Source organism: Bacillus sp. GW823-FHT06B01, from assembly GCF_058952315.1.
The window spans coordinates 763446-821116 of record NZ_JBXAHR010000001.1; the positions used below are offsets into that span (position 1 = coordinate 763446).

Sequence of the window (57671 nt, forward strand, 5' to 3'; positions counted from 1 at the left end):
CCATAAATGTCTTTATTATATACTACTTTGCCTGATGCATTTTGTACTTTAATACTCGCATATGTTTCATTAAAATAGTGATGCGGTATTCCTGCTTTTAAGTCTACTTGCATTTCTTCTGCTGACTTATTGAAATTGATTTTGGCAAACTCAAAATCACTAATCCCTTTCATTGACCATGCAAACTGGCTTCCTTCTAAAATATTATTTGCATTAGGCACATCTGGTTTAATCGGATTAGAATCCGTCCCCTTCCAAATCTCTGCTGTTAAAACCGGATATCCTAATGCAGCCACTTTTTGAATGGTATCATTATTTGGACGTAATCCCCACTTCTCAAAGAAAGGCATCAAATTTTGTTTGGCTACTTTTGATGCTGAGATCATAAATAATTGTTTTTTATTTTCATCAGTTTGTGGAAGTTCATTAGAAGGCATATCTCTATACAATTGATGCAGTTTAGGATAGAAGTCTTCTCCATATGCTAACTGTAGTTGCCAAAGCATAACAAGCTTAACAAAAACATCACTAACTTCGTCATAATTTTTATTAGGTTGTTCTAAGTATTGAAATGCCTTAGTATAAGCACCCTCTTGTTGCAATCTAAAAGGTTGATTAGATGTAAATGCTTTTTCTACAGAAAGGCTGTAAATATTATTTTGTACTTCTGTCATATTATAAAACTTCCAAGGTGATTGCTGTCTCAAATGCCCTGCCTCATGCCATGGACCCCAACCATCTTTTATAAATTTATTAATATCTAACACGTATTGGATTGCGTCTCCCACATATGCGGTTCGATAAGAAGTTGCATACATATAATAATCAGGAGAATGATTTTCTTCTACGTAATGAATATAATGTTTATCTGCTTGTTCTTCGGATAATCCAGCTACTTTGTCTTGAATTCGGGTAGCTTCATCCATCTTTTTTAAGAGTTGTACAGGATCTGTATTAGAACCAAGCAAATATTTCTTAACACGTGCAGGGCTGGCCGTAATTAATACACGTTCTCCTTTTAGCTCCACTGCATGTGCATTTGGATTTTGGTTCAGCATGTCTATTAAATCTTGTTTCGTATGCTTGCCTAGTTCAAAGAAAGGAGTAGTCGTTCCACCAGTTGTGACTGTTGTTCGAATGGTACCACCTTGTTGTTTATTGTAAAAATAAATCATTCCTCCATTTGGAGATTGGATTGTGTTTATACCTGGTTTTAATGTAAATGATTTTATTTTAGAATCTTCTCTCCAAGAAGCATCATACGAATACGTTCCAATGTATGCTTGAATATTTTCATTTCCTTCTACATTAATCGTTATTTGTTCATTTGGCTTTGCATATAAACCAGTCGGTTCATATGGACTAAATGCCATACTTTTTCTTTCCTGTTGTTTCAATACCTCAACATCCCCTTTTCCTGGGACTGTATATGATCTGTTTTCTAATTTAACTGACTTTTCCTCTTGCAATGATGTCGATATTTTATTTTGCTGCTTTGTTTCCTCTGCAATGATATCTGTTGTAGAAATCATTGCAGTCGCAAGCATAGTTACTGTAGCGGTGGCTGCAAGTATTTTTCTAGTTTTATATTTTGAGTTATTCCCCATATTATCTCCCTCATTTTCCCTTAGTACATGTAAGGACTATTATTTTATTTATCATGTTTTTACATTAAAAACTATTTACGCTATTTATGTTGTATCTAATACTCTATTTTTTCTCATAATAGTCTCCTTTTCTTTATTTCTAATTGTTTATAAATGTTATTTGATGACACATAAAATAACAACTTTACGATAAACTCATCAATAACAACCTATTATGTTTTGATTTAGTATTCTTAACTTCCATCTAATTGTATAAAAGTATTCAATTAGGAAAATAAGAATATAAAGCTCACTAATCATAGATTAGGTTTTACGGAAAAATTCATAAAAATCATTCACCTTAAAAATTCAAACTTGTATAACTACTTTCTACATATAGGATGGAATTATAAAAATATTTCAATAAAACAAAAGACAGAGGCCTGATTATACCTCCGTCTTTTCAATTTATAAAGAACAAAAAATCATTTTATAACTGTATAAGTGCCCTTGCAACAAATACCGTATTCCGCTATTTTTTTGAAGAAACAGGATCCATTTTTAATGTTTTTATCCCTTCTTTTAATGTAAACGCATCCGCTCTCAATGTTTTCCAACTATCTTTCGCTGCATTCAAATTAGGTTTTAGGAATTTGAATTTATTTTGATCCGCTTTTTGGGATGCTTTATCAATATGACTAAGCACTCCCGAATATTGAGAATCTAAATCATGCCATTGTGCAGACATATAGGTAAGTGCATTAATAGCCGATCCAATCGCATTGTGCATTTCATTAATATTATTATACGCAACACCAACTACACGATTTAATGTTACTTTATAATCTATAGTCTGACGTAATTGTGCTAACAATGGCTCTAACGTACCTAAATTATTTCTTGCTACCCCTATCATTACACCACCAGCAATCCACGTAGGAATTGAGGGAATTGATACAGTTATTATTCCATCTGATTCTACTTGTTTAAAATGTCTAACTTGCTCTAAAACTTCATTTAGGCGCTTTTCATCTTCATCAATTCCAGATGCTTGGTTTTTCAGAATCGAATGCAAAATATCTTTATGACCTCCAAATGCCCGGACATCTTCTCCAATACTATCTCTTAACTTAGCTAGTTCTTGTATTAAATTCTGTGTATATGCTTGATTTTGTTTAATCTCACCTTGTAAATCTGTAATGCCTTCTTTTAATGTGTCTGCATCCCCTTCATTAATCGCTTCTACTAATGTGTCATAATAATTGTCGAATTTAGTATCATACTCTACAATCCCCGTCAGTGTATCTAAAAGTTGTTTTTTTATGTGTGAATCCCATTTCGTAGCATGCTCTCTTGCATTCTTTTGATCTTGTAGAATTTGACTAGGTAGATTTGTATATCCTTTAATGTCAATTCCTTCAAAGTTAACATCTGGGTTTTTAATTAACAAATAAGAGTAATCATTCATAGATTTTGCAAATACTCCAGCATCTTGCAAAGCTTTTTTCATCTTTTCGCTGTTTACAGAAAGAGATATATCTTCGGTACTAGTTTGTTCCATTTTACTTTCACTTGCGAAGGCTGCCACTGGAGAAACTACAGTAGTTGTTGTCACAGTTAAAAACGTCGATAAAGCAAGTAGTTTATAAGGAAAGTTTTTATTCATTTTAATTCCTCCTATACATATATATTGATTTTTAGTTTGTTTTTTCTTGTTTAAAAGCAATGTCTTTTGAAATGAATTCTGCATCCTTATGAATATCATTCCAACTTTGTTTTGCAGCCTTTAAATCATCAGGTATTAAAGACAGTTTATGTTCTTGCATTTGGTCGATATTATCATATAGATCTTTATAATTCGCTCCCATCGTATTCCATTGTTGCTGAACATTCGTTAGAGACATGATTGCTTGATCCACTGTTTGATACAAATATGTCAACGTGTCTTTTGTATTAGTAAGTGAAATAACTGCTTGGTTAACAAGATCGGCTTTCATACTTAATTCTCCGATTTTATTAGAAATTTCATTATAAGAGTTCATATGATTAGATGCCGCAACACCAGCTGCTGTTCCTAAACCGATACCAGCTGCCCCTAGAGCTGTTAGACCACCAACAACAGCTGGTGTCGCTGTGCCACCGGTCACAACAATTACTACCGCTCCTGCAATCGTTCCAATAACTAAAATAGCTGCTCCTAATCCACCACCAATTGACCAGGCTAATACATTATCAAAATGTGCTTTCTGCGTAGAACGTAAATTCTCAATTTCGGCCTGAAGTTGTGGGACTAGTGCTTGTTTTCCCGCTAATATAGCCGTTAATCCCCCTTGTCCATCTGGACCTCCAACATTATTTTTAAAATCTACAGTATTTGTATACAACTTTGTTTTGAAAGCTTCTAACATCTTAATAACTTCCGTAACTTCATTTGAATTTGTATGAATTGTACCGATTAAATCCCCTATTCCTTCTTTGAGGCCCGCCTTATCTTTCTTTTTTACAGTATCTACTAGTGTGTCGTAATAATTTTGAAATTGTTCATCATAATTTACAATATTACGTGCTGTCTTTTGAATGTTTGGCTTCGCTGTATCTAGCCAGTAATTTGCATTGATTCGTGACAGTTCCTGATTCAGGTGAATGTTTTTAATTAATTCTCCCCCTCCTGAACCTAATTCAATGTTGGATAAATTTACATTCGGTTGCTTAATCATTGTTTTTGCGTACAAATCCATTACAAGAATATGAGAGCCTGTTTCAGCCAATACTTTCTTTAACCCTTCAGGTCCTAACGCATAATTTTCTATTTGCTGTTCTTGTGCTGTCTGTTCTTGTGCAAGTGCATGAATAGTACTACCATTCGTAGCAGTTATAACCGTTGCTAAAGTGGCCAAAGTTATGACCTTAAATGGAAATTTCATTATTTGATTCTCCTCCTTATTTTCAGTTGCATTATAATTTTTTGTTAAACCTAATTTCTTAATATTGAAATTTATTAACTTGTTCTTCGAGTTGATTTATTACATTCTTTAGTCGTCTTAATGTATCTTTTTGAGACTGAGTGTTATTCGTATCAACTTCATTCGATAATTTTGTAATACTATTATTTATTAGATTCAAATCCTCTTTATAACGTTTCATTAGCTCAATCTCTCCATCTACTTGATTAGCAAATGTATGCAAATCATTTTGCATGAAAAGAATCATTGATTTTTGTAAATCTGCTACTGTTAATTTAGTTGTTAAGTCATATAATTTTTGATTTTGTTTCTCTAAATCATTTAAATATGCTCTTTGCTCTGCTGTTAGTTTATTAATTTCGGCAAAGGTACTATATGTTTTTTTAATTTTTTCAGGATCAATCACTTTCATAAGATCATACTCTTTCGTTTTTGTAACTGCAGCTGCAGCAATTTCACCTTTTTTACTTTTCTCTATCGCTTCACGTGCTTCTTTTTTGGCAGCTTCAATTTCTATAACTGATTTTCCCTTTTCTGTTGCTTCTTGCTCTGCTTTCTTCTCTGCTTCTACAATAGCATTGTTTATTTCTTTTCCTTTGTTATACGCCACTACTGCGGTTTGAGCAGCCGGTTCAATGATATCTTTTGATAGACTATAAATTTCTTGGAATACCTTTAGCCCTTGTTCATTTAAAGCTCCTGGTAATAATGCTATTTGCTGTAAATCATTTTGAATTGATTTTTTTGTATTTAGCATTTCATTTTTTAACTTGTCTATTTTTCCTGTTCCCTCTGAACTAAGTACACTCTGTGCTTTTACCACATCTGTATCAAGATTTTTCAGTTTCTTATCTACCTGTAGTTTAAGATCTGTTAACTCATTAATCTGACGTTGCACGTTTTCTTGGTTTGTTGTAGTCATATCTTGAAGAACTTCCAGTCTATCTAAAAACCCTTCTTTATCTTCCTTATTATCTACAAATCCTTTTAATGTTGGATAATAGCTATTAAATTTGGTTGCAAATCCTTTACTTTTTGAATTTAGTAGAATTAATTTTGGATTTAGTTCTGAGGACCACTCTTTCATATCTTGTTTAATTAGAAATTGAGTTGTATTTAAAGATGGAACTTCTTCAAGTTGCACATTCGGACTTGCTAAGGCTCCATCTATAAAGGTTTGTGTTAATTTGGAGTGTGCACCTATTTTTCGTAATGCTGAGGAAATATCTATATTTTCTTGTTTCGTTTCTGCCTGAACGGTTGGCGTTGCGAGAGTATTGATAGGAATAGTCGCTCCAGTAACGATTGATGTTATTAAAAATCCTGTCATAATTTTATTCTTCATTCCGTACACCTCTTCACTATTGTTTTTTACAGTTTTAATCGTAAATGTTGTACAACCTAACGTTAGGATTTCTTCACACATACTTGAGGATAGAGATTTTTTCAAAAAAGTAATTCCATCTCGTTTTTTATTTATTTTTGAAAAAATATAAGGACCTTACTTCCCCCTCATTTTAAACACTATGTTTTTCATAAGTAAACTAGAAAATTGCTTTTGTTAAATTTGATTTTTCAGATATTTATTATTCAAATTATAAAATATTATATTTAAAAAAGTTAAATCCAAATTTCATTTCATAAAGTGAAATAATTATACTATGATAATTAAACATAAAAATCCTTTTATTCACCAAAACCTATATCAATCCCTCATTCAAAAATGATTTTAATATAATTTAATAGTAATTGACGCATATGTGTCTTTTAGATGGATATGTAAAATTACATATCCATCTAGGAGTAACTAGCATACATACGCCAACAATATTATTATCGTATAAATAATAATATTGTTACTACGAACACCACAGGAGAAAACTCCCCTCATGCACTCTAGGGGATAGAATGTCTATGTAACAAATTTTTTTACTTATATACTTACTATTCATTATAGAAATACAAAAAAGCGATTCTTTTCACATGAAAAGAATCGCTTTCTAGGTTCATATTATCAATTACGTTACATAAAGAATTGAGAAATTATCATTTAAGAGCCTTAACTATCATTTCAGTTGCCTCTGCAATTAGTTGATTATCATAGGTAGCCTCTTTCTCATCTTTACTAGATAAAATTACGATGATAATGGGTGCTCTATTTGGCGGCCAAACGATAGCAATATCATTTCGTGTCCCATAACTTCCAGCTCCTGATTTATCTCCAACTATCCAGTCAGTTGGTACGCCTGCACGAATAAGTTTGTCTCCTGTAGCATTTCCTTTCATCCACCCTGTAAGAATGTTACGTTTATGAAGCGGAAGCGCATTTCCGACCGTAAAAGCTTTCAGATTCGTAGCAATTGCTTTCGCTGTACTAGTGTCACGAATGTCTCCTGGAATAGCCTCGTTTAATTCTGTTTCAAAGCGATCAGACATAGTAACCCGATCACCCATCTGCCTAAGCGCTTTTTCATATCCTTTCGGTCCGCCTATTTTGTTAAATAAAATGTTCCCTGCAGTATTATCACTGTTACGAACAGCAGCCTCAGCAATTTCTCCTAGTGTCATTCCAGTATCTATATGTTTCTCGGTAACAGGTGAATAATCCACTAATTCTTCTTTCGTATAAGTAATAACTTCATTTAATTTCTCAGTAGAGTTTTGCTGTAGTAATACCCCTGCCGCTAACGCCTTGTATGTTGATGCAAAGGCAAACCTTTCGTTAGGTCGATAAGAGATTGTTTGATTTGTACCAGTATCAATCGCATATACACCTAATCGTGCATCGAATTTTTTCTCAAGTTGAGAGAACTCTTTATACGTCGCCTGATGTTTATGCTTCACTTGTCCTGTCTTTTCTTTCGCCTCAACTTGCAATGGCCCTCCTTTAAAAGCTTCTAAGCTTGTAAGACTTAAACTTAATATACCAACGCATATACCTATTTTTAGCATCCTCTTATTTTTCAAAATCATCATTCCTTTCAAATTTTCAACATCTGTTTTTATACGTACACATAATAGACCATCTAAGAAACAAGTTTGTTCCATAAATTTAAAACTTTTTAACTAGTAGCCAAGATATTAACAAAATAAAAGATAGCAGCTACGAGCGCCGCTATCTCTTATTTCACATCTCATTTTTTTACTTATAAATACCTTTATATAAACAGGGTCTCTTCCCTGAGAAAAGTACTAAAATCTTACTAATTTTGCTTAGAAATACCTGTACTAGGAGCTCCCCCCTGTATACGTTGCTGTTTCAAATCAAAGTATACATCTAAAACTTCTTTTCCAATTATAGAATTAATTCCACTTTTATCGTTATGAAGCCATGGAACTACTACAGAAAATGCTACTTCTGGATTATCATATGGAGCATATCCAACTAACGTTAAGTTGTAGCATTCCATACGTTCTCCTTTTGCATTTCTACCAATTGGATCATCTCCACCATAAACAGTTTGAGCTGTCCCTGTCTTTCCTGCTGGTTTATATGGCGCGTTTTTGAAATACTTCACGCCAGTTCCATCACCTTCTTGGAATACCCATCTAAACCCTTCTTTTATCCGATCAATATGTTCTGTCTTCATATCAATTCGATTTAATACGACAGGCTCTATAGAGCGTATAACTTTGCCAACCTCTTCTTCTTTTATTGATTGCTCTCGTATTTCTTGTACAATTTGAGGTTGCATTCTATACCCCCCATTAGCAATCGTTGAAATATATTGCGCCAATTGCAACGGTGTATACGTATCATACTGCCCGATAGAAAAATCTAGTAAAAACCCAGGCTGACTATCTACTTTTCTAGTTTGTCCAATTATTTCATTCGGTAAATCAATACCTGTTGGAACTCCTAATCCAAATTGTTTAAAATAATAGCGCATCGTATCAAATGCTCCTTGTTTTATATCCAACGAACCATTTGGTACGTAATTAACTCCCGCAATTTTTAAAGCTGTCTGGAACATGTATACATTCGAAGATACTTGTAGTGCTCGTAAATCATTAATATTACCAAATCCGGATACATTCCACGATTTCTTAGCTTGTGTACCTTTAAATTTCATAGGTGCATCATAAAATTGATCTCCTGGCTGTATTGCCCCTGTCTCATATCCAGTTAATAAAGTTGCACCTTTTACAGCTGACCCTAGCTCATACGAGGTTGTCATGTTACCTAATGCCAAATCTTCAATCTCTATTTTCCCTTCTTTTTCTACAATCTTTTTGCCTGCCATAGATAAAATCTGTCCGTTATTTGGATTCGTCATGACGACAAAAGCTCGGTCCAACAGTGGCTCTGAACTCTTAAACGCTCTCAAATTTTTCTCTATACTTTCTTCCACTTTCTTTTGTAATTCCATATCAATCGTTAATGTTAAACTATTACCACTTTTTCCTTTAGAGATTATTTCTGTGTTTATAATGTTTCCTGATTTATCAGTAATGTTTTTCACTTCTTCTTTTGCACCGTGCAAGACATCTTCATATCGTTGTTCAATATAACTTTTTCCTACACGATCATTTCGGTTATATCCACGTACCAAATAAGAATCTAAGTTTTCTTTCGGTAATCCTTCTTCACTACTCGTAATATTACCTAACACGGAACGAAATAGATTACCATTTACATAATTACGTTCCCAATCAACTGTTGCATCTACTCCTGGAAACTCAGCAAGGCTTTCACTTATTCGCGCATACTCTTGATCTGTTACATCTTTTTTTATAATTTGTGGTGTTAGTTGATAACCTGAACTCATTTTACTTTTAATAGCTAACACCTTTAAATCTTGTGCTGTTAATTCTGCCAATTCTAATTCTGTAACACGACTTCGTCTTAAGTCTTCTATTTTTTTATCTAACTCTTTTCCTTCTATTCCCTTATCTTTTAACTTTTCTATATCTTTTTTAGTAATCATTGTCTCCGCACGTTTCGTATTCAACTGCATCCAAAAATCTTTTTTATCGATATCTGTTAATTTATTTATATCTTGTTCAGACATTTCAAGTACTTTCGCTAAGTTGTTTGCTGTTTTTAAAATATCTTCACTAGTAATTCCCTTTACCCTTGTATACGTAATCGTACGAAGAGATTTATTATTAACGACTATTTTCCCTTCTCGATCTAGTATTTGTCCACGTGGAACTGGTATACTAGTTGTTTCATTTTGACTGCTCTCCACTTGGTTCTTATAAGCCTCTCCCTCAACGATTTGTACTTTTCCTAGCTGCATAATAATGGCTGAGAATAGTAGAAATATGCAAAGGAACATTATATTTAATCGAATAGATATATATGTCTGCTGCTTTGTTTCTTTTTGTTTTTTCATAAATCCTCCATATAATTCTTCCGGAACTCCTCACTAATACTTAGTAAATAAATACGTTCCCTATATATTAGAAATCACCATTCAGTTATAAATAGTGTCTTATCTTTTTTTCTACATCCTTGTAAGCATCAAGCCTTCTTCGTTTAGCCGCGTAATTGATAAATCCCCTTTCCTGTTTTTCTCTCTATTTTTTTATTGCTTGCATTAGAAATGCTAAACTGTATAATGACTCATATTAAGCTTACACATAGACTTGCTAGTAACTTTTCATACTAATTATTCCTTTCTTCATGCTGTTATACTTAATAGACAACCTAAATAATAAAATTGTTCCACATTTACAAAAAAAATAATTAACTATAAGATGAAATAGGCTACATAAGGGAGGGTTATATGTTACATATAAAAAGATGGAGATTTTTTGCGGTTCTTTCTATTGTAGGTTTGATTTTACTAATTTTATTAAAAATCAACTTCATCTCAATTACTATCGCAACTTCTTCAGCTGAAAGAGGAAAAATTTCCGATCAAAATGGTGTAATACTAGCTACAAATAAGAAAGTTAAGTCTCTATATTGCACTTCTAATGATGAAAAGGTATCGAATCAAGATACATCAAACACATTAGCTTTTTTTAAACAATTTTCAAACGAGTTTCAACATGACATTTCGGCAGAGGACATAAAATCACAATTACAACAATCTTGTAAAAAGCAGACTATGAATGATTTACCGTTATACTCTGACATAAATGAGAGTGAACTTACATTCATAAACAAGAACAAACCCAATAATGTAATAATTAAAGATGAATGGATTCGATATTATCCTAAACACGAAGTTGGTTCACAGCTAATTGGGTATGTAGAAAATGACCTTAATTCTAAGTATGGACCCGTTGGAAAAAGCGGGATTGAGCTGCAATATGAAAATGATTTAAAAGGAAAACCCGGAAAAACTCTTATTTTTAAAATGAATAATAAAAAGTTCTTATGGAACATTCAAAAAGTACAAAAAGGAAAAGATATCCGGCTAGCTTTAGACTCTAAGTTGCAGCAAAAAACAGAGGAAGCATTAAGATCTCAAATCAAGAAAATAACTGATGTTAATGCTGGTTACGTTGTGGTAACCGATGTGAAAACTGGCGCAATTTTAACTATGGCCAACTCAGCAGTGTTTGATCCAAATACATTATATGAACAAGTATCATCTAAAAAAGAAAACATCAAATCACTTTCGCAAAATAAAGCAATTCAAAAATTAAAGTATGGTGAATCTTATGTAAATATGGCCTCAACTATAAAGCCACTTACTATTTTAATTGGATTAAACGAAAAGCTTTTTCAACCTGAAGATACTTATTTAGATAAAGGTACTTTTCAATATGATAATCAAAATAACATTACGAATGCACCTGGAACTCCAACAGGTGAGATTACACCGAGGCAGGCTATCATTAATTCATCTAACACATTTATGACAGCAAAAGTAGCTCTACCCTTATTCAACCAAAATAATGGGAATATAGAAAAAGTTGCACATATATGGACAGAGTATTTAAAACAATTCGGCCTTCGTTCTAAAACCGGGGTTGATTTACCTTTTGAAGAAGACGGACAATATGAATTTCATCCAACAAACAAGTTTGAAAATGGTATCTCCGCCTTATTAAATGCCTCTTGGGGAGGAAATGAAGTACACACGCCTCTTCAACTTGCTCAATATGCAGCAACTTTAGCAAGTAAAGGTGATAAATATAAACCTCAAATCTTAAGTGCTATTATTGATCAAAATGGTAAGGAAACCAAAAAGTTTAAACCAATTTTAGAAAGTTCAAATCGTTACCCGGTGAAATTTTGGAGTGTCGTGCAAGGTGGGATGAGCCAAAATATAGAGGAAATTAAAAACTTACCCTTTCATGTCGCAGGTAAAACAGGCATAACAGGTGCTCCGAATGAGCAAGAAAGAATGATAAACCATTCTCTTTTCATTGCATATGCTCCTACGGAAGATCCACAAATTGCCGTTTCTGTCGTTATTCCTGGTAGTAATTCAGAAAAAAACATTGCTGCTCTCGTTACATCAGAAATTTTAGAGTACTGGAATACTCTTCAATAAGAGAATAAAAACAAAGAGGAAGGTTCATTAAAGTGAACCTTCCTCTTTACCATATAGAATCTATATTCATTATTTTCCATTTACCTTCATGATCCTTTTCGAACATGAAAGAATATTTAATATCAGTTAAAACATACTCTTTTTGTACATATCCAGTATTACCGCTAATTGTCGATACTTTTATATATCCATTATTCTGCACTTTTTCTGGAATCCAAGCTTTTACCATTTCATTAGATACTTCATATAAAACTTGTGATTCTCGCTTTGGTTCAGCTAAAATTTTCGTTTTATTTCCAGTAACAGTTGCATATATATAATGCGCTTGCTTTGGTTCGTTACTTTCTGTCAATCCACTTGGTACTTTGTATACTTTTTTTGTATCATTTGCAAATTCTCCCCCCATTGTAAGAGCGACTTGCAACTCATGAAAAATATCTTCATCAAACTTCAATTCATCCTTCTTATAACTCTTCCCTTTAAATAGAACTTCATCATTTAACGCTCTATACAAGTCATTTTCATTTTTTGAATTTGTACTTTGATATAATTCATTCATAAATTGTTTTAATGTTGGATCTTGAGCAGACTCATCTTTAGTTTTAGGCTTAATTTGTGTACTACTTTGGACCGGTGATTTATTATCATCAAGCCATGGTTGTTGAACGATAACAAATAACATTGTACAAACCAAAACAACTACTATAGGCAATGCTCTTTTACGAAACGGTCTTTTATGTTTTACAAGATCCGCTTCATTATTTTCATATATAGACTGCTTTATTTTAAAAATAAACTCTTCTTCATCTTTACGATTCTCCATTGGGCCTTTTTTTAATTGTTTATACCAGTCAGGATTTTGTTTATTGTTCATCACTACTACCCTCCCCTATTAATTTTGAAACCTTACTTCTCGCTCGGCTTAATCTAGATTTTACAGTTCCAATGGATACTCCTAGTGTTTCGGCCATTTCTTCATAAGATAATTCATATTTCGCGTCTAAAATTATTATTTCACGGTGTTTTTTAGGTAGTTTTAATACAACATCCCACACTTCATTCATTTCCTCTTGATTAAAAAATTCTTTTTCTGCCGATGGAGATTGCTTATCATCACTAAAAAAACCTACTAATGATATCCTTTTAAAATAGGAGGATTTCAAATAGTTTATTGCTGTATTTCTTGTAATTTTTAATATCCACGTTTTAATAGATGACTCCTTTCGAAATGAATTCCAATTTTTAAATACCTTTATAAATACATCTTGCGTGATATCATCTGATAAGTGTGGATCTTTCGTAATAATAAATGAATAATTCCATACATCTTGCCAATAGTCTTTTATAACATAGTCAAGCTCATCATGAATACACTTTTCAATAAACGTCTCTTCCATTTCCACACCTCGAACTTATTTGAATAAAGATAAAACTGCCCTCACTTTTATTATGGTTTCAATATATAGACAAGATACAAGTTTCATTTGTTCCGTTCTTTATCTTTTTTTAATAAAAAAATCCTCCTAAAAATGTAAAGGTGTGCAATTACTTTCATAAAATAATCATCTATACATTCTTTTACATGACAGGCTCCGAAAAAACAAGTAAAGCATACAATGTTAAAAATACACTCATAAAAAATCTGATTATTATTTGTGCATTTCACGCAACACTCCACTTGTATCACTTTTTTTCTTAGAGCATACTTATTTGTGTGCTCTATTTATGTTTTACTAAATAACTGTTTTGTTAACGTTTATAATTCCCCCTCACTTGTCCCTTTCAATTTGTTTTACTCTTCTATTTACTATTAGCAATACCAACCTTTCAAAAATGAAAACAAAGATGTGTTATTATCTTTATTCAGCCACAACAAAAAAGCATTCTCGATTAAGGAGAATGCTTTTTCGAAACTTAATTGTTCTTTGTATTGCTCACTTTATACCTTCGTGTTAAGCAAACAATGAATGTAGTAAAAGATTTCACCTTATAGTTACTTATTTTTTCTGAAAAACATGTTTTACTTTTTCGCCTGGAACGTTACTCCCCCCTCTTCCTTTTACATCTTCGATCATCATGGTAACGATCATGTCGGGCGCATTTGCATCAAAAGCTGCAAACCATCCAAGTTCTTTTCCGTCTGCTTCTTTCGACTCCTTCAGTTCTGCTGTACCGGTTTTACCAGCAAGAGTTATACCATCAACCTTAGCAATTCTCCCCGCGCCATCAGGGTCATTAATGACTTTTATTAATGCGCTCTTTAATATCTCTTGATTCTTTTTAGAAACCACATTTTCTTTCCAATTCCCCGCTACTTTTGTTTCTTTTAAAAGATGAGGCGACGGAATATTCCCTTCATTCACAATCGGTGCATATGTTAATGCTAAATGAAGTGGTGTCATTAATACTTGACCTTGTCCATATCCCGTGTCTGCTAGTTGAATATCATTTTTTATCCCATCTCTTGCAATGATTGAAATAGGAAATTCGTATTCGATTGGTAATTTTTCATGAAATCCGTATTTCTTAAATTCATTTACATACTGGTCTTTTCCCATTTTCAAAGCTTGTTGAGCAAAATAAATATTATCAGAGTACTTCATTGCCTTATCAAAATCAATTGGACTAGCTTCCTTCACACGTGTTACATAATAATTTCCCCAAGATGAATCTTTTGCCCACTTTAATCCTTGAATTTTAAATTCTTCCTTAGGGTTTATAGTGTTTGTTTCCAAACCAATTGCACCAGTAATCGTTTTAAATACGGAACCTGGTACAAATGCTTGTGTGAAACGATTCATCATTGGTAGTTTCGAGTCGTTATTCCATGCTTCTCGTTGGGCTTTTGATGCTCCTCTAACTATTGTATTTGGATTATAAGCAGGGCTACTTACAAGTGCAATAGTTTCACCTGTTTTAGGATTGACCGCTGCACTAGATCCTGCTTCATTTTTCATCTCATTAAAGATTTTTTCTTGAATTGCAGCATCGATTGTTAACGTAACGTTTTTCCCTTCTTTTGCTTCTTTTTTTGCTACATTTTTAATCTCTTTTCCATTCTCATCTTCTATAAATACGCGTCCACCTTTTTCGCCACGCAATTTATTCTCTAATACTTTCTCTAAACCTGTCTTACCTACTAAATCATCAGCTTGATAACCTCTTTTTTGAAGCGATTTTAACTCCTCTGCATTCACCTTTCCTATATATCCAGTTAAGTGTGCCGCTGCTTCTCCTAATGAATACGTACGAATATTTACTGGGCGAGATGATACTCCTTCTAATTCAATATAATCATTCTGTCTAGTTCCCTCTTTTAAAATCCCAATTGGTACAAAGGAGTCTGGTTTTATCCATTTCGCTGTAAGCTTCTGATTGACCTCTTCTATAGACATATCCAGTAACTGTGCTACTATTTCTTTTGTTTGCGCTGCCGTTTCGCCTAGTTTCTCTGGAATAATTCCAACCTCAGTCGCTTTACCATTCGTTGCTAGACCCTTCCCATTTCGATCATATATTTCTCCGCGTTTTCCTTGTTCTATTTGCATACGTACTTTGTAATCTTTTTTCATACCTGGAAAAATGAAATCTGGTGTCCAATCTATTTTCCAAGATTCTTTTTCTTTCACAAGTTTTGCTTCATGGATAAATGAAGCTGTTCCTCCATCCGTATCCATCTTAACTTCAAATAGAAAAAGTTCTTTATCTTTAGCATTCTCTCCTTTCGTTTTAATTTTTAAATTCTTAACGCCAATACCTTCATAAATTTTTTGATATTTCTCGGTGAATTCCTTTTTAGAAATCGTTTTTTGGGCATGTTCTGATAAATGATCATACATATTTGCGAATTTTTTATCATTCCATAAATTTATATATTCTTCAAATGCTTGTTTTGGCGGTTCGTTTTTATTACATCCTACCAACATAACTGCAAAACAAAAGAAAACCAACATCCATAATTTTTTCAATTCAATCTTCTCCCTTAGTTAAAAATATTTATTCCTTTCTTGATATATTAAATAAAAAATGGTGTAACGCTTAATAGACAGTGTAAGTAATGAGATTGTTCCATATTTACAAAAGAAATTAATTTATGGTTCAGATGCATTCGAAGGGGAAGATTTTAAAATTCTTACAAATAAAAAAGCGGATCTATTTAGCAATCGGTGTCATTATTAGTGCTGTTTTAACAATTTTATTTAAAATACCTTTTAGTTTGAGTTCTCCGCTCTTATCTTTTTTGTAGATATTTGAAACAAAAAAGACCCCTTATACTAAGGGTCCTACAATAGAAAATAACTAAGTATAAACAATAAAAAGAATTATTGAAAGTATAATTTATAGGCGCTTTATATCCTTCTATTTCGCATCAAAACCCCTGCGCTGTATGCGACAGGGGATTCGATGCGTTCATTCTAAAGCTTATTTAGAAGAGTCATGTACAGGCAAACTACTAAAAATCAATTCAGCAACTTTTACATATCCTTTTGAGTTTGGATGAATCAAATCCGTAGACCAAAGCGTATTATCGTTTACTAAATGATGATTCCAAAAGTCAACATGATGAAGCTTATACTCTCTACTCAGTGAAAGAATAATTTCATTTGCCTCTAATAATTGTTCTTTTAACACTTGTTTTTTTTCAGAAGAAATAGGTAGCCGAACTGTAAAATCTGGAAGGTTTGCTATAATAATATCAGCATCTGTTTTACTTAATGTATCTATCATAAATTCCATTTCGTTCTTATATTCTTGATGATTCCAACGTCCTTTTAATACATCATTTGCACCTGCAATTAAACTAACCAAATCTGGATTAAACGTTAATGCCTTTTCCAATTGCTGTGAGCGAATTTCTTTAGTTACCAACCCACGTTTTGCAAAATTAGCATATTCTATATCGTTTACACAGAGTTGAACAAAATGATCTACCCAGCTTTTTAATGCTATTCCCTCAACTTCATCCCCTATGCCCTCTGTAAAACTATCACCAATCGATACAAATCGCTTCCACATATGTAGTCCCCCTTTATTATTAACCATATCTATACTATACAATAGCTCACACCGTAATTGTTATTTCTAAGTGGTTTTCGATTTCAATTATATTCCACTTTACTATATTTACATTTAGAATTCAAAATTGACCGATTCCTAAGTATACTTAGGAATCGGTCAATTTCGTATATTTACTAAAGAAATAAAATCTCTCTAGGAATTATACTTTTTTCAAAAAATTGGTTGTTCTTTGTTTTGCCCAGTTTATACATTTCTTTTCGATTAAATGATACGAAATTATAGAAAAAAGCAGTGTCATTGCAATGCACAAAGTAAGAAGGAAAAAGATAGGTATCTTTGTATACAAAAGTTTAAATAGTACCATCATGATTGGAAAATGACACAAATAGATACTGTATGAAATTTCTCCTAAATATACAAATACATTCTTATTTAAAAATGCTTTTACTTTTAGGTTACTCATAGCCATTATAATAAATATACTAACCCCCATTACGACACCCCAATCTTTTAATAAGAAAGTAGTATCATTACGGGAAAAACCATAAATTAAAATGGAATATAAATATAAAATAATCCCTAATGCAATAAGAAATCCTTTTTTAAATTTTTTCATATTCCTATATGAGTAAATAAGTTTTTCCTGATACTTAAAAAGTAACATTCCAACCATAAACATAGATGTAAAATGCAGTGTATCAGCATAACCATTATAAAATCCTTCAGCTTTCCCAATATGCAACATATTAAGAAAAACACTAATGAAAGAAAGGCTCAAAGCAAATAGTACCGTTTTCTTCCAATTCAGTTTATAAAAAAGAAGGAATAATAAAGGAAACACAATAGATATACGTATTTCTTGAGCCAATGACCAAATAACTGGATTATAATTTTCCGTAAAAAAGTTATTAAGAAGCAAAAAGTGGTTTAGAATATCTAATTTTGTTATAGACCCTTGCCACCTATCATAGAACCAATCCCGTAGTCCTACCACTTCATACGACGAAAATAAAATAAATAAAACAAAGGTAACGATTATCCAAAAATAATAAGGAATATAGATTCTTACAAATCTCTTAATTAAATATCCCCAATAATTTGTTTTTGAATGATAAAGTGCCATAGATAACACAAAACCACTTAGTACATAAAAAACGATAACAGCTTCCCCACCCGCCCATAAAAACCTAAGCGGGGAAAATTTAATAGAATTAGGCAACGATGGTAGCATTAAACAAAAATGTCCAAATACCACAGTAAGTGCCGCTAACCCTCGTATAGAATCTAATTCTTTTATTCTCTTACTCATAAAATGTTCTCCTTGTAAATTGTAGATTTTGCTGTTCGTAAAGGCCACTATACGAATGTAGTGGGAGAATTGTACATATTGTTTCTTTAAATTCCTAATATAAGCAGTACAAAGTTAATTTGACCTCCATTTCTTTATATACATAATTTAAAACAAAATATTTAATACAAAGAAAAGATTTTATTAAATTTTTATAAAATCTAATTACAGAAATACGTACCGGGTATTATTTTTTTATTGTCATTTAATGAAAAAATGGATTTTTTTCTTCATGTAACTTTATTAAACTAACTTTGTACTAGAATGCTTTGAATCAAAAAATACATAATAAACGCCATCCTTTCTGTATATTTCTACAAAAAGAATAGCGTTTTTTGATTATATAGATACAAATTTAATTTAGCTTGATAGCACTACCACTACAAATAGTTCTGAAGAGCCAAATTTGAGAATTAATGCAATCTACCATTCCAAGCTATCTACATAAAAATCCATAATACTTTGAAACTCTGTATTTCAGATTAATTTTTAGTTTTATCTTATAAAGTTAGCTTTTTACTATATCAACCGCACTATCCCATATACTGCTAAAGAAAGATCCAATTTGGCGCATAAAACGTGTAAACCAATTTGCTTGTTCTACATCAGATTTTGTTACAAGGTCTATTTGTAATGATTTACCTGATAAGAACCCAGGATCTGTATTATCTTTAGGCGAGATAATCATTTTACTTATTGTTACACCTTTTTTAATAGGCGCTTCTTGTTCTTTATTCGATACTTTAAATTCTTTTTTATAAACATCTTTATTGCTCTTTGGTATTGGAAGTGAAACAGCTTGCTTCGTTTGAACTACTACATCTTTGTCTTTTGCATTTGCAACTCGCAAAGTTTCATGCCCTTTTACTACTGAATCTTTTCCGTAGATATTCTTCACTTCAAAATTCGCAAATCCATAATCATATAATTTCTTCGTTTCATCAAAACGTGCTGTATGGGAGTTTGCTTTTATCACTACAGATATTAGACGCATACCGTTTCTTTCTACTGTACCAGTGAAGCAATCACCGGCTTCTGGAGTAGTTCCTGTTTTCAACCCATCTACACCTTCGTATTGCTTAATTAAACCTTTTAACATCATGTTAAAATTCACCATATCAATTGGATACTTGCCACCCTTTTGGAATGTTTTTTTGGGAATTCTTGCTGTATCTAACATTTTTGGGAAATCTTGAATAAGACGTTGCGCTAAAATCGCACAATCTCTTGCGGACATTTTATTTTTCTCGTCTGGAGTTGTCCCTTCTGGGTGATATCCTTTTAAATCATAGTTTGTTAAGCCTGTAGAGTTTACAAATTTATAATTTTTCATTCCAAACTCTTTTGACTTATCATTCATCATTTTCACGAAATCGGCTTCTTTTCCAGCAATTTCTTCAACTAAAGCAATTGTTGCACCATTTGCAGAGTAAATTGCCATTGCCTCATATAACTCTTTTACTGTATAAGAGCCACCATTTTCTAATGGAACGTTTGATAATGAGCGATCTTGTGAAATCTTATGTGCATATTCAGAGATTTTAACTTTTTGATCCCATTTAAGTTTTCCTTTATCCACCGCTTCATGAACTAAATATTCACTCATCATTTTTGTCATACTAGCAATTGCTAGTGATTCATCCGCATTTTTTTGATATAAAATTTTTCCGGAATTCGCTTCTACTAAAATTGCTGATCCTGCTTCTACATCTAAAACAGGGACTGTTTCCGCTGTTGCTCTTCCAGATGTAACAATTATGCTACAAAATAGTGTAAGCACTGTTACTATTACAATGAATTTTTTGTAAAACATTCCTTTCAATCCTCTTACCTCCAATATATTTTTTAGGATTACAATGAATAGACAATCTAAATAATGCGTTTGTTCCATATTTACAAAAAATAAAACCAGTGTATCCCGATTAAATATCGAGACACACTGGTTTTATTAGCTATCAAGGATTTTAATTATTTAATTCAGCTATTTACTATACTCATACCAGAGATGAATTTTCCTTAGTCTAGACTATTAATTTTTTATAATAAAAAAACTACATCCTATATAGAATGTAGTTTCCCTCACAGATCTATCTATTTTTTACTTCCTTGTTATAAAAATCATATAATAATTCAATAGATGAACTAGATAAAAGCGGCATTGCCTTCTCAACTAATTCTCTATCCCAATCAAACCAACGCATTTCCATTAGCATTTTCATTTCTGTATCAGTGAATCGTTTCTTTATTTCCTTAGCAGGATTTCCACCAACTATTGTATACGGCGGAACATCTTTACTTACGACAGATCCCGCTGCAACGATTGCCCCTTCACCGATTATAACGCCAGGCATAATAATAGCATTCATTCCAATCCAAGCATCACTTTTAATGACTGTATCGCCCTTCGGTTCATATGAATGCTCAATTTGCTCAGCGAATGGATATACTGTAATCCATTCTGAGTGATGATTATGATTACCACCCATTAAAATGACTACTCCACTCGCAATACAAACATAGTTCCCAATAATGAGTTTATCAAGATGCCATCCCATCTGTTCAATTGGATTGAACAGCGCTCGGGACTTAGCATCCCCCCACAAATACCTTACACAGCCATCTTCAAAATTTTGATGACCATAATAACCTGAATAATAGGAGTACTCTCCTACCTCAATGAGTGAATTTGTTACTATATCTTTTAAATACTTTGTTTCTGACCAATGATTAAATAATGGATGCTTCATAACTTTATTCCTCGCTTCTAAGTATTATATATTTTGCTATTTACTTAGAAGCTTACTACGACTGCTACATTTTTTAGCTTTCTCAAACGACGAATCATTGTCTTCAAGCCTTTCTTTTATTATAAAGGAATCATATCGTGATAAATTATATAAGTCAAATTGTAAAATTATGTACTGAAACTTGAAGTATGAATTGAAATTTCATCATTAAAACAATCGAGTTTTCAAATAACAAATCCCAATTACATATAATAAAGATTTCTTAGCTATACATCTAACTTCTTTCTTATATTAGCCTTCACTCCCTCGATATAGTTTTATTATTTATTAATTTGTCTGATAAATCAACAAATGTTAATATGATTATAGAAGATATTATCATCCATTAGATTTCACAGCTAGTTTTTCACAAAAACGATTTCTGAATCCTTAAGTAAATAGGAGGTTTAGAACATGAAACTTTTAAGGCAATCAACAATTATTGGTGCATTGACTGTTGGAGGATTTTTATTTTCAAATACAATTAGTACAATCACACCTGTGTCTGCTGAATCGCAACTTACACAAAAAGAATCACGAATTTTAGATAATTGGCGGTGGCAAAGCTATTTTTTATTACATCATAATGCAGATTTTATAGAAGAGTTAGCAGTTGGTGACTTAAAGCATGGAGATACATTCGATGTTAATATATATACTGGTGGTAAAGATACTGGTATTGTAAAAATATATCAATTGAGTGAAAATGAAAATAATGAAATAAACTTGCATAGATATAAAACCATTTATGACTCAGGTTTAAAACATAATTATGGTAGATTTGTAACACCTATTACTAAGGTTTATAATCCAGGAACATATGTAGCCGTTATGAAACTTGGAGAAAATTATTATTATGGGGGCAGCTTTAAAATCTCAAAATAATTTACATTTATCTCATCAGTAAAAAAATATTGGATACATTTTTATTAGACAAAAATCATTTTAAAAGCTTCTCTACCTTATTTAAGATAGAGGAGCTTTTTGATTGTTTGCCCTTTTTAAGGTTTAAAAAAATTCTTACTTTCTTTATAAATTAGCATTTTTATTCAATAACTGTTTCCACTTCTATAAGTTTTACAATTCAATATGCAATATTGCATATTTTATATGTTTACTCTTTAAAAATGCGATAATTTATTTATACTAATTTATAAAATTAATATTGAAAGGAGAATATTACATGTCTTTCTATTCTTGGTCTCCTCTTATTTTCTTAATAGTTGTTGCAATTATCATTTCTATTCAAAAGGCTAAGAAACAATAATTTATTATGTGGAGGTGTAATAATGTCATTTGCAGCATGGAGTGCAATTTTTATGACTTTAATCGGTGCAATATCCGGAGCAATCTTTGGTACAATATCCTCTAGAAATAAAAGTAAAAATTAAATACTAACGTAAAAAAGAATTTCTAATAAAGATCAATACAAAAAAGTAGCCTATAAAGTTTTATAGGCTACTTTTCATTTCATCCATATTATTTAGCTAATTCTTTCGTACCCTTCATTACATCAACGAAGAATCCCCAATTATTCACAACAGAAGAAATACTAATATGTTCATCTGGTGTATGAACGTTAAAAATGTCTGGACCAAATGCAATTGCATCTAAGTCAGGCATCTTTTGAACGAATGCACTACATTCAATACCTGCATGTACAGCAAATATTTCAGCATCCTTGTTGTATTTTTCTTGATGCACTTTTTCAAACAAATTACGAATTTGTGAATTCGGATTGTATGGCCATTCTGGATATTCTGACTCTATTTCAAATGTTGCACCAACTAATTCGGCAATACATTTAATTTCATTTGCAATATGTTGTTTTAAACTACTGACAGAACTTCTCACTTCGTTACGTAATTTAATTTCATCTTGCAACGTTTCAATAACGCCTAAATTTGTTGAACTTTCTACTAGACCTTTAATATCCATGCTCATACTTTGAATGCCATTCGGAATTAAGAATAATGATGAAATAAGTTGCTTTTGTGTCTCTTTAGCAAATACTTTTTCTACTTTCTCATCCAATTTTGTAAGTGTTACATGAACATCTGGATCAACAGCACGCATTTCTTCTTGTAATACTCTTGTCCATGATACTAGTTTTTCTTCTACTTTCTCTACATCTTCTGTAGCTAATACAATTGTAGCTACACTTTCACGCGGAATTGCATTTGTTTTTAATCCGCCGTGAACTTCACTTATTTCAAATTGAATATTTGCTGATAAATCTCGTAATACTCGTCCTAATACTTTGTTCGCATTACCGCGTTGTTTATCAATTTCCATACCAGAATGTCCGCCTTTTAAACCACCAACATATAGACGGTATGCATCCGTATTCACTGGCGCTTCATCCCATATTACTGGAATTGTTTCTACAGCTTTCGCACCACCTGCGCTACTGACAAGTAATTTATGATCTTCTTCAGAATCGATATTTATAAAAATCTTTCCTTCAAAGTGATTTGCATCAACAGCGAAAGCCCCGCCCATTGTCGTTTCTTCTTCAGTAGTAATAACTACTTCAAGTGCTGGATGCGAAATGTCTGATGCATCTAATAAAGCCATTGCATACGCAACTGCAATTCCATTATCAGCACCTAAAGTCGTTTGATTTGCATATAACATGTCCCCAATGATTCGTAATTCAATTGGATCTTTTTCAAAATCATGTACGGTTGCTTGATTTTTTTCACATACCATATCCATATGGCCTTGAATGATAATAGCTGGTACATTTTCATAGCCAGTAGTTGCGTCTTTTTTAATAATGACATTCATTGCTTCATCTTGAATCACTTCTAAGTTACGCTCTTTTGCAAAACCAACTAAATAATCACTAATTTCCTTTTCATTACCAGATCCTCTAGGAATCTTTGAAATTTCTGCAAAATGATAAAATACAGGGTGCTTTGTTAATTGTTCTAAAGTAGAATACATTTTTAAGCTCCTCTCAAAATGACAAAATAATATGTAAGTCTGCTATCATTATACCATGATTCGTTACTTTCCCTTTCTATTTCATCCTTTAAAATCCACCCTTTAAATATTTAATCGTATAAAAAAAACGAAAGAAAATGCACTATGCATTTTCTTTCGTTTTTTTTGCTCTCATATATTTTGAAGTACCATTATTCATTAATTTCTCTAACCGATTTATATTTTCCGTTAATGCACCTTTCACAAGAGAGAAATCTGTATTTGGTTCTTCTTTTTTTTCTTTAAAAAATGAAGACTTTTGTACGTTTACTTCAGCCATCTCTTCTCCCCCTTTTCAAAAAGATACAATCTTCTATTTATATTATATCGCAAATGTAGACAGCGTGTACACGTATCATTTTCTTTTTAATTCTTCTTCTAATTCTTCTACTTGCTGTAATGTATCTCCTTTTATTAACGAGAAATCTGTTGTATCTTCATTATCTTCTTTAAAAAAATCATTGTCATAATCTTTTATCATTACAATCACCTCTACGTGCTAGTGTAGGAATGATTGTCCGATTTTATACAAGTCCTTTATGTATAAGTGAAAAGGACAGAAGAAAATCCTGTCCTTATTTACTAAAATAACTATGATGTATTGTTAAATTATATACATTTTCAAAATCTCGATCTTGCAGGTTATTTTTCTTCCCATCAATAACAATGAAAACATCACTCACCATTTTTGCTGGTATTATTCCGACATTTTCTACTTGCACCGCTTTCTGCTCATTCAATTGCTCAATGTGTTCTAACGGAACGATAATACTAAATTGAGAACGGATACCACGAAAGTTTGTATTTAATTCCTTTGCCGCTTCAAATACAACAATTTTCGCACCAATCTTTTCTCCGTACGAATCTAAAAATGCGTTTAAGCTCTTTGTATATTCCTCTTCCGTATGCCATTCCATTGTACCGAATACTGCTGGATTGACATTTTGAATAATTGTTGTGTATATTTCTCCTCTTGCTTTAGAAGCAATTAATGACCGTTTTATCGATTGAACAGTCTTGCCGATATCGCTAAATTTCGCTCCCCATATTTCTGAAATATTTGGTGTTAAAATAAATGCGATATCAACGAAAATAACCATTGCAGTGAACATTAAAAGATTTTTCCAGAGGGTTAAATCAATTCCTTTTATCATGAAATACACGGTGACTGATATTATAAACAAACCATACCAAGTCTTTCTAATACGTTGCTTTTTCTCCTCGTACAACTCTTCGTTTCTCCAGTAAAAGAACACAAGAACGAGAAAAACGATTGCTAAAATAAATAAGCCGATTCGAATGTTAGAGATCACCAATGACATCACCCTCCATTCAAAAACTACTCACGATATAATTACATGCACAAGCAGCTCTCTTTATGACAAAAGACGTGGACAAGCTTCTAAATTTAGCAATATCGCATATACATTAGAAGGTACCACGTCTTTTACCCCGCATTAACGGGCAGTAAGACCCCCACCTGAAAATTTAGCAAAAGCATAGAAGTTAGGTAGGGGATCAACTGCCCATAAAAGCCCGATTGGTTCAACTAATAATCAATGGCGGATGCCCCCCACTGATTAAAGTTTCACTTTATCATGAATCTACATTGTATATGTAGACAAGCATGCGTTTCAAATTTTCATGTTAAAAAGAAATATGTTTCGGAATTTCCCCTTCTGGTACTTCTCCGTCCATACTTAAGTAATAATGACGAACCGGACGTAAATCATCGTCTAATTCATAAACGAGTGGAATGCTCGTTGGAATATTTAATGAAACAACACCATCGCTTGAAAGGTTATCTAAGTATTTCACTAGCGAACGAATCGTATTACCGTGTGATGAAATAATTACCTTTTCACCATTTTTTAATGACGGTGCAATTTCTGAATGCCAATAATCAAGTACTCTTTTCTCCGTATCCACTAAACATTCAGTCAATGGAAACTCACCTTTTTTAAGTGCTTTATATTTTGGATCATTCATTTCATATCTAGGATCATCCTCAGTAAGAGCAGGTGGTCTTACATCAATACTTCTTCTCCAAATATGAACTTGCTCCTCACCATATTTTTTCGCAGTTTCATCTTTATTCAACCCTTGCAATGCACCGTAATGTCTTTCATTTAGCTTCCAAGATTTATGTACTGGCACCCAGGCAAGATCCATCTCATGAAGTACAATCCATAAAGTCCGAATTGCTCGTTTTAATACAGATGTATAAGCAACATCAAAAGTATATCCGTTTTTCTTTAATATTGCTCCTGCTTCTCTCGCTTCACTTAATCCATTCTCTGATAAATCTACATCTGTCCATCCAGTAAAACGATTTTCAAGATTCCATAAACTTTGTCCGTGACGAATAAGTACAAGTTTTATCATAATAATTCCCCTCTCGGAAATGTGAATTTTATTGTTCCATTGCGTACACGTATAAAGTATCTAGTAATGTATCTTTTTATCCATTCACTCTATGACCAATCCAAAGTTGCCAAATGTATGGATAAAATTTGTTCTTTTTCAAACTATAAAAACAGATATATTTCTTATTATTTTTGATCGATTACAACTTCTCGTTTTGATATCCAAGCATCAAAACCTGATCGACTATTTGCCATTTCATTCATAACTTGATGCCAATTTTCTTCACACGATTCACCAAATTTTGAAAAAATAGCACTCATCTGTTGTCTTTGAACATCGCTCAATTTTTTCTCTAAATCTACACCTATTTCTGTTAAAGATAACTGTTTCACACGGCGATCATGTGTAGCTTCATTACTCTCAATTAAACCCTTTTCCACAAGTTGTCGTAGTGGTCCGTGAAGAGCTTGTTTACTTATTTCTAGCAGTGATAATAACTCATTTACACTTATCCCTGGAAATCGTGCGATAAAAAATAAAATTCGGTGATGTACTCGTTGTATGCCATACTCTTTTATAATTTCATCTGGCTTTTCAGTAAATGTTTTATATGCAAAGTAAAATAATGCTAATGCTTCATTCATCTGTTCTTCTTTATGTTGTGTCATCTACTTTCCCCCTGTATGTAAATTATACCACAATCTAGTATTGAATATTTTAACGAACACATTAGAACTTCTTTAGTTTATTGAAATATTCAATGCACAATTAGGAGAGGATTCATTTGAAATCGCAATATACTGTAAGTACATATTTATTAGATCGACTAAGCGAATTAGGAATTGAGCATATATTTGGTGTTCCTGGTGATTATAATTTAGCTTTTTTAGATGATGTACTCGCACATGAAAAGCTAAAGTGGATTGGCAGTTGTAATGAATTAAATGCGGCATATGCTGCAGATGGATACGCTCGTATAAAAGGAATTGCCGCTCTTATTACCACCTTTGGCGTTGGAGAATTAAGCGCCCTTAACGGTGTTGCTGGCTCATATGCCGAAAACGTACCAGTTATAAAAATAACAGGTACGCCAACAACTAAAGTAATGGAAAATGGAGCACTCGTTCATCATACGTTAGGTGATGGAAAGTTCGATCATTTCTCCAATATGTATAGAGAAATCACGGTAGCACAATCAAAATTAACACCTGAGCATGCCGCTGAAGAAATTGACCGTGTGTTACGTGCATGTTGGAGTGAGAAACGCCCTGTTCATATTCAATTACCGATTGATGTGTATAATAAACCAATTAATAAACCTACAGAACCAATTTTACATAAACCAGTTTTAAGTAATAAAGATGCGTTGGATAAAATGCTTCTACATGCGACTTCAAAAATAAACAGTGCCAAAAAACCAGTTATTTTAGCTGATTTTGAAGTGGCTCGTTTTCATGCGGAAGAATATTTGCATCAATTCGTAGAGAAAACTGGGTTTCCTATCGCAACATTAAGTATGGGAAAAGGAATATTCCCTGAACAACACCCTCAATTTATAGGAATTTATACTGGGGATGTTAGTTCTCCATACTTACGAAAAAGAATTGATGAATCTGACTGTATTATTAGTATTGGCGTGAAATTAACTGATATTATTACTGGTGGCTTTACACAAGGCTTTATGAAAGAGCAAGTTATAGAAATCCATCCCTATACTGTGAAAATTATAGATAAAAAATATGGACCCGTTGTAATGAAAGATGTTTTACAACAGTTAAGTGATTTAATCGAACATCGCAACGAGGAAACACTTGAAATTAAGCCCTTTATTTCAGAATTACTATCTATGACAGAAGAGTTCAATCCAACAGCTCAAATGGTTACACAAAAACGTTTTTGGCAACAAATATACCATTTCTTACAAGAAAACGATGTTTTAATTGCTGAGCAAGGAACCCCTTTCTTCGGTAGTGCTGCTATCCCTTTACCAAATAACACTACATATGTAGCACAACCATTATGGGGATCAATTGGTTATACATTACCTGCTCTACTCGGTACACAGCTCGCTGATTTATCGCGACGTAATATTTTAATTATTGGTGATGGTTCTTTCCAATTAACTGTTCAAGAGTTATCGACTATACTTCGTCAAAATTTAAAACCGATTATATTTTTAATTAATAACAATGGATACACTGTTGAACGTGCAATTCACGGCCAAAATCAACCGTATAATGACATACAAATGTGGGATTACACGAAACTAGCAAACGTATTCAGTTCAGAAGAAAAAAGCTTAACATGTAAAGTGGAAAATGAAACAGAGTTAGCAGAAGTCTTAACTAAAATAAATTTTAATATAAATCGACTTATCTTTGTTGAAGTTGTAATGAGCCAAGGGGATCAGCCTGAATTGTTAGCTAAACTTGCGAAAAGATTCGGTAAGCAAAATTCTTAATAAGAAAAAGCGTAGCCCATTTATAGCTACGCTTTTTCTTATTAAATTTTTATTCCGCAAGCGTTAACTGCCAAGACACACCATACTTATCATTTAACCAGCCAAACTTTTTGCTAAATGGATAAGAACCTAAAGGCATTAGTACAGATCCATCCTGTGCTAGTTTATGAAAGACCTTTTCAATTTCTTCTTCTGTCTCACAAGTTACATAAAGAGACATAGATGGTGTAAATGTAAAACCATGATTTACATAACTATCAATGCACATGAATTCTTGGCCATTTAACGTAAAAGTTGCATGAATGACAGAACCCTCTTTACCAGGTCCGTTTTCATCGTAGCGAGAGATACTTACAATTTCTGATTGGTCGAATAGCGACGTGTAAAAATTCATCGCCTCCTCAGCTTTACCTTCAAACATTAAAAACGTAGTAATTTTTTGATTTGTGTTACTCATATAGAGACAACCCCTTGTTATGTATTTATGCAAAACATACACCGGCAAGTAAAAACCGAACGTATATTCTTATAAATATATTGTCTATAAAAACGATGAGTTTGTCAATTATCTACTTTCTTATTTCTTCTTAAATAATGCTGTCCAAAGAAATGATTCTCCAAACATAGTATTTGGTTGGTCAATTTGCTTCATCTTTCTAATTTCGATCACTTCAAACTCGTCAAATATAGCTCTTAATTTTTCTTCTGAATATGCAAGGCCACCTTGTAGACTCCATCCTCTATATACATCCCAATCTGTTATTTCTGATCCATTTCGCTCATCTAAATCACCTGCCGAAAAACATGTTAATCCAAAATAACCACCCGATTTCAAGGAGTTTTTAATTAAATTCACATAATTTATTCTTCTATGCGGTGGAATATGATGTAAACAGCCCGAATCGTACACAAAATCAAAATCATTTTGACACTCTAAATTAAAAATCGAATCACAAATAAAATCGATTTCTATTCCTTTTGCTAACGCCCTCTCTTTCGCCCAATTAATGCCCTCTATCGATAAATCCACTGCTGTTACTTCAAATCCTTCATTCGCTAAATAAATTGCATTTCTTCCTGGACCGCATCCAAGTTCCAGCACTTTCCCTCTGGAAATCCATCCTGTTTCTATATATGAAACTAGATTTTCATCTGGAACATTTGCAAAAAACGGAACATCTTTTTCTCTATTCGCATAAAATTCATTCCAAAATGGTTCTGCCGGTCTTAATAATGAATCAAGCATTTTAATAATGTCTTCTTGCTTGTGCAACGTTTCATTTTTCATATGTACTCCTCCAAATTTTAATAGTCAGAAAATTATTATATATCTTTTAGAACTTTCATACAAAGAAAGACTCCTACTTTTCTTTATCTGAAACATGCGAGATATCATCAAGTAAAACTATAGAACATCATAAGATTAGGAGTTGATACATATGTGGGAAAGATTTAAAAACTATAAATATTCATCAAAAGAATTAAAGTTCATGCTTTGATTATTTGGTAGTACTTGTTTTGTACTCTCGGTCGCTTTCTTTGGCGGACTATTTTCTTCTGAATTACTTTGGTTTAAAGGTCTTTGCGCTATTGCAGCACTATTAGTTTTTATGGATGTTAAGCGGAAAACCAATAAGTATAAGGTAGTATTGGCTACTTAAATCAACTTAGATTTATTATACAAAATAAAAATATCTATTTTTGAAAGGTTTCACATTTTATTTAAAATTAAATGCAATAAAATAAAAATCTCATACACCGCTGTTTTTTCGTTCATTGTGTTCGTTTGTTTTGTTTAAATAGGTTAATCTATTAATTCTATTAAATCCATCAGTTCAACTATTACATATTAACGTTTCCTTCATATACTATAGTAGATTGTTAGAAAGGAGGCGTAACCATGGATAGTTGCGTTGTGTTTGTAAACGGACAACCTTTTTTAGTTCTTTCAGTAGCTGGTATCGAAATTGCTAGATTAGAGATTTCTCTTCAAGTAGCATTAGCTTTAAGAGTGCTTGGAATACCAATCTGCGATTAATTACCGTACCAATAAAAAAGAGGGCATTAGCTCTCTTTTTTATTTTCTCGCTATCTTTCCTTAATAACAAAAAACGCTAACCAAGTTCATGGCAGCGCCTACGATAATTACTATTTATTTAATCCCTTCTCCATATTATCTACTACAGTTTTAATTTGTTGTCTTTGTTTCTGTTTTTCTCGCTTTTAAAGTAGCGTAGATAACTGCTATCCCCATACAAACACATGTTATTTTAATTACGTTGTCTAATACTAGTGATGATCACGTTTAGAAATCAAACACATAATCAACCTCCTGTTAAATGGTTATTCATCCTTTCTTCTGCACAATTCCATCAGTTGCTCCATTTCCTTCCTTACCGATTCATCTAAACTTCTTCTATGTAATTCTGCCTTTTTATTTTCTTCAGCTCTAAAACCAAAATAGAATAACCCACAAGTAATGAATGATCCTACAACAAATCCTACAAAACACCCTAGTCAAAACATAATGTACCTGCCCCCTCTGAATTGATTTCGTGATTCCTCTATAACAAACACCTTAAAAAACTTAATTATTTACTATATTAATACATTATGCAATCAATTAGACAAGCAACATTACCAGACTCAATAAGCAACACAAAAGCCACGACACTTACGCAACGTGGCTGAATATATAAATTCAATTGGTCTTTTCTTCTTTTTTATTCTCCGTCCATTCCGACCGAGTAACGTTTTGATAAAGGGGCTATGGTCATCAATTTTGAGCGCATAGATACGTTATCCCCACACTATTCTTTTTTCAAAGAACTGTATAGGTATAGTGTATGATCCTGTTTTAAAAAACCTCAAAAATCGTCCCCAAAAGTGTAAATCATGTCAGAAACAATAATGATTTTGTTATATATTTGTTTCTGAATGAGTGCGATTTTTAGCTTTATAAAGGAATTTCGAAAGCCACAGAAAAACCAATTCTTGATTTTAATTGATTCTTTAATTTTGCTAGGAGCTTTATTCCTAGTAGGTGGTATCTTCTTCTAAATCACATAACGAGAACTCCATTTAGGAGCAAAGCAGCCTAGCGCAAGCTAATTACTTTTTATTTAAATAACTATTTTGTTCACTTTTTGATACATTTATGAAACATTCATTTGTTATCTTCGGTACGTTCTTTTCTTTTTATAATGTCGTGCGAGATATACCATGACTTGAAGCCCTAGCCTCCCCTAATCCTAGGGCTTCTTCATTTGCCTGTATTTCACCTGCACCTTGCTTTTCTTTTAACAGCTCATAATATTTAGACTCAGCTTCTGAATTAAAGATACAACCATCTAGCTCAACCTTTTTATTGTTATATTTGCTCTTTGTTTTTCTCTTTTGTTTTATTAATTAGCTGATTAATTTCACAGACATCATTTATCAAACGTTCCATGTTTCTTCACCCCTTGAATATTTTTCAAATAAAAATACATACTATTTTCAAGCCGCCGTGTCCACGGCTAATACTTCTTTCTTTTGTTACAGCAGAAGCAGGTAGGTTCTTCACTTATCTGCTTTCTCTGTATTTTTTTAAGAAATCGAAAATAATACCAACAAGCTGTTTGAACTAGCAGCTTCACTCTTCTCGTAATGGGGGATGCAAATTATCACAATTAGCTAACTCATTGAACTCACTGGCAGACAGCCAAAATCGTTGTCTGCTTTTTGTATGAGATTTTTCGTTTTACATATACTACTTTTGAACCTGCAGACCAATACGAACCATTTTGGTGCTTGGGATTTCCCTTCCTGGGGATAAGTATTTTTTACTTATCCCTTTTTGTATAGACACGTACATTTAAGGTAAAGCTAATTACAAGCAGATTTTCTGTTTATGCGTAGTTCTAAACAAGAATACTTTTTCTCCTATTAAAGGACAGCAGGTACGACTGCTAGTCCTTTTTTCTTATATCGCATACTATCGTACTACATTACCTTCATCGTCGTAGTAAGCAATTTCCCAATAAGGATGGCAGTTGTGCTTCTCAAGTTCCCCATCGAGCAAAACGAACAAATTAGTTTTCCAGTTTCCAACGATCGTATCCCAATACGAGTTAAATCCTTCATAAACTTCTCTTGTTCCATTTCAATAATTGCGGAATGTGTAATGAAAATACTCTCTCGCTTCAATACCTTTTCTTTCAACTAAAGTGTTCTGCCGAAATAGTAAACATAATAAGTTCCGTTCTCTTTTTGCTGCAGCATAACATTCCAGTACCGTTTGAATATGTTACGAATTTCTTTCACCAAATCTTCCAATTCTTTGTTAGTAAAAGATGTTTTCGTATTGTTATACGAATTGATTTTTCATAATCCGTATCATCATCAGGGTCGTTAGTACAAATTGCTTTCCCTCGATTTTTTTCGGTTAAATATTCTTCATACGTAAGTTGCACTTGTTCTCGAATTGCGACATGGTAGTAATACCCTTGCTCTACTGGTTTTGGACTCTAAAATTCCCTTAATAAATTTTAAATACGGTGAATGAAATTTTTGTTTTTTCTTGGCATCATCCTGGTTCTATACAAACAAAAAAGAGCCACAATATTTTGCGACTCTTTTACAATTATAACTATTTAACGGCCACGTCTTTGCTGACCTTGCTTTGTACTACCTTTTTTATTACTTGGCTTATTAAATGATCTGTTGTTTTCATTTCTTGAACTATTTCTTGAATCACTTCTTGAACCACTTCTTGAACCTTCACGGCTATCTCTTTGACGATTTTGACCTGATTTCTTCGGAGCCGGCTTTGGTACCGGTTTTCCATTTTCATCTACACGTTTTATCTTCGGTTGTTCGATTATTTCTCTTTGTATTGGTGCACCAAGCGTTTTTTCAATTTCTTCTAAATGTTTTTCATCTTTCGCTGCAACGAACGTAATTGCAATACCTGATCCACCTGCACGTCCTGTTCGGCCAATGCGGTGAATATAACTTTCTACATCTTCAGGAATGTCAAAGTTAAATACATGCGTTACACCATCTACATCAAGTCCACGAGCTGCTACATCAGTCGCAATTAAGTACTGAATTTTAGCTTCGCGGAAACTCTTCATGACTCTTTCACGTTTCGCTTGAGGTATATCACCATGAAGTTCAGCACAATTATAACCTAGTCCTTTTAAATTATCATACAGCTTACTTGCTCTAACCTTTGTACGACAGAAAATAACTGCTAAAAATGGCTGATCACGATCCATAACAAAACGAAGTGCATCTGGCTTTGCACGATCTGTCGTCTCAATGACACGCTGCTCAATTGTATTTACCGTTACTTCTTCACTTTGCACTTGAATCATTTGCGGCTCATCCATATAACGTTTCGCCAATTTTTTAATATCTTTTGGCATCGTTGCTGAGAATAACATCGTTTGTTTACTATCAGGTGTCTCATCTAAAATATCTTCAATATCGTATAAGAAACCGAAATAAAGCATTTGATCCGCTTCATCTAGTACAATTGTTGAAAGATTACTTAAATCAATTGTTTCACGACGTATATGATCTAATAATCGTCCTGGTGTCGCAACAACAATATGTGTATTGCCTTTTAATTTTCTCAATTGTTGTGCTACATCTTGCCCGCCATAAATCGCTAGTACATTAATATCTTCTCTTTGAACAAGCATTTTTTTAATTTCAGTTGTAATTTGCAGTGCTAGTTCCCTTGTTGGTGCCACAATTAAAGCCTGAACATCACTAGACTCTGGATCGATTTTTTCTAAAATCGGTAACACGAATGCTAACGTTTTACCCGTTCCTGTTTTCGCCTGCCCAATAATATCTTTACCTGACATAATAACAGGAATTGCCTTCTCTTGAATTGGTGTTGCTTCTGTAATTCCATTTTCACGTAATGTATGATTAAAAGTTTCACTAATTCCTAATTCTAAAAAGTTTTTCAAATAGACCACTTCTTTTCCTTATTTTTCACATTAGCTTTCATTGTACCATTTGTTTCGCCAAATATGAAAAATAAAAAAATTCTTATCTTCTTTTTTTATATTCATCGTGTACTAGATGGACAAATTCTTTTTGTTTTTTCTCTGATTTTATTAATGCTTCCATGTTAGTAGTAGACAAAATGAACTTTTTAATTTTTCTATTACTCCAAATTAATCTTGTATACTTTGTATCTTCATGTAGCTTTCGAAACCAATTGAATTCACTTAATTTGGCAATATGACGTTTTAGTTTCATATCATTTCGAGGGTAAAATGTAATTATAGCCATTATTACATCAAGCAATAAACTCATCTTCTCCCCTCCTATACATATATATTTCAAATTTACGGAAATATAGTTAAAGGGTGATGAAATTGACCACTACATACATAAAAATTTTTTGCGTATTTTTCTTACTATATTTTCAATCCAACTCAATTATTATGGCGAAATCTCAAACAAATGTGATAAGTGACTTCAAACAAGCTTTACTCAAAAATGATAAAAAATTAATGAGGTCATATGTAACAGAAGGGATTGAACTACCTACTTTCCAAACAGATAAACATATTCATAAAATTAAAATAGTACCGTCTCCAAAAGAGGATACTACAATTCTTATTTCTTATTTCAAAGACACTAATGATGGATTTACTCTCGGTTACATTTTAGAAATTGTAACAAAAAACAATAAAATATCTCAAATTAATCAAATTTATGATGGAACTAATCCTCTTATGAAAGAAGCTACTATTGTAAAAGAATATGAAATGAAGTGTAAGGAACATATACTTACTCCTACAAAATTCCCGTTCGAAATTCACGAATTTCAAGGGTACATCTATAACGATTACTTAAACCTCCAATACTACAATGAAGATATTAATGGAATTTTTAAAATCACTGTTTCACCAATTCAAAATAAATTAGGCTTCTATGTACTGAGGGGAGCTAAGTTCTACAGCTTAAAAAATAATATAAAAGCATTATATAATCCTCATTTTGATTCAGCATATGAGCTTATCTTTCAGCAGAATGGTTTTCAATATACAATTGCAATTGGTAACAAACGCTTTATAAAAGGAAAATATAACGTAAAGGATTTAATTCAAATTGCAGAATCTATGAATTAAAAAAACCGATCTTATCGTTATGGGAAAGATCGGTTTTTTATTATTTTATACAGTAAGCTTTCCTCCATGATAACAATAATACGCTGCTGCTTTAAGGTTTTTTATTCTCTTTAAAGATTCTTCCGCTTTTTCTATATTTAAACAAAAATTCGGATTAGCTATTACTAATTCACAATTATCTTGAACTGCCGCATCCCCTGTGATTACACACTCTAAGTCCGGAAAATATAATGAAATATGCCCCGAAGTATGTCCTGGCGTCGCTACTATTTGACATTCATCATTTAAAATCATTTGACCATCACTTACTTTTTCATCGACGCAAATATGTCTTATATTTTTTAATTGCTGTATAAACCATTCACCAAATTCTTTCTCTTCAATTGGCATATGTTCTAACATTTCTTCAGCTTGAACTAGTCTCTCCGATTTTATTTCACCATTAATGTAGTTAGATTCTATTTCACTAGCAATAATATTAATGTGAGGATATTTCACTTTGAAATCATATAAAGATCCTATATGATCGTCATCATAATGAGTAATAATTATATTTTTTAAGTTTTTCATCTCATACCCATGTTTTACAATTGCATCTTCAATTAAAGGTAAAAAGTTTATATAACCTGTATCTACTAAAGTTAATTCCTTGTTTAATATAAGTAAGCTCGGATATATACATTGTTTTGCCCCATTAAATTCAAATTCAATTGGTAGTTCTATTATCTTCACTTTTTTCCCCCATACCCTTTATTAGATGTTTGCTAATAAATCATCCACATACATTTTACTGTACATACTTATGTAACGAAACACTATGAGTCGTTACATAACAAACATTCTATTATTTTGAACAGGTAATTCCTTATTTTTATGGAAATATACAATAAGATAAATAATAAAATTGATTACTTCTTCACTTTTTTGTCTATCCTTTTAAAAAATCTATGTTTTTGTAAAAGGAGTGTTACTATGGAGAAACAGACACTTTGGAAAAAATTCAAAAAAAGCTCCGCAAACCTCGGGAAATCTAGCGTATATGAAAGTATTATTTTATACTACACAATGAGAAAAAAAGGGTTACCTACTAAAGCGAAATTCATAATATTAGCCGCTTTAACCTATTACGTATTAACAATCGACTTCATTCCAGATATAGCTGCTATTATTGGGATTGGCTTATTAGATGATGTTTTAGCAATTGCTATAGCGCATAAATTTGTAATGCGCCATGCGGACGCTGAAATTCGAGAGAAGAGCAAAGTAAAAATGGAGTCATTATTTACTTCAGCACAAGTATAATGAAACTATCTAGTCATTTACCTAGCTTTTTACTTTCAAAAAAGCTAACTTTAATTATTGATAATTCTATTTAAGCTTCATCATGAGAGCATTACAGAATAAATTCTTAATTTCTCTTAGCTCTCAAGCCGTAAACAAATAGGGGCCAGTACTTGTTTCTAAGTTCTGACACCCTATTATTTGTTCTTATATTTATCTGTTATTCAATTCATTCAGGAAAGATTCCCGTAGAGACATCCTTATATAAAGAAAGACCATATTAGTGCAGATAGTTTATACAGTTACATGCGTCCCCCTATACAAAACTGCTATTGCCACTACTATAAGCATCATCCCCATAAAAGCAGGTGCAGCATGACCAAGTGATACATAGATTTGTCCTCCAATAATTGGCCCAATCATTCTTGCCAAAGCTTGAATAGATTGGCTACCGCCTTGAACCCTTCCTTGTTCACTAGAATCGACAGACTTTGAAAGCATCCCATTAAATGAAGGTCCGAAAATCGAGTCACCAAAACCAAACAGTAACATCCCAACGATTAGAAGCGGATATAGGGAAAATAAAGCAGATGCGGCAATAAAACTGTAGCCAATAATCTCCGAAACCATCCCAAGTATTGCTATTTGTTTATCAGTAAGCTTGATCAAAAGTTTTGGCATTATAAAAGCTTGTGAAATGATATCTTGAAAGCCCATAATTGAAAACATAAGTCCGATTAGTGCAGGCTTCCAGCTAAAAGTATCCATCGTAAATTGTGTGAAAATTGCTTGTAAAGATCCGTTAGGTATCCATAGTAAAAACGCTGAGATGAGTAACCATTTTAAGTTTTTCATGGAAAGTATGTTTGCAAGCTGTACAAAAGGATTTAACCTTATAACATTAATCTCTTTTAACCTATTATTTTTGTCTAGGCTCTCAGGCATATATTTCATCCCATATAAGACATTTAATAAAGTTATGAACGCTCCGAAATATAAAGGTACAGAATGACCAAAATTTGCAAGTAATCCCCCAAGAGTTGGTCCGATAATGGTTCCTGCACCTACCACTGCACTCACCCACCCAAAATACTTCGTTCTCTGCTTTGGAGGAATGATATCTGCAAAATATGCAAAAATTGTACTTATACTCCCGCCTGTTATACCTTCAATTATGCGTCCAGCAAATAGTACCCATAAAGCACCTCCTATACCAAAAACTAAGTATCCGATTGCAGAACCGAAAAGGCATATTAAAAGTAATGGACGACGGCCATATTTATCGCTCAAAGCTCCGAGTGCAGGAGCAGCGAAAAACACGCAGACCGCATAAACAGAGGTCAGTAGCGTAACAACTAGAGCCTGTTCTTCCGGACTACTTATATAAGGCTCCACTAAGAATGGCACTACAGGCATAATGATACTGAAACCTATACCACAAAGAAATACAGAAATAAGACCGAATATTAAAGCATGTTTATCTATGTTTTTTTCAGTTTCATTTTTTGATTTAAAAATAGACATTTAATTTCTCCCCTCAGAACATTTTGTTGCTTTGTCAACAAAAATAATAACTCTGTTTTGTTGATTAGTCAACAAAAATAACATAATAAAAAGGTAGCCTTACTGTGAACAGGCTACCTTTTTATTATTTAAATGTATCTCGCATGAACGGGCAAACAAGTTAGTTTTTCGAGATTAACTGCCCGAATGCTTCAACTTTATTACGACTTTATATGTATCCCTTGTTTCTTTATTTCTGCATCCAAATGCCTACTATACTTTTCCACGAAGTTAATAATACTGTCGAATTCTGCCTCGGTTACTTGCTCAAATACAGCTTTATCCCGCTGTTGAAACTCATTGTGCAACTCCTCGTGAATTTTATATATTTCTTTCCCTTGTTCAGTAAGCCTAAAATAGATTTCTTTTTTATTCTCTGATTTCTGGTAACTTTCGATAAGATCTTTGTTTATGAGCTTCTTAGTCATTCTACTTATTGCACCGCGAGTCACATAAAAAGCCTCTGCAAGTTGTGTCACGTTAGAACCGGAATTGTTTTCAATGTATTCAATACAATGTACTTCAGAAGACTTAAAACCTTTAAGACCTTCTTCCATTTTATCCTTATTAAGCCAAACCATCTTATTATATAATTCCCTGAAACCGTTCATGACCTGTTCTTCCTTATTCATGGCCTATCCCCCTAACAGCTCATTCATACGTTAAAACCATTATAATAAATTTCTGTTTCCGTTTCGACAATATTGATATAATTATTTGAGTTATCAATGAAAATAGACGCTTAAATAAAATAATTCACTATACGGAAAATAAGGCATGTGTATTAAAACCTGTACTACACATTAGACAAAAAGTAAGAGCTAAGACTAGTTTTCTTAGCTCTTCTTCCATAAAATTTATGTTTTTTAAATACTATTTCACTTCATTGGCTACAAAAAATTGCTCACAAACACTGGAAATGCGCTGCAAGTCTACGTTTCCACCAGATATAACCGCGACTACCTTTTTCCCTTTAATATATGGATCCACTTTCCCTGCAAGTAGAGCAGCAGTAGCTAATGCGCCAGCCCCTTCTACAACAGCTTTTCCACGTTGTAATAAGTCTTTCATCGCTACTTCTAATTCACCTTCTGACACTGTTACGATATCATCTACTAATTCGTTTACAACTTCAAAAGTTAAATCGCCTGGTATTTTAACTGCGCAACCATCTGCTATAGTAGGTGCCTCATAATGTTCTACAATCGTGCCTTTGTCATAAGATGCCTTCATCCCATGAACATTTTCTGCTTGGACACCAATTATATTAATGGATGGATTAAAAGATTTTAATGCAACAGCAATACCAGAAATAATGCCACCTCCACCAATTGGTACAATGACAGTATCAACATCCCACATATCATCAAGAATGTCCAAACCAATTGTACCTTGACCAGCCATTACCTCTACATCATCATATGGATGTAAATATGTTTCACCTGTTTCTCTTATAATCTCCTCACATTTTGCCTTCGCATCATCAAAAGTTTCACCGTATAAAACAACTTCTGATCCATATCCTCTAGTAGCCTCAACTTTCGCTAAAGGCGCAGAAATTGGCATTACAATTTTACTCTTAATACCAAGCAAATGAGCAGATAAAGCAATACCTTGTGCATGATTACCTGCCGAACAGGCAATTACTCCTCGGTCTTTTTCTTGATCTGTCAACTGTGACATTTTATTAAATGCACCACGAAATTTAAAAGAACCCGTTAATTGCATATTTTCTAATTTCAAGTGAATTTCTCCACCTGTTTTACTAGTCAAATAAAAAGACTTTACTAATGGAGTTTTACGAGCATTTCTGTCTAGAATGTTTTGAGCTTTTTTAATGTCTGCTATATGTAATGGTAGTTTTTTAGTTATCATACTAATACCCCCTTCTCATGATTTATGATTTACTATTTGTCTCATTCCTAAGTTTTCGTAGGCAATAACTCCTTTATACGCAACCAACCCTGTTAAAAAATCATTCCTCATATATGTACGCTATTATTTACTGTACATATATGCAAACAATTCAACATCCTCTTCATATCACGTTCTTTGTAATGATTCAGGCATGCAATTTGGATCCAGTTATTCTTTTGTAAATACGCTGATTCATAATGGACGATATATCCTTGTAGCGCTAACATATCACCTACCGCTTTAGAAGAAAGACCTTCGCTTAATTGAATGGTAAGTATAACTGATGCAGCATGTTCTTTAGGTGAAACAAGATTTAAACCCATATTAGTAATAGCTTGTTCAATATATGCATACGTCTCGTTTATTTTTTCAAATGCTTTTGCATCTTCAAATCTCTTTAATGCTTCTTGCAGTGCATAAATTAAATTCCATGAATGAGAATATGGAATACTGTCATTTTCTTCGTACATGCCAATGTCCATATAGGCCGGTAATGCCTCATTTACTTTCACATTGTGATTATAAAAAACGAAAGATAATCCAGTAAACGATTTAATTGCCTTTCCACTTACACCGCTTGCAAAATATACATCTTTCAAATCTATCGGTATTGCTCCAATTGAACTAATGCAATCTACACATAGTTTCACTTTATACTTTTCACAAAAAACATTTAGTTCGTCTAAATCATTTAACATTCCGGTTGATGTTTCATGGTGAACAAACCAAAGCCATTCATAATTGCCAGTTTCCATTATTTGTTCTAATTCTGTATAAATAAATGGTTCTCCCATTTCTTTTTTATACGTATCAAAATGTAATTGCGCGCGTGCTGCAAGTCCAACTAATCTATTACCAAATTCCCCATTTGTTAATACTAGTCCTTTCCCTTTTAAAGAACGTAACTGTAAAGCAATGGCATCATTTGCTAACGTCCCTGTTCCTAACATAAGTTGTACATGCTTTGCTTTTGTCATGTGAAGTAACCGTTTTTTCACATTTTCCATTGTCATTTGAAATAACTTAGAACGATGCGAAATAGGCTTAGTAGAAAATGCCTTTCGAACATTTTCTTCAATATCTACTGGACCAGGTAAAAACGAATATTCTTTCGTCATAACCCCTCCAACGCTCGACGCTTCAAACATAGCAGGCGTAACATACATTGGCTGGAAGGCTGCTTCTTCTGTACCAACTAACGTATGGAAAGATTTGAATCCCATTTGCTCATATAAAGGTAGTTCACGTGTTGTAGCAGAAATGAGTGCCAATTCATATCCATTTAGAAGTAAATAACGATGTAAAAAGCGAATTAAACCTAACAACGCTCTTCCATTTCTATATTCACGTTCTACTGAAAGTAAACGAATTTCATATACGTTTTCTCCATGTTCTTGCAAATAATAATCTAGATTTGGAATTTTATTATCTAACGAGAATGGTCGTTTTCCTCGCAATGTAACCATACCTACTAACTTATCGTCATCTAAACAAATTAAATATGTATTTTCTTCATGGAAACGATCTATACGAACACGCTCTTGCGTTTCTTCATGTTGCGGAATTTCTTCTACAAATGTTTTATAATTCAACTTATGTATACTTTCAAATTCCCAAGCTTGATCAGCAACTTTATAAATTAACCCCATGTTGTATCTCCTTTATGTATTTAATAAAAATTATAAGTGGAGATTAACCCCACTTATTAAAAGTTCATTTCATTCTCGATTTACATATAAAATAAGTACAATGATAAGAGCACTTACAATAGTCGTAACAATAGAGTAAGAATACAAAATCATACAAACTGGTAAACAAGCGATTGTAATTAGCCCCGGCTTAGTAAATCCTTTAAAGATTAAATAGAATATAATGAAAACAGCAACAAGGGTAAGCGCTATCAAATAATCAAATGCAATTAATCCTCCAATAAATGTTGAAATGCCTTTTCCGCCCTTGCCTTTAAATATAATTGGGAAAATATGTCCAAGTAAAACAGCCAGTAAAGCTAACATTACAAATGTAGAATCTCCAAAAAGGTATTTTGCAATAGAAACTACGATTGCCCCTTTGATCGCATCACCTAAAAATGTAGCGACGAAATACCCTTTTCCATATACCCGCCCCATATTTCTTGCGCCAGGATTACCGCTTCCTTCCTGCCGAATATCAACATTATGTTTCCATTTCGTCACTATATAAGCGGTCAATATGTTTCCAAATAAATAAGAAGCCACCAAATACAAAAATTGCATACTATTAATCATGTAATCATTCACTTTCTACATGGGAGTACTTATACAATATTCAATGACTATATATATTGTACTTTTCTTACTTTACATCCCTTTATACATTTTAACATCATATTTTTACAAATCATACAAAAATTCTCATATAGCTATTTATTAAAATATAAATTTTTCATTAAGTAATAGGTTCCTTTCACTGCTAGTTCTGATGGTGATACAAATATAACTTCTCCCATACTTTTCTCGCAGTATTTCTTAAATTCAGCATATATTTCAGGAACGAAACGTAATATACTGCCACTTACTGCAATTGAAGTTGATAAATCAAACTGCATCTTATTGTAAATATTCACCGTAATTCTCGTTAATTCCGTAGCCGCTTGCACCATAATTTCACGTGCGTCATCATTCCCATTTCTCGCTTCCTCAATAATGAATGGTGCGATTGCTGCAACTTTATCTTTTGAAAAACTATATACTAGTCTTTTTATATGAGACGATGTCAAAAGTTGAAACTCTTCTTGAATTCTTAAGCTTAATGGGCAAAGTGTAACTCCTTGATCAAATTGATTTGCCATTCTCTTTAAACCTTGTAACGCAATCCAATATCCGCTTCCTTCATCTCCTAAAATATGTCCCCATCCCCCACTATACTCGTACACTTCCCCTTTCTTTCCTATACAAATAGCACCTGTACCGCCAATTGTTAAAATTCCATCCTTTCCTTTTAAAACAGCTGCATGAGCAATCATTGCGTCATTAAAAACTTCAATTTGTGTTCCGTACTTCTTTTTTAGACGCAATGTTAATTCATTTGTATTTGCTCCGCTTACACCCGCTAATCCTAAACAAATACAAACGCAATGCCCATTTAATAAACCTTTTTGGCATTGATCAATCGCTTCCATAATATGAAAAAGTGCTTCTTCAAAATCTATTAATATATTTCCAAAACCACTTGTAGCCCTTTCAAGTTCACTTCCTTCTTGATCAAATGCAATTGCTTCTGTCTTTGTTCCCCCGCCGTCTACTCCAATCATATATTTCATATGTTCGCCTCATTCTCTTCGAATTGGAGGGAATGTTATATTCCCTAAAACTACAGATTGCTTTGCACCTGTTGCACTTGGCACATTACTCGGATTACGATGATACGTTTCGTTTGCTAAAATGGCAAAGGCGATTGCTTCTTTCGCCTCTGAAGAATAGCCTATATCTTCTTGAATGAATATGGCGCATTTTTCATCCTTCAATCCATACCGTATCATTTCAACAAGTGTACGATTATAACTGCCACCACCGCCTAAAATCACCTCATCGATTTCATAATACGGCAGAATAAACTCCTTATACTGATAAACAATTGAACTTGCTGTAAACATCGTGACAGTCGTCACTATATTTTCTTTACTATGCTTTTCATACCGCTTCAACAACTCACTGACAAATTCTTCTCCAAACTGTTCTCTACCAGTTGATTTCGGTGGATTCATTTTCAAAAATGGATGGTTCATACAATAGGTCAATATTTCATCTACAACTACTCCCTGTTTTGCAATCTTACCATTTTGATCATATGATAACTGAAATAGCCTTTGACACATTTCATCAATTACCATATTCCCTGGACCAGTATCAAAAGCTATAACGTTCTTATCACTTAGGTGACTTGGTATTACGGTAACATTACCGATCCCGCCAATATTTTGTAATAGTCTATTTTTAGTTAGATGACGATACAAAATAATCTCTGAATATGGTACAAGTGGTGCACCTTGTCCCCCTGCTGCGATATCCATCGTTCGAAAATTAGAAATAACCGTCGTATTCGTTTCATATGCTATAACTGCTGGTTCTCCAATTTGCAATGTGGAAGGAATCATATTACCATCTTGCTTTGGCTGATGATAAATCGTTTGTCCGTGAGAACCAATTAAATTTAATTGTCCCAAAGGAAAATTGGCCTCTTTACAAACTTCCCTTAAAGCATTGGCGAAGCATAAACCGAGTTTGAAATTTAAACTGCATATGAGTTGTACATTTGAATTTTCTATTGATAATGCCTGCTGGATCTCATTTTTCATATCATTACAAAATGGAACTGTAGTAAAATGGATGAGTTTGACCTTAGACTCTACACCACCCCCCTCTATATGAACGAGTGCTACATCTATTCCGTCTAACGAAGTACCGGACATTATCCCTGCAATATACATAACATGCATGACCTCCTATTTACTAATAAACAATCATGTAAGTTACAAACGTACAACCGATGGAAAATAATATAAATCTATAAAACAACTGAGCTTTCGATGCAAACGATCCATCAATAAAAGAAACAACTACTGTAAGCAAAATACTTGCCGCAATGCTTGTAACGAGCCATATACTATGCATTTTTGATAAATGTAGCATTCTTAATAAAGGTACGAAAAGTAAATTCGCACATACCACTCCAAATAATAATAAAAATACACCTTTATAACTAAATTTTATATTCATTCCATTTCACCCTCTCTGGACTTCATGTGAAAGAAGTGATAGACAAAATGCCTATCACTCAAAAATAAAATATAAAACTTACGGATTAACAGATTCCCCATCACCATTTTTCTCAATTTCAAGCATGTTTTTGTCGTACATTTTAAAGAATGGTAAATAAATAAGGAATGATATTGTTATGTTTATAAATACGAGTACAATCGCTCTCCAATCCCCACCTGTTGCTAAATATGCACCAATTGGAGCTGGTAATGTCCATGGAGGCATTATATGTGTTGGTGTAACAAACCCCATCGCAGTTGCTGAGTATGCAATAGTTGCTGTTACTAGTGGTGTAATGATAAATGGGATAATTAATATTGGGTTTAGTACGATTGGTAATCCAAAAATAACAGGTTCATTAATATTAAAAATACCAGGTACAATACAAGTTCTTGATAATGCCTTCGAATATTTTGATCGACCAAATACAATCATAGCTAATACAAGTCCTAACGTCGCACCAGAACCACCAATCCATATAAACCATTGGTATAATGGTTCTGGTGAAATGAATGGTAACTGATTTGCGCCACTAGCAACTGCTTCACCATTTTTCCCTAAATATACTTCCCATAATGGCCGGGCAACAGTTCCAACAACCGACACACCATGTATTCCGAATGACCAAAAAAATGTAATTAAAAATACTGGAATGATTACACCGAAGTAACTATCACCAGCTTTTACTAACGGTGCCGCTAATTTATCAACTACATGATGTAAATCAATACTAAAAACGACAGTTACTAAACTCATTAAAATAATAACGAATGCAGCAGGTATAAGTGCTTCAAACGAACGTGAAACAGACGGCGGTACTTGTTCTGGCATTTTAATCATTACATTTTTCGTCTTACAAAATCTTAAAATCTCAACTGATAAAATAGAAACAATCATTGTCACGAATAATCCATGACCTCCGAGATTTGTCATCGGAAGCATAAACCCTTTTTTATCAATTAATTCAGGCGTTAATGTTAATAGTAATGAACATACTGCAAGCTGTGCTCCTGATAAAGCATCTAGCTTATAACTTTTCGCTAAATTATACCCTATTCCAAATGCTATATATAAAGACATAATAAACATCGTTAAACGATATGGTATTAATATACTTGTTTGATTTTTTAATGCCCAAACAGATATGAAACTATCTTTCGGTAATGGTGGAAATGCTACGATTAAAAAGAAACTTCCTACTATAATAAATGGTAACGCTGAAATAACTCCATCACGGATTGCTTGTAAATGCCTCTGTTCAGAAAGCCTTGCCATCGGTCCAGATAAGTTTCTATCAAGAAACGTGACAAATTTATTCATAACGCTTCCCCCTAACTAATTAAATCATTTACAGTTTTTAATAAAGTCGGTCCGCCAAGCGGCGTGTATGCTTGTGGCGGTATGATACCGCACGGGATAGATTCCTCTTCTGCGAATTTTTTAACAGAGTCAAATCTATGTCTTACTTGAGGTGCAACCATTACAACGTCCCAGCCATTCTTTACTTCTTCCTCTATCTCACTTGTTCCAATGGCATGGACTTCCATGTTTACACCTTTTTTCTCCGCCTCTTTTTTTAAAGCGTTTACAACAATTGCACTGGACATCCCTCCAGAACAAACGAATAAAACCTTCATTTATTAATCCTCCTATACTTATAAATTATCCCCTTCGGATGAAAGGAAGTTTCACTTTACTAACAAGCATATGAAGAAGTAAAAGAATTTAGTTATATTGAAAGTAAATTTCAGTAAAAATATTTTTCCTATTAAATTAATGTTTCAATATTTATTTTTCTCAATTGTAAGTACAACCTCACCTCGGATATCATATTAGCTAACCATATAATAGGGAGGCGTATAAATAATCATGAAACGTTTATTAGTGATATGTTGTATCGTCATCTTTTTTATTCCTTTCTCTTTCATTCCTCCTCACTCTACTTACGCTGAAGTAAATACTACGTATAAAAAACACGAATTACGTGCTGTATGGATTGCTTCTGTACTTAATATTGACTGGCCCTCAAAAACTGGCTTACCTATCGCAAATCAAAAACAAGAGTTTATTAGATTATTAGACGATGTAAAAAACATTGGTATGAATGCAGTTGTTGTACAAATAAAACCAACCGCTGATGCTTTTTACCCTTCCAATTACGGTCCTTGGTCAGAATACATTACAGGTACACAGGGAAAAGATCCCGGATACGACCCGCTCGCATTTATGATTGAAGAAGCACATAAAAGAAATATAGAATTCCACGCATGGATTAATCCATACCGAATAACGATGAATCACACTGATATAAATCGATTATCGGATAACCACCCTGCAAAACAGCATCCGGATTGGGTTGTACCTTATGGAGGAAAGTTATATTACAACCCTGGTATTCCAGAAGTGAAAAAATTTATTACAGAAGGCGCTTTAGAAATCGTACAAAATTACGATATTGATGCTTTGCATATGGATGATTATTTTTATCCATATAAAGTAGCTGGTGAAGAATTCCCCGATCAAAAAACGTTCGAAACGTATAATAATGGTAGATTTACAAATATAGAAGATTGGCGACGTGACAATGTAAATGAACTTGTCAAAGGTTTAAATACTGCTATAAAACAAGAAAAATCATACGTAAAGTTTGGCATAAGTCCGTTCGGCGTATGGCGAAATATAGCTGACGATCCAACTGGCTCCAACACAACTGCAGGTCAAAGAAACTATGATGACCTTTATGCTGATACACGTGAATGGATACAAAAAGATTATATTGATTACATTACACCGCAAATATATTGGAATATTGGTTTCACACCAGCTGCATATGACATATTAGTAGATTGGTGGGTAAAAGAAACAAATAATAAACCGATTCACCTATACATCGGTCAGGCGGCGTATAAAATTAATAATAATTCTGTCCCAGCTTGGTCTGATCCTGAAGAATACCCAAGACAAATTGCATTAAATCGGTTATATCCTGAAATAAAAGGTAGTATGCATTTTAGCTTAAAAGATATGAATAACAATCCACTAGGGGTTAAAGATAGACTCGCAAAAGACATATATAAACATCCTGCATTAATCCCATCTATGCCCTGGCTTGATCATGATCCACCAAAACAACCGACTTTAAAAGGTGCTATTCCAAGAGATGAAGGTATTGCTGTAGGTATCATTGATGATAGAGAGAATGATTCTGCTTATTACGCCATTTACCGTGTGGATGGAAAAAATGAAGTGGATATAGAAAATCCGAAACATTTACTTACTACTGTAAGAAAAACAAAACTTGGAGAAATTTATGTAGATAAAACAGCTATTTCTGGAGAAACGTATACGTATGTAGTAACTGCAGTTGATCGATTGCATAATGAGAGTGTTGCATCTAGTCATATTACCGTTAAAGCAAAATAACAACTAATAAAAAAACGCCTTAAAAGCTAAGAACTATAGCTTTAAGGCGCTTTTTTTTATTTATTCTTAAATTTCTCAGTCGCTGCTCTCATCTTCACATTCAAATCGTGATCAATCGAGTCACGAATATCTCGCTCGACTACTTCCATTTCTTTTTGGAAATTTTGCAAGTAGATTTTTAATTCTTCTTCTTTTTCTGGTCGTTGTGAAGGTGGTAATTGTACGACTAACGATAGCATCGCTGTTAAATCTTTCATTAAGAATGTTTCAAGTTTATGTTGTTGTTCAAACATACGCTGCTCCTGATAATACGGTAAGGCATTTAATACTGAAATTGTAATTTCATCAACCGTTCTTTGTAATGAAGGGTTTATTGAGCGTTTATACGTTTGAATTGTATTTAATGCATCTGGATATCGATCATAAAAATACAATTTATAAAACGAAAGGTCTGATGGTTTTACTGTTTGCTGCGTTTCTTGTCTTAAAAAATCTTTTACTTTCATCGCCGCTACATCAATATCTTCATTTGTAAGTTTTTTCGTTGTTTTTGCCATTACATGTACTTTTTTCTGTTTTTCTTTCGGTAACATTGAGAATACTTGCTCTCTCGTACGTTGACCCGATGCACAGAAAAGAGTGTTTAATGTATATTGTTCTTTCTTTCCTTCCGTACGAATCCAGCGATAAAAGAGTGGGTGTTGTGTAAATTCTTGTAGAAACGGTAATGATTTATTCGATAACTTATCTAAAGAATCATGGGCTCTTTTATATGGTTTCGTCCATGAAAAATACAGTTTACGTCCGAAATATACAACTAAAACAACGACAGTAAATGCGATTAAAAGCAATGTACCCAATAGTACTAATACTGTTTGAATGAAACTCATTTTTTCACCTCCTCTAAAAGTCTGTTATTTCCTTGGACGCTGAATGAGTTTTTGTTTCATTTCATCATTAAATGTGTCTAATTCAATTACAAACTTCTTACTTGACTCGATAATACGTTCTGATGATTTCTCAGAAGCTTCAATCGCAGCAAATACATTTTGGAATGATTCACGTAATTTATCCATGCTAATAGCAGGATTTTCAAGAAGTTTTGTTGTTTCTTCTGTATTTTGTTTTAATGCTTGTGAGTTACTTAATACCATTGATTCAATTGCTTCATTTGTCGCATTCACTGCATCAATTGTTTTACGCTGATTTGTTAACGCTAGCTGGATAGCAGCTGAAACTGTTACAACGTTTTGCGTCATCGTAATTGCATTACGAATTGCCTCTGTTAACTTTTCATTATTTTTCTTAATAATGTCTACAGATGCGATAGATTGTAATAGCACACTTTTCGCTTGCTGCATATTTCGTGTACGTACTAGAATTTTTTCTAATGCATCGTTAATTAATGGAATATCTCTTTGACGTTCTGGATTTTGTTTCTCAGCTTCCAGCATACCAGCGAGTTTTCTTCCTAAGTATACTTGTTTATCAAGAGCGTGAATTTTATCGTGCGATTGTTCTTTAAGCATTTCAAGACCAACTGTATCTTCTTGTAAGTTGTCACGACCAATTAGAAGGGATCTTATAATCTCTTCAATTTGTTTATCTATAGATTGATATTTATGCACGTATGTTTCAAGTGGATTTTTCTTGAATACTTTAAACATAATTTTCTTCATACCACTTGCTTTTAATGAATTCGGATCAAGCTCTGATACCACTTTGCGTAATTCTAACAATGTATTTGGAATTTCTTCATTCTTTCCATTCATCATCGCTGTTACAGGACGTTTTAATGCTGATAACGTTTGTCCTGCTGCTTGTTGCTCTTTATCCCCTAAATCTCCTAGCTGTGACAATACTTTTGATAAATCCGTATTTTGCTCGCTATTTAATTTTTGTACATAAAGATCAGCTTCTTTATTCAGTTCCTCTAATTCTTGATCTTTTATAACTGTATCTACTACTACTTCTACATTATTATCTTTCACAATGGATACAGGTTCTTTTTTCTCGAGTTCAGTCAACAAAATCGCTCCTTTATTTATATGTGCGAATTTATATGCACTATATTTCATCTATTATATCGTATTTCATATACATTCTAACTGCTTGAAATCGATTTTTTTAGAAATGCCTGTTTATGCAGTCATTCCCTGTTTCTTACTATAAGTATACCTGTTCTCAACATTATTTTCCTCAGACTTAAGACCTAGAGAACAACATGCTGAAGGCGGATTCTTCGTATGTTACGTATATAAATTACGTCCTTCCCATCCTACTGTACTCAACCTTTTGACATACACCCTTTTTCAATGTGATAATTATATTACGCTCAATCCTAACTCTTCTTAAGCGCTACAAATGCTCCATTTTGAAATGCCAATAAGACCGTTTCAAACATTTCATCTTCTTCAATCATTTTTCTAAACTCGGCTAATTCGCTTGCATGAGAGGTTGCGTTATCAACAACAAGAAAACCCTTTGGTTGTAAAATGCGTTTTATATGCTCAAGCCACCACATGTATTGCGTACGCTCTGAATCTAGGAAAATAAAATCAAATGAGTGATCTAATTGCGCATCTAAAAATGCCCCTGCTTCTTGATTATGAACATCAATCCTTTGTAAAAGGTTTGCCTTTTCAAAATTGACAAGTGCCTCTCCAACTCGTTCTGAAGAAAGCTCTACAGTTGTTACATTTCCATTTGTTTCTTCTACCGCATTAGCTAACCACAATGTAGAATAGCCATTAGAAGTTCCGATTTCTAAAATGTTTTTTGCGCTACACCCTTTTACTAAAATCGATAAAAACTGCCCCATCTCACGAGTAATATTCCGTAACTTTTCTTCCCGTGTTTTTTTATTTCGATCATGCTCTTCTCCATATTGTTCAAGTTGAAATAATAATGAATCTAACGTATCCATTTTTTCATCGCCTTTCCAAAGCAATATGATGAAAAAGCTCTTGCTGCCCGTCTACTTTCATTATATGCGAAACAAAAACCTTTTTCTCGTTATATGACAAAGATTTGAATTTTTTTATAGCATATTGTTTCGTTTTTTGGTAAAGTTAATTTCTACGTGCAATTATTCCATTCATACTATTTTTAATTCAATTGCAGTTATTAAAAAATATAAACCCCAATTAAATGAATCGGTATTTCAAATTCAATTAAGCGCCCTTTCCGGACGCATTTTCTTTTGTTTATATATTTCTAGAAGAAAGGATGCTTACAATGAACGTGATTAGCTTAGATGCTGCTCGAAAGCGCAAACAGCATAAAAAATTAATGATTACTATACCGATTATTTCACGTATTTATGAAGAAGATGGGGAAATTAAATTTGAGGTAGCAGGCGAAAAAGATGTACCTCTTGAAATGTTAGAGAAATAAAAAAAAGACGCACTTCTAAAGAAATGCGTCTTTTTTTATACTGTTACATTTAAGTGCATAAGTTTTTCAGGATTAACCATCATATAAATGTTTGAGATTTTCTCATTTTCAAATGTAAATGAAAGCACATAAGTCACTTTATTATTTACTTTAACAATAACACCTGGGGCACCATTTACCATCTTATAATCAACATTGTACTCTTCCGGGAACTTCTTCCCAATTCCAAAGAATAAACGTATAATTCTATCTGCAGAATAGATTGGATGGATTGCAGTTGTAGCTTTACCACCACCATCAGCTTTTAATATCGCATCTGTTTTTAATACTTCTAACATGCCTTGCGCATCCCCACACTGCAATGATGATACAAATTTCTCCACATAGGCAGCCATCTTCTTCGTACTTAATGTTGACTGCTTCGGCTTATCCAAAATACTTTTTCGTGCACGTTGAAAGATTTTTCGGCAGTTCGCATTACTCTTATCTACAATTGAAGCGATTTCTTCGTATTCATAACTGAAAACCTCTCTTAATATGAAAACAACTCTCTCTACCTCAGACAATTGTTGTAAAAGTAATAAATATGCCGTAGAAATTGATTCTTTCATTACAAATGACTCTGATGGATCATCAACCTCTTCCACAAATGGCTCTGGCAACCACATTCCGACATATACGTTCCGTTTATGTGCTGCCGAACGTAATTTGTCAATTGAGCGATTTGTTACTATTTTACATAAATAGGCTCTCATATTTTCTATAGATTGAACGTCCTCTATATTATTAAGTGTTATAAATACGTCATGGACGATATCTTCAGCATCCATAACACTCCCAAGGATTCTATATGCTAACGAAAATAATACTGATTGATACGTTTCATATAATTGCTCCGTTTCCATGATGAATTGCCTCACTTTCGGATTGCTTTAATATGTGTAACGCTGCACGTTTTCCGCTTGCTACCGCAGCATCAGCTAATATTTCATCATGTCCTAACCAATCTCCTGCAACGTAAACACCTGGCATTCCAGGTATGTTAGGGCCTGGTTTTTCAACACGGTCAATATGAGGAAAATCATATACTACCGTTATTTTCGGTAAATATTGCTGTGCAACAACTTCTCTTTTCCAATTCGGATGTAACAATTCCATCATATTTTCTAACTGTTCTTTCTCTTCTTGAATATGATTCAGTTCTAGTACAGGGTTATGGTATTTAATTAGACTCACTACAATTGATCCATCTTCACTTAATTTAGCTGCTCTCGATTGATTCGTGAAAAATATAGGTTGATCTAATCCCAATGCAAAATGATGTAAAGGATTCGGTAATTGTTTTAAACCAATATCTAACGCTGCCACGGTCACTTGTATAGATTGTTCACTCCATTTTTGCAAACTTGTTCCTTCTGTACCTTTTATAATTTTACATGCCTCTTTCGGTGGAGTTGTTACAATAACTGCCCCTGCTTCAAATACTTCATCGTCAAAACAATGTATTCTTTGTTTTCCTTCACAATGCTCTATTTTTAAAACATGCTTTTTAGCCAGAAATTGTACACCACTAGTATTCGTTATTCCTCTTAAATTTGTTATTATCGTCTCCCAACCACCATCTACATAAAGTACTCCTTCTTTCATAGAAAGCTGTATTTGCTTTAGTACGGAAGATGCTAATTGTATTGTAGGAGCATACGTATATGTTGTTGTTCGGCATAATGCATAAAATATATTTCGAACCATTGGATCTTTAATTTCATTTTCTGCCCATGTAGTTAGGCTTATTTTCGGAACTTTTCCTACATCTAAGTTTCCTAAATGAATCATAAGACGAGCGAAATGTACTTTTGCAGACCATGAAAGTAACCGTGTTGATAAAATAGAGCGAAAATCTGTTGGAATGGTATAAATATCCCCTTTCCATATTCCATGTGCTTTTGTAGATGGGATTCCACCTGGAAGATTTACTCCTAGCTCATTAAAAGTTATAAACGCTTCTCCACCTCTATATAAAGCATGTGCACCAAGATTCATACAAATGCCGTTTTTATTTATAGTCATCCCTCGACCGCCGAAGTGACTGGACTTTTCTAATACAATAACTTTCCTTCCAGCTTTCGCTAAATATATAGATGCTGTTAATCCAGCAAGCCCACCACCAACAATTGCTACATCAAAATTTTTCATAATAAAATCCCTCCTTATACGTTCTACATACAAGACGAACGATTAAGGGGGGATGTGACATAAAAATATATTTTTATTTATCTAATTTATTTCATTATTTTTTGATTCGGTCATATTGCATACGAAATAACTCAATTGCAAACGGTATATCCTCTTCACTTTTTATATAATAACTTATCCATCCTGATTCAGGTAATACGTGATGTGGTTTCACTAATCCTTCGTTCACTAATTCATCTCGCTTTAACTTCGGAAATGGTAAATCAACTAACTTATCACCATGCAGATGACCAAGTTCTTTCTTACCATAATTTATTTCAATACCACCAAATCGATGCGGTTTTTCAGAAACACCAGCCCAGCTGAGCACTTCATTTCTAATAATTTCACTAAATGACATGAATATTCACTCCTTATTAATGATTGATGTAATTTTAAGTTAACACGTTCATTACTTGTTTCCATCAATCCAAAGTATGAATGGATATACGAATATAGTTTAATCTCAATATATTTAAGCTTAACCTAACATCAATAATTCCGACTTTCATTAGTTCACTCTAATTTTTATCTGTCTTAACATTATGATAAATAAGAAGTACAACCTATATTCTTTATAAAACATGTGAATTTATTATAATACAGACAAATGCACATAACTAACACTAGGCACATATCCTAAAGTTGTATCTATACTTACCAATAGAAAGGCGGGTAATACAAATGACTTCTAATATCGACTACACTTCCCCCTCAACCAATTTCACCCATGATTTAAATAAAAGTAATTTTTTTAAAAAAAATGCCCAAAATTATATAAATGTACTTGGCATAAAACAATTAAATACTTTAGAAAATACTTCTTTATTAGATATCTATTTAAGTACAGGAAATGTTGTAGAGCCACATATTCATCAAAATGCAGCTGAACTTGTTTACTGTATTTCAGGATCTGCTGTTGTTTCCTTACTTAATCCTTTTACAAACCAAATATTAAACTTACCGATAAAACCAGGTCAAGTTGCCAACATCCCACAAGCATGGTGGCATTATGAAATTGCTACAGCAGATAGTACTCACTTATTAGCTATTTTCAATGCCCCAACCCCAGAAGTTATTTTTGGTTCTGATATTTTAAGATTAACTCCCGCTAATATGATGGCTCATACTTACTGTCTCGATGAACAGCAATGGAAACAAGCGATATCCCCTATTCAATCCACTACAGTAATTGGTCCTCCAGCAAACTGTAATCAGAACCGCGGCACGATAACCCCAACAACTCAGCCTCCTAACCAACAACAAAATTTATATTACCAAGATTCATACTATTTCCCTCTTTACTGGGGATATTAATTAATTTATTTCATTAATAAACAATTATTGATCTCCTCGGAAAATACGCAGGAGATTTTTTATTGTATATCTACCATTCCTATTTTTTTCGTAACAATTAATAGAGTACATACATATAATATTTATATATCTAATTGGAGGTGATAGTACTATGAGTAATTATAACTATCGAAAAAACTACTCTAATAATAAAAATAGTAGTTCATCAGCATCCTCTCAGTCTTCGAATTCTCAATCTTCCAATTCCCAATCGCAAAGAGATTTAGCCGAACAAGGCTATGTAAAGAAAAAAGGATGTAACTGTAATAAAAACAAATAGTTTATTACTAATTTGAACTATGACATTTCAACGCTCATGATAAATATCTTACTTCACTTGTATACCGTTTATGTAATGGATGAATTCTATTTATAATAGAATTCATCTTTTTTATTTATAGGTAATTTTTTAAGTTATATAACTTATTCCATTAACAATAAAATTTAAAGCATACATTTTGATTTATCACCTATCTTCCCATAAAATATAGCCCTTCCTAATAAAATTAGGAAGGGCTATATACAAAATACATTACCACAAGTTATTCGATATTAATACCTGCACTTACAAATCCAGCAACTGCAGCTATTGGACTTGCTGCTGTTAATGAAACATATAACAGTATTTTATCTCCAGCAGCTACTGGAATAGCTTCAGGTATGATTCCTGATGCTGTAGCACCAATCGCTATTACAGCAAATGCTGGTGCTAATAATAGAGGTGCTCCCTGTACTGTAAACGTATTACTTGCTGCTGGTGCAGTTAATATTTGTATCTGCACTTGCACAGGTGATAATGGAGCTAATGCAGCTGTTGCACTAAAGAAACCTGCTAACGACGTAATAGTTCCTGCTCGTGGTGCTACAAATGCATAATCACCTATACCTAACGCTAAAGTGATACTAGTTCCACCCGTTAAAGCTATGCCAGGCTGACTAAATCCAAATCCAAGAAGAGTTCCTGTATTAGCTATTAATGCGTTAACTAACGCAGATGGTGTTGTACCTGAAGCGAATGGAATAATAGCTCCGCCACCTGTTGCACCAGTTGTTCCCGTTGCTCCCGTCGGGCCTGTTGCTCCCGTTGGACCTGTCGCTCCTGTTGGGCCTGTTGCTCCTGTTGCTCCTGTTACTCCTGTTAGGCCTGTTGCTCCTGTTACTCCACCAGTACCTGCTGGACCTGTCGCTCCTGTTGGACCTGTTGGACCTGTTGCCCCTGTTGCTCCCGTTGGACCTGCTCCGGTTCCTGCTGGGCCCGTTGGACCTGTTGGACCTGTTGGACCTGTCGCCCCTGGAGTAGCATTGATTAATTGAATTAATAAATTAAAAAGAAGTTGTAAAGTTGCAGAATCAACATTTGAGTTGCAGGATATAGGGATAAGATCTAAAGCGAAGAAGAATTGTGCAAGGGCGCTATAAAATTGTTGCAATAATGTTGACAATTGTCCTAAATTAGGTGCTGGAGATTGTAATAAAACTATAATACTTTGAGTTAATTGTTTCAAAAAATTAACTTCTGGGGAAGGTAATAAGGAATTTAAGAAAATTAAAAATTGATTAAATAAATCGAGTAACACTAATCTGTTTGCA

The 57671-nt window shown here is 33.2% G+C and carries 52 protein-coding genes and 2 pseudogenes (1 of these 54 only partly in view); 10 read left to right on the forward strand and 44 right to left on the reverse strand.

Annotated elements, in window-relative coordinates:
* From AC1Q8N_RS03995 to AC1Q8N_RS04020, 6 genes are all read right to left on the reverse strand, one after another.
* The coding region (locus AC1Q8N_RS03995) for a M60 family metallopeptidase (RefSeq protein WP_493521083.1) at positions 1–1607 on the reverse strand (1607 nt) is incomplete at its 3' end.
* Positions 1608–2118: 511 nt separating this feature from the next.
* Positions 2119–3252 (reverse strand): hemolysin BL binding component B, encoded by a 1134-nt coding sequence (gene hblA / locus AC1Q8N_RS04000; RefSeq protein WP_001038658.1) that lies wholly within the window; start codon positions 3250–3252, stop codon positions 2119–2121.
* 31 nt (positions 3253–3283) lie between these two features.
* Positions 3284–4513 carry a hemolysin BL lytic component L1 gene (gene hblD, locus AC1Q8N_RS04005; protein WP_170957036.1) on the reverse strand — a complete coding sequence of 410 codons (1230 nt, stop codon included), beginning with the start codon at positions 4511–4513 and terminating at the stop codon, positions 3284–3286.
* A 55-nt stretch (positions 4514–4568) separates the two neighbouring features.
* Positions 4569–5894: a hemolysin BL lytic component L2 gene (hblC, locus tag AC1Q8N_RS04010; RefSeq protein WP_493521084.1), complete on the reverse strand. Its 1326-nt coding sequence runs from the start codon at positions 5892–5894 to the stop codon at positions 4569–4571.
* A gap of 701 nt (positions 5895–6595) precedes the next feature.
* Positions 6596–7522 carry a class A beta-lactamase Bla1 gene (bla, locus tag AC1Q8N_RS04015; protein WP_420920687.1) on the reverse strand — a complete coding sequence of 309 codons (927 nt, stop codon included), beginning with the start codon at positions 7520–7522 and terminating at the stop codon, positions 6596–6598.
* A 230-nt stretch (positions 7523–7752) separates the two neighbouring features.
* Positions 7753–9888, reverse strand: a complete 2136-nt coding sequence (locus AC1Q8N_RS04020; RefSeq protein WP_431098518.1) for a peptidoglycan D,D-transpeptidase FtsI family protein — start codon at positions 9886–9888, stop codon at positions 7753–7755.
* A gap of 393 nt (positions 9889–10281) precedes the next feature.
* On the opposite strand from AC1Q8N_RS04020, the gene AC1Q8N_RS04025 reads away from it, so the two are divergent.
* Positions 10282–12006 (forward strand): peptidoglycan D,D-transpeptidase FtsI family protein, encoded by a 1725-nt coding sequence (locus AC1Q8N_RS04025; RefSeq protein WP_098132527.1) that lies wholly within the window; start codon positions 10282–10284, stop codon positions 12004–12006.
* 46 nt (positions 12007–12052) lie between these two features.
* Here the strand turns inward: AC1Q8N_RS04025 and AC1Q8N_RS04030 are convergent, their stop codons facing one another.
* The 7 genes from AC1Q8N_RS04030 to AC1Q8N_RS04060 form a co-directional block, all read right to left on the reverse strand.
* Complete coding sequence (locus AC1Q8N_RS04030) at positions 12053–12880, reverse strand: hypothetical protein (protein WP_001060748.1); 828 nt, start codon at positions 12878–12880, stop codon at positions 12053–12055.
* Positions 12870–13403 carry an RNA polymerase sigma factor gene (locus tag AC1Q8N_RS04035; protein ID WP_000393076.1) on the reverse strand — a complete coding sequence of 178 codons (534 nt, stop codon included), beginning with the start codon at positions 13401–13403 and terminating at the stop codon, positions 12870–12872. The genes AC1Q8N_RS04030 and AC1Q8N_RS04035 overlap by 11 nt, the downstream gene beginning before the upstream one ends.
* Before the next feature lie 600 nt (positions 13404–14003).
* Complete coding sequence (locus AC1Q8N_RS04040; RefSeq protein ID WP_098067819.1) at positions 14004–15974, reverse strand: penicillin-binding transpeptidase domain-containing protein; 1971 nt, start codon at positions 15972–15974, stop codon at positions 14004–14006.
* Positions 15975–16428: 454 nt separating this feature from the next.
* Complete coding sequence (locus tag AC1Q8N_RS04045) at positions 16429–17049, reverse strand: SGNH/GDSL hydrolase family protein (protein WP_116480648.1); 621 nt, start codon at positions 17047–17049, stop codon at positions 16429–16431.
* A 175-nt stretch (positions 17050–17224) separates the two neighbouring features.
* Positions 17225–18334: an acyltransferase family protein gene (locus tag AC1Q8N_RS04050; protein ID WP_098132529.1), complete on the reverse strand. Its 1110-nt coding sequence runs from the start codon at positions 18332–18334 to the stop codon at positions 17225–17227.
* 547 nt (positions 18335–18881) lie between these two features.
* Positions 18882–20195, reverse strand: coding sequence for a D-alanyl-D-alanine carboxypeptidase family protein (locus AC1Q8N_RS04055; RefSeq protein ID WP_098077050.1), 1314 nt, complete (start codon positions 20193–20195; stop codon positions 18882–18884).
* Positions 20196–20460: 265 nt separating this feature from the next.
* Positions 20461–21120 (reverse strand): CatB-related O-acetyltransferase, encoded by a 660-nt coding sequence (locus AC1Q8N_RS04060; RefSeq protein ID WP_000682543.1) that lies wholly within the window; start codon positions 21118–21120, stop codon positions 20461–20463.
* A 453-nt stretch (positions 21121–21573) separates the two neighbouring features.
* Here AC1Q8N_RS04060 and AC1Q8N_RS04065 point away from each other — a divergent pair, with 453 nt between their 5' ends.
* Complete coding sequence (locus AC1Q8N_RS04065; RefSeq protein WP_098077048.1) at positions 21574–22044, forward strand: DUF5065 family protein; 471 nt, start codon at positions 21574–21576, stop codon at positions 22042–22044.
* Positions 22045–22638: 594 nt separating this feature from the next.
* On the opposite strand, the gene pepD is transcribed toward AC1Q8N_RS04065, so the two are convergent.
* The 6 genes from pepD to AC1Q8N_RS04095 all read right to left on the reverse strand — a co-directional run bounded on the left by pepD (position 22639) and on the right by AC1Q8N_RS04095 (position 27182).
* Positions 22639–24108, reverse strand: a complete 1470-nt coding sequence (pepD, locus tag AC1Q8N_RS04070; protein ID WP_431098526.1) for a beta-Ala-His dipeptidase — start codon at positions 24106–24108, stop codon at positions 22639–22641.
* A gap of 142 nt (positions 24109–24250) precedes the next feature.
* On the reverse strand, positions 24251–24427 hold the full coding sequence (gene spoIISB / locus AC1Q8N_RS04075; RefSeq protein ID WP_000852619.1) for a stage II sporulation protein SB: 177 nt from the start codon (positions 24425–24427) through the stop codon (positions 24251–24253).
* Positions 24428–24502: 75 nt separating this feature from the next.
* Complete coding sequence (locus AC1Q8N_RS04080; protein ID WP_000588712.1) at positions 24503–24628, reverse strand: hypothetical protein; 126 nt, start codon at positions 24626–24628, stop codon at positions 24503–24505.
* A 94-nt stretch (positions 24629–24722) separates the two neighbouring features.
* The gene (locus AC1Q8N_RS04085) at positions 24723–25460 is read right to left on the reverse strand and encodes a type II toxin-antitoxin system SpoIISA family toxin (RefSeq protein ID WP_116480647.1); all 738 of its coding nucleotides are present in this window, start codon (positions 25458–25460) and stop codon (positions 24723–24725) included.
* A gap of 334 nt (positions 25461–25794) precedes the next feature.
* A complete protein-coding gene (gene gpmA, locus AC1Q8N_RS04090) occupies positions 25795–26532 on the reverse strand; it encodes a 2,3-diphosphoglycerate-dependent phosphoglycerate mutase (RefSeq protein ID WP_064449141.1) in 738 nt (245 codons plus the stop codon).
* A gap of 167 nt (positions 26533–26699) precedes the next feature.
* Positions 26700–27182 (reverse strand): MarR family winged helix-turn-helix transcriptional regulator, encoded by a 483-nt coding sequence (locus AC1Q8N_RS04095; RefSeq protein ID WP_088080043.1) that lies wholly within the window; start codon positions 27180–27182, stop codon positions 26700–26702.
* Positions 27183–27298: 116 nt separating this feature from the next.
* Between AC1Q8N_RS04095 and AC1Q8N_RS04100 the strand changes: the two genes are divergently transcribed.
* On the forward strand, positions 27299–28975 hold the full coding sequence (locus AC1Q8N_RS04100) for an alpha-keto acid decarboxylase family protein (RefSeq protein ID WP_141519972.1): 1677 nt from the start codon (positions 27299–27301) through the stop codon (positions 28973–28975).
* A gap of 49 nt (positions 28976–29024) precedes the next feature.
* On the opposite strand, the gene AC1Q8N_RS04105 is transcribed toward AC1Q8N_RS04100, so the two are convergent.
* Positions 29025–29432: a VOC family protein gene (locus tag AC1Q8N_RS04105; RefSeq protein ID WP_048546870.1), complete on the reverse strand. Its 408-nt coding sequence runs from the start codon at positions 29430–29432 to the stop codon at positions 29025–29027.
* A gap of 120 nt (positions 29433–29552) precedes the next feature.
* Entirely contained in the window at positions 29553–30263 is a 711-nt protein-coding gene (locus AC1Q8N_RS04110) for a class I SAM-dependent methyltransferase (protein ID WP_098642361.1), read from the reverse strand.
* A gap of 151 nt (positions 30264–30414) precedes the next feature.
* On the opposite strand from AC1Q8N_RS04110, the pseudogene AC1Q8N_RS04115 reads away from it, so the two are divergent.
* A pseudogene (locus AC1Q8N_RS04115) lies at positions 30415–30636 on the forward strand (hypothetical protein).
* 239 nt (positions 30637–30875) lie between these two features.
* Entirely contained in the window at positions 30876–31013 is a 138-nt protein-coding gene (locus tag AC1Q8N_RS04120; RefSeq protein ID WP_000376554.1) for a DUF3956 domain-containing protein, read from the forward strand.
* A gap of 305 nt (positions 31014–31318) precedes the next feature.
* Here AC1Q8N_RS04120 and AC1Q8N_RS04125 read toward each other — a convergent pair.
* The 5 genes and pseudogenes from AC1Q8N_RS04125 to AC1Q8N_RS04145 all read right to left on the reverse strand — a co-directional run bounded on the left by AC1Q8N_RS04125 (position 31319) and on the right by AC1Q8N_RS04145 (position 35293).
* Positions 31319–31501: pseudogene (locus AC1Q8N_RS04125) on the reverse strand (hypothetical protein).
* Positions 31502–32173: 672 nt separating this feature from the next.
* Positions 32174–32380 (reverse strand): DUF1064 domain-containing protein, encoded by a 207-nt coding sequence (locus tag AC1Q8N_RS04130; RefSeq protein ID WP_431098553.1) that lies wholly within the window; start codon positions 32378–32380, stop codon positions 32174–32176.
* A 579-nt stretch (positions 32381–32959) separates the two neighbouring features.
* On the reverse strand, positions 32960–33178 hold the full coding sequence (locus tag AC1Q8N_RS04135) for a hypothetical protein (protein ID WP_431098535.1): 219 nt from the start codon (positions 33176–33178) through the stop codon (positions 32960–32962).
* A gap of 431 nt (positions 33179–33609) precedes the next feature.
* The gene (locus AC1Q8N_RS04140) at positions 33610–34950 is read right to left on the reverse strand and encodes a DEAD/DEAH box helicase (protein WP_098642360.1); all 1341 of its coding nucleotides are present in this window, start codon (positions 34948–34950) and stop codon (positions 33610–33612) included.
* A 73-nt stretch (positions 34951–35023) separates the two neighbouring features.
* Positions 35024–35293 carry a hypothetical protein gene (locus AC1Q8N_RS04145; RefSeq protein WP_493521085.1) on the reverse strand — a complete coding sequence of 90 codons (270 nt, stop codon included), beginning with the start codon at positions 35291–35293 and terminating at the stop codon, positions 35024–35026.
* 62 nt (positions 35294–35355) lie between these two features.
* Here AC1Q8N_RS04145 and AC1Q8N_RS04150 point away from each other — a divergent pair, with 62 nt between their 5' ends.
* Positions 35356–36114 (forward strand): hypothetical protein, encoded by a 759-nt coding sequence (locus tag AC1Q8N_RS04150; protein ID WP_142330273.1) that lies wholly within the window; start codon positions 35356–35358, stop codon positions 36112–36114.
* 45 nt (positions 36115–36159) lie between these two features.
* Here AC1Q8N_RS04150 and AC1Q8N_RS04155 read toward each other — a convergent pair whose 3' ends face one another.
* Positions 36160–36846 (reverse strand): MBL fold metallo-hydrolase, encoded by a 687-nt coding sequence (locus tag AC1Q8N_RS04155; protein WP_493521086.1) that lies wholly within the window; start codon positions 36844–36846, stop codon positions 36160–36162.
* Positions 36847–37086: 240 nt separating this feature from the next.
* Here AC1Q8N_RS04155 and AC1Q8N_RS04160 point away from each other — a divergent pair, with 240 nt between their 5' ends.
* The gene (locus AC1Q8N_RS04160; protein WP_048546852.1) at positions 37087–37416 is read left to right on the forward strand and encodes a YkvA family protein; all 330 of its coding nucleotides are present in this window, start codon (positions 37087–37089) and stop codon (positions 37414–37416) included.
* A gap of 273 nt (positions 37417–37689) precedes the next feature.
* On the opposite strand, the gene AC1Q8N_RS04165 is transcribed toward AC1Q8N_RS04160, so the two are convergent.
* From AC1Q8N_RS04165 to AC1Q8N_RS04210, 10 genes are all read right to left on the reverse strand, one after another.
* Positions 37690–38919, reverse strand: coding sequence for an MFS transporter (locus AC1Q8N_RS04165; protein WP_098642357.1), 1230 nt, complete (start codon positions 38917–38919; stop codon positions 37690–37692).
* 200 nt (positions 38920–39119) lie between these two features.
* Positions 39120–39590: a MarR family transcriptional regulator gene (locus AC1Q8N_RS04170; RefSeq protein WP_493521087.1), complete on the reverse strand. Its 471-nt coding sequence runs from the start codon at positions 39588–39590 to the stop codon at positions 39120–39122.
* Positions 39591–39831: 241 nt separating this feature from the next.
* Positions 39832–40833 (reverse strand): bifunctional threonine ammonia-lyase/L-serine ammonia-lyase TdcB, encoded by a 1002-nt coding sequence (tdcB, locus tag AC1Q8N_RS04175; RefSeq protein ID WP_000628895.1) that lies wholly within the window; start codon positions 40831–40833, stop codon positions 39832–39834.
* A 107-nt stretch (positions 40834–40940) separates the two neighbouring features.
* A complete protein-coding gene (locus tag AC1Q8N_RS04180) occupies positions 40941–42524 on the reverse strand; it encodes an aminotransferase class V-fold PLP-dependent enzyme (protein ID WP_493521088.1) in 1584 nt (527 codons plus the stop codon).
* A gap of 69 nt (positions 42525–42593) precedes the next feature.
* Positions 42594–43142 carry a glycerol-3-phosphate 1-O-acyltransferase PlsY gene (plsY, locus tag AC1Q8N_RS04185; RefSeq protein WP_098077019.1) on the reverse strand — a complete coding sequence of 183 codons (549 nt, stop codon included), beginning with the start codon at positions 43140–43142 and terminating at the stop codon, positions 42594–42596.
* 134 nt (positions 43143–43276) lie between these two features.
* Complete coding sequence (locus AC1Q8N_RS04190) at positions 43277–44176, reverse strand: BadF/BadG/BcrA/BcrD ATPase family protein (protein WP_098077016.1); 900 nt, start codon at positions 44174–44176, stop codon at positions 43277–43279.
* Positions 44177–44185: 9 nt separating this feature from the next.
* Positions 44186–45343 (reverse strand): anhydro-N-acetylmuramic acid kinase AnmK, encoded by a 1158-nt coding sequence (anmK, locus tag AC1Q8N_RS04195; protein WP_493521140.1) that lies wholly within the window; start codon positions 45341–45343, stop codon positions 44186–44188.
* Between the two features lie 22 nt (positions 45344–45365).
* Positions 45366–45632 (reverse strand): hypothetical protein, encoded by a 267-nt coding sequence (locus AC1Q8N_RS04200; RefSeq protein WP_493521089.1) that lies wholly within the window; start codon positions 45630–45632, stop codon positions 45366–45368.
* Between the two features lie 78 nt (positions 45633–45710).
* Positions 45711–46994, reverse strand: a complete 1284-nt coding sequence (locus AC1Q8N_RS04205; protein WP_001032306.1) for a PTS sugar transporter subunit IIC — start codon at positions 46992–46994, stop codon at positions 45711–45713.
* 11 nt (positions 46995–47005) lie between these two features.
* On the reverse strand, positions 47006–47311 hold the full coding sequence (locus AC1Q8N_RS04210; RefSeq protein ID WP_000865895.1) for a PTS sugar transporter subunit IIB: 306 nt from the start codon (positions 47309–47311) through the stop codon (positions 47006–47008).
* A gap of 226 nt (positions 47312–47537) precedes the next feature.
* On the opposite strand from AC1Q8N_RS04210, the gene AC1Q8N_RS04215 reads away from it, so the two are divergent.
* Positions 47538–49097, forward strand: coding sequence for a glycoside hydrolase family 10-like protein (locus AC1Q8N_RS04215; protein ID WP_098077007.1), 1560 nt, complete (start codon positions 47538–47540; stop codon positions 49095–49097).
* 56 nt (positions 49098–49153) lie between these two features.
* Here the strand turns inward: AC1Q8N_RS04215 and AC1Q8N_RS04220 are convergent, their stop codons facing one another.
* The 3 genes from AC1Q8N_RS04220 to AC1Q8N_RS04230 form a co-directional block, all read right to left on the reverse strand.
* Entirely contained in the window at positions 49154–49987 is an 834-nt protein-coding gene (locus AC1Q8N_RS04220; protein ID WP_000008384.1) for a DUF3974 domain-containing protein, read from the reverse strand.
* Between the two features lie 24 nt (positions 49988–50011).
* A complete protein-coding gene (locus AC1Q8N_RS04225; RefSeq protein WP_000137410.1) occupies positions 50012–51124 on the reverse strand; it encodes a toxic anion resistance protein in 1113 nt (370 codons plus the stop codon).
* 314 nt (positions 51125–51438) lie between these two features.
* The gene (locus AC1Q8N_RS04230; RefSeq protein ID WP_000380142.1) at positions 51439–52023 is read right to left on the reverse strand and encodes an O-methyltransferase; all 585 of its coding nucleotides are present in this window, start codon (positions 52021–52023) and stop codon (positions 51439–51441) included.
* A gap of 311 nt (positions 52024–52334) precedes the next feature.
* Between AC1Q8N_RS04230 and AC1Q8N_RS04235 the strand changes: the two genes are divergently transcribed.
* Positions 52335–52493, forward strand: coding sequence for a hypothetical protein (locus tag AC1Q8N_RS04235; RefSeq protein ID WP_001100983.1), 159 nt, complete (start codon positions 52335–52337; stop codon positions 52491–52493).
* A gap of 35 nt (positions 52494–52528) precedes the next feature.
* Here AC1Q8N_RS04235 and AC1Q8N_RS04240 read toward each other — a convergent pair whose 3' ends face one another.
* The 3 genes from AC1Q8N_RS04240 to AC1Q8N_RS04250 form a co-directional block, all read right to left on the reverse strand.
* Entirely contained in the window at positions 52529–53398 is an 870-nt protein-coding gene (locus AC1Q8N_RS04240; protein ID WP_098642353.1) for a sigma-70 family RNA polymerase sigma factor, read from the reverse strand.
* Positions 53376–54686 carry a phytoene desaturase family protein gene (locus tag AC1Q8N_RS04245; RefSeq protein ID WP_098076998.1) on the reverse strand — a complete coding sequence of 437 codons (1311 nt, stop codon included), beginning with the start codon at positions 54684–54686 and terminating at the stop codon, positions 53376–53378. Before AC1Q8N_RS04245 ends, AC1Q8N_RS04240 begins: the two co-directional genes overlap by 23 nt.
* A 94-nt stretch (positions 54687–54780) precedes the next feature.
* Complete coding sequence (locus tag AC1Q8N_RS04250; RefSeq protein WP_141556101.1) at positions 54781–55086, reverse strand: luciferase domain-containing protein; 306 nt, start codon at positions 55084–55086, stop codon at positions 54781–54783.
* 323 nt (positions 55087–55409) lie between these two features.
* Here AC1Q8N_RS04250 and AC1Q8N_RS04255 point away from each other — a divergent pair, with 323 nt between their 5' ends.
* Positions 55410–56042, forward strand: coding sequence for a cupin domain-containing protein (locus tag AC1Q8N_RS04255; RefSeq protein WP_098642352.1), 633 nt, complete (start codon positions 55410–55412; stop codon positions 56040–56042).
* Positions 56043–56623: 581 nt separating this feature from the next.
* On the opposite strand, the gene AC1Q8N_RS04260 is transcribed toward AC1Q8N_RS04255, so the two are convergent.
* Positions 56624–57671 carry the 3' portion of an exosporium glycoprotein BclB-related protein gene (locus AC1Q8N_RS04260; protein WP_493521090.1) on the reverse strand. 173 nt of this gene lie beyond the right edge of the window, so 1048 of the gene's 1221 nt are visible here — the last part of the coding sequence; its start codon lies off the right edge, out of view — the gene reads right to left on this strand; the stop codon is at positions 56624–56626.

Coding starts and splice junctions, on each gene's coding strand:
- AC1Q8N_RS04190 (WP_098077016.1), bottom strand. CDS start 44,176: ATGAAATATATGATTGGAGTAGACGGCGGGGGAACAAAGACAGAAGCA.
- anmK (WP_493521140.1), bottom strand. CDS start 45,343: ATGTATATTGCAGGGATAATGTCCGGTACTTCGTTAGACGGAATAGAT.
- spoIISB (WP_000852619.1), bottom strand. CDS start 24,427: ATGGCTGAAGTAAACGTACAAAAGTCTTCATTTTTTAAAGAAAAAAAA.
- AC1Q8N_RS04120 (WP_000376554.1), top strand. CDS start 30,876: ATGGATAGTTGCGTTGTGTTTGTAAACGGACAACCTTTTTTAGTTCTT.
- AC1Q8N_RS04235 (WP_001100983.1), top strand. CDS start 52,335: ATGAACGTGATTAGCTTAGATGCTGCTCGAAAGCGCAAACAGCATAAA.
- gpmA (WP_064449141.1), bottom strand. CDS start 26,532: ATGATAAAACTTGTACTTATTCGTCACGGACAAAGTTTATGGAATCTT.
- AC1Q8N_RS04245 (WP_098076998.1), bottom strand. CDS start 54,686: ATGAAAAATTTTGATGTAGCAATTGTTGGTGGTGGGCTTGCTGGATTA.
- AC1Q8N_RS04035 (WP_000393076.1), bottom strand. CDS start 13,403: ATGGAAGAGACGTTTATTGAAAAGTGTATTCATGATGAGCTTGACTAT.
- AC1Q8N_RS04025 (WP_098132527.1), top strand. CDS start 10,282: ATGTTACATATAAAAAGATGGAGATTTTTTGCGGTTCTTTCTATTGTA.
- AC1Q8N_RS04210 (WP_000865895.1), bottom strand. CDS start 47,311: ATGAAGGTTTTATTCGTTTGTTCTGGAGGGATGTCCAGTGCAATTGTT.
- AC1Q8N_RS04160 (WP_048546852.1), top strand. CDS start 37,087: ATGGAGAAACAGACACTTTGGAAAAAATTCAAAAAAAGCTCCGCAAAC.
- AC1Q8N_RS04180 (WP_493521088.1), bottom strand. CDS start 42,524: ATGGGGTTAATTTATAAAGTTGCTGATCAAGCTTGGGAATTTGAAAGT.
- pepD (WP_431098526.1), bottom strand. CDS start 24,108: ATGTATTCTACTTTAGAACAATTAACAAAGCACCCTGTATTTTATCAT.
- AC1Q8N_RS04065 (WP_098077048.1), top strand. CDS start 21,574: ATGAAACTTTTAAGGCAATCAACAATTATTGGTGCATTGACTGTTGGA.
- AC1Q8N_RS04240 (WP_098642353.1), bottom strand. CDS start 53,398: ATGGAAACGGAGCAATTATATGAAACGTATCAATCAGTATTATTTTCG.
- AC1Q8N_RS04080 (WP_000588712.1), bottom strand. CDS start 24,628: ATGATAAAAGATTATGACAATGATTTTTTTAAAGAAGATAATGAAGAT.
- AC1Q8N_RS04145 (WP_493521085.1), bottom strand. CDS start 35,293: ATGAGTTTATTGCTTGATGTAATAATGGCTATAATTACATTTTACCCT.
- AC1Q8N_RS04170 (WP_493521087.1), bottom strand. CDS start 39,590: ATGAATAAGGAAGAACAGGTCATGAACGGTTTCAGGGAATTATATAAT.
- AC1Q8N_RS04165 (WP_098642357.1), bottom strand. CDS start 38,919: ATGTCTATTTTTAAATCAAAAAATGAAACTGAAAAAAACATAGATAAA.
- hblC (WP_493521084.1), bottom strand. CDS start 5,894: ATGAAGAATAAAATTATGACAGGATTTTTAATAACATCAATCGTTACT.
- AC1Q8N_RS04250 (WP_141556101.1), bottom strand. CDS start 55,086: ATGTCATTTAGTGAAATTATTAGAAATGAAGTGCTCAGCTGGGCTGGT.
- hblA (WP_001038658.1), bottom strand. CDS start 3,252: ATGAATAAAAACTTTCCTTATAAACTACTTGCTTTATCGACGTTTTTA.
- AC1Q8N_RS04205 (WP_001032306.1), bottom strand. CDS start 46,994: ATGAATAAATTTGTCACGTTTCTTGATAGAAACTTATCTGGACCGATG.
- AC1Q8N_RS04020 (WP_431098518.1), bottom strand. CDS start 9,888: ATGAAAAAACAAAAAGAAACAAAGCAGCAGACATATATATCTATTCGA.
- AC1Q8N_RS04105 (WP_048546870.1), bottom strand. CDS start 29,432: ATGAGTAACACAAATCAAAAAATTACTACGTTTTTAATGTTTGAAGGT.
- AC1Q8N_RS04030 (WP_001060748.1), bottom strand. CDS start 12,880: ATGAACAATAAACAAAATCCTGACTGGTATAAACAATTAAAAAAAGGC.
- plsY (WP_098077019.1), bottom strand. CDS start 43,142: ATGATTAATAGTATGCAATTTTTGTATTTGGTGGCTTCTTATTTATTT.
- AC1Q8N_RS04200 (WP_493521089.1), bottom strand. CDS start 45,632: ATGAATATAAAATTTAGTTATAAAGGTGTATTTTTATTATTATTTGGA.
- AC1Q8N_RS04045 (WP_116480648.1), bottom strand. CDS start 17,049: ATGGTTAATAATAAAGGGGGACTACATATGTGGAAGCGATTTGTATCG.
- AC1Q8N_RS04060 (WP_000682543.1), bottom strand. CDS start 21,120: ATGAAGCATCCATTATTTAATCATTGGTCAGAAACAAAGTATTTAAAA.
- AC1Q8N_RS04110 (WP_098642361.1), bottom strand. CDS start 30,263: ATGAAAAATGAAACGTTGCACAAGCAAGAAGACATTATTAAAATGCTT.
- AC1Q8N_RS04255 (WP_098642352.1), top strand. CDS start 55,410: ATGACTTCTAATATCGACTACACTTCCCCCTCAACCAATTTCACCCAT.
- AC1Q8N_RS04095 (WP_088080043.1), bottom strand. CDS start 27,182: ATGACACAACATAAAGAAGAACAGATGAATGAAGCATTAGCATTATTT.
- tdcB (WP_000628895.1), bottom strand. CDS start 40,833: ATGATAACTAAAAAACTACCATTACATATAGCAGACATTAAAAAAGCT.
- AC1Q8N_RS04220 (WP_000008384.1), bottom strand. CDS start 49,987: ATGAGTTTCATTCAAACAGTATTAGTACTATTGGGTACATTGCTTTTA.
- AC1Q8N_RS04050 (WP_098132529.1), bottom strand. CDS start 18,334: ATGAGTAAGAGAATAAAAGAATTAGATTCTATACGAGGGTTAGCGGCA.
- AC1Q8N_RS04230 (WP_000380142.1), bottom strand. CDS start 52,023: ATGGATACGTTAGATTCATTATTATTTCAACTTGAACAATATGGAGAA.
- bla (WP_420920687.1), bottom strand. CDS start 7,522: ATGATTTTGAAAAATAAGAGGATGCTAAAAATAGGTATATGCGTTGGT.